The organism is Chthonobacter albigriseus (assembly GCF_013839445.1).
GTDB lineage: Bacteria > Pseudomonadota > Alphaproteobacteria > Rhizobiales > Pleomorphomonadaceae > Chthonobacter > Chthonobacter albigriseus.
On the sequence record NZ_JACDIT010000008.1, the window covers coordinates 1 to 57,471 of the forward strand.

Below are 57,471 nucleotides of genomic sequence, written 5' to 3' on the forward strand. Positions count from 1 at the left end.
CGCCAGGCCGACGCCGCCCACGTTTCTCTTTCTTCCCATTCACTTGTCAAAGAACAGAGGGCAAAACCCTCGAAACTGTCTCTCCGGCGACGCGTCTTGCCTCTGCGCTGTGCAGAGCTCAACCCCGTCGGTCTGGAGATCCGTGCCGTCGTCGGCGTCAGCGCCGCGTCGACGGGGTGGCGTATAGGACGGATTCGGCGGGCCGGCAAGCAGAAAATTATCGGACTGATGACAACGCCGTTTTCCTGTTGTGGATAACCACTCCGCCGACCTGCCATTCGCGCCGGAAAACCGCCACGGATCGCCGTCTTCCACATATGGGGTGACGCCGACGGGGCACAAGAGGACCCAGGGTCTTCTTGTTCGGCTTGCTGCCGACTGATTCGGGACCGGGCCGTTTTCGCCGTGGGGCTCAAACTGGAATCACGGTCGGTCGAATCCACCCGTCGCGGACGGAGGCAATGCCCGACGGGCTGCGACCGGCACCGGTCCTTCTCGGAAGGTCCGGACGCGGTGACCGGAAGTAACCATACGGGATCGCGGTGTCGGCATCCGCGTCCGCCCCGCCCTGTCCGGATAATCGTCAGTAGGCCTCCAGCAGATACGGCCGCACTTTGATTATTCCCTCTGAGGCGCAAAATAACGGCTGACGGCGCGCCGGAACCAACCTTGCCTCATGTGGTTCTTTCCCCGTGACCCACTTGCATAGAAAGGAACCGGTCATGAGGAAGAGCATTCCGATTCTCGCGGCCGTACTGATTTCGGCCAGTGCGATGCATGTCCAGGCCCAGGAAGGCACCGTCAGCGGCGCCGCGGGCGGAGCCGTCACCGGCGCCATCGTCGGCGGCCCGATCGGCGCTGCAGTCGGCGGTGTCGCCGGCGCGGCGCTCGGCACGGTCCTGGCCCCGCCGACGCCGGAAGTGCAGAGCTACGTGGTGCAGCAGCAGGTGCCGTCGATCGCCATCCAGGAGCCGATCGTGGTCGGCCAGCCGCTGCCACCGACCGTGCAGCTCTACGAGATCCCGCAGGCGCAAGGCTACACCTACACTGTGGTCAACAACCAGCGCGTCATCGTCGACCCGCAGACGCGGACGGTGATCCAGGTCGTGCAGTAAGCGACACTGCCGTTGCAGACGGACGAAGGCCGGCGCGGGCGACCGCACCGGCCTTTTTCTTGCGGGTTCGACGGTCAGGCCGACGGCGGCTCGCGGCGCAGCAGGTTCTCCACGCGCAGGATGCGGCGGGTGAGAGCCAGCGAAGCGACCAGGCCGGGAATGCCGATGACGGCCATCAGGATCCAGGTCCCGGTGTCGCCGACGCCAAGCAGCCCGCCCACCGCCCAGGCGAAGGCGAACGCCGCGCCGAGCAGTTCGGTGACGATCAGGAGCGTGGCGCCGACCGCCGCCAGCACGGTGTCGAAGGCGGAGAAACGCTGGTTGTCGACCGGAATACCTTTGGTGGCCATGAGCCGTACACTTTCCAGGGCTGAACGTGGCGGCATCAAGAGGCGCGGCGGGCGCGAAGTCAAGCGCGATGGCGCAACAGGGCGCCAGGATCATCCGGCCGGGCCAAGCCGGTTTCACGCATGGAAAAGGCCGGGACGCCTCACGCACCCCGGCCTTACCAGTCACGATGACCCGCCGAGGATCAGACGTCCGGCTGGCGGTCGTCCTGCTTGATCTCCTGGCCGGTCTTCTGGTCGACGACCTTCATGGACAGGCGGACCTTGCCGCGCTCGTCGAAGCCCATCAGCTTGACCCAGACTTTGTCGCCTTCCTTGACCACGTCCTTGACGTTCTGGACGCGCTGCGGCGCCAGTTGGGAGACGTGGACGAGGCCGTCGCGGGAGCCGAAGAAGTTCACGAAGGCGCCGAAGTCGACGACCTTCACGACCGTGCCTTCGTAGATGGCGCCCATCTCCGGTTCGGCGGCGATGCCCTTCACCCAGTTCATCGCGGCCTGGATGGCCTTGAGGTCGGACGAGGCGAACTTGACGGTGCCGTCGTCCTGGATGTCGATCTTGGCGCCGGTCTTCTCCACGATCTCGCGGATGACCTTGCCGCCCGAGCCGATCACTTCGCGGATCTTGTCGGTCGGGATCTTCATCACCTCGATGCGCGGCGCATGCTCGCCGAGTTCGGCGCGGGCGCCGGTGATGGCCTTAGCCATCTCGCCGAGGATGTGCTGGCGGCCGCCCTTGGCCTGCTCCAGGGCGACCTTCATGATCTCCTCGGTGATGCCGGTGATCTTGATGTCCATCTGCAGCGAGGTGATGCCGTTCTCGGTGCCGGCGACCTTGAAGTCCATGTCGCCGAGGTGGTCCTCGTCGCCCAGGATGTCGGAGAGGACAGCGAAGCGGTCACCCTCCTTGATCAGGCCCATGGCGATGCCGGCGGTGGCGGCCTTGAGCGGCACGCCCGCGTCCATCAGCGCCAGCGAGGAACCGCAGACGGTGGCCATCGAGGAGGAGCCGTTCGATTCGGTGATCTCCGACACCACGCGGATGGTGTAGGGGAACTCGTGCTTCTCCGGAAGCATCGGGTGCACGGCGCGCCAGGCGAGCTTGCCGTGGCCGATCTCGCGGCGGCCTGGCGAGCCCATGCGGCCGGTTTCGCCGACCGAGTAGGGCGGGAAGTTGTAGTGCAGCATGAAGTGCTGCTTGAAGGTGCCCTCCAGGGCGTCGACGAACTGCTCGTCCTCGCCGGTGCCGAGGGTGGCGACCACAAGGGCCTGGGTCTCGCCGCGGGTGAACAGGGCGGAGCCGTGCGCGCGCGGCAGGACGCCGACTTCGGCGACGATCTGGCGGACCGTCTTCAGGTCGCGGCCGTCGATGCGGGAGCCGGTGTCGAGGATGTTCCAGCGGACGATCTTGGCCTGCAGGTCCTTGAAGACCGCGCCGACCTGCTCCTTGGAGAAGGCAGGCTCGCCCCCTTCCGGAAAGAAGGCGGCCATGACCTTGGCCTTGGCAGCGTCGACGGCCTTATAGCGGTCCTGCTTCTGCGTGATCTTGTAGGCGGCGCGCAAGTCGGCCTCGGCGATCTCCAGCATCTTCTGCTCGATGGCGGAGTTGTCGACGGGGGTGAAGTCGCGCGGCTCCTTGGCAGCGCGTTCGGCCAGACGGATGATGCCGTCGATGACAGGCTGGAAGCCGCTGTGGCCGAACATGACGGCCTTCAGCATGGTGTCCTCGTCGAGCTCCTGAGCTTCCGATTCCACCATCAGGACGGCGTCGGCGGTGCCGGCGACGACTAGGTCGAGCTTGCTGTCGACCATCTTGTCGACCGGCGGGTTCAGCACGAAGGCCCCGTCGATCATGCCGACGCGGGCGGCGCCGACCGGGCCCATGAAGGGCACGCCGGAGAGCGTCAGCGCGGCGGAGGCGGCGACCATGGCCACCATGTCCGGCGCGTTCTCCATGTCATGGGCGAGAACCGTGACGATCACCTGGGTGTCGCACTTGTAGCCTTCGGGGAAGAGCGGGCGGATCGGGCGGTCGATCAGGCGCGAGGTCAGCGTCTCGTGCTCGGAGGGACGACCCTCGCGCTTGAAGAAGCCGCCGGGGATCTTGCCGGCCGCGAAGGCCTTCTCCTGGTAGTTGACGGTCAGGGGGAAGAAGTCCTGGCCGGGCTTGGGCTCCTTGGCGGAGACGACGGTGGCGAGCACGACGGTTTCGCCGTAGGTGGCGAGCACGGAGCCGTCCGCCTGGCGGGCGACACGGCCCGTCTCGAGCGTCAGCGGGCGGCCGGCCCAGTCGATCTCGACTTTCTGAATATCGAACATGTTCTCTTTCTATCCTCGAACCTCGTGGTGGGTCCGGTACGGTGGCGACCACGGGCAAGACGGCGAGTCGCTTTCCGGGGAAAGCGACCGGCGATCCTGCCCCATGGCCCTCAGGCACCGGGGAGGCGGCCCGCGTGATCCCGAACGTTCGGGAAACGCCGCGCCGGCCACCTGCGGAAAGGGCCGATCCTCGGCGGCCCCGACGCTGCTTCGCCAGTTCGGCGACGCAACGTGTCGGGCGTGCACATACCACGTTTGCGGCATCGAGTGCACACCCCGATACGGAAAAACGAACAGGGTGCCGGAGCGGATCCGACACCCTGTCCGAAACTCATGATCGAAGCCGGATCAGCGACGCAGGCCGAGACGGCCGATGAGCGTGGTGTAACGCTCCTCGCTGGTGCGCTTCAGGTAGTCCAGGAGCTGGCGGCGCTGGCTGACGAGCTTCAGGAGGCCGCGGCGGGAGTGGTTATCCTTGCCGTGGGTCTTGAAGTGGTCGGTCAGGTTGGAGATGCGCTCGGAGAGGATCGCAACCTGGACCTCGGGCGAACCGGTGTCGCCTTCCTTGGTGCCGTATTCCTTGATGAGCGCAGCCTTGCGCTCGACGGTGATCGACATCGGTCTATCCTTTGCCTCTGCGGGCGCCGTCAGCGGGCACCCAGGTTGAACACGCGCCTGGGGTGAAGCTCGCCGCGTTCGACCTCGCCCAGCGCGATCAACTGCCCCTGGCAGGTCGCGTAGGCCGGTCCTTCGAAGACGGGAGCATCCCTTCCGCGCAGGAGAACCGACTGGCCGGAGCGCAGGCGGTTCGCGTCCGTTCCCGTCACGGCCAGGGCCGGGATGTCGTCCAGCGCGGTCTCGACGGGGCGGAGAGCAGCGGCGAGTTCGCCGATGCGGGCGTCGTCATGACGGATTTCCTGGAGAAAGTCCAGGGGAATCATGTCGGCCTCGCCAAAGGGGCCGACGCCGAGACGGCGCAATTGGGTGACGTGGCCGCGGGTGCCGAGCCGGCGGCCCATGTCGCGGGCGAGCGCGCGCACGTAGGTGCCCTTGCCGCACTCGGTCTCAAAGACGGCGGTATCCGGGTCCGGCGTCTCGACGAGGTCGAGGCGGTGGATCACCACGGGACGGGCTTCCAGGATCACTTCCTCGCCGGCGCGGGCAAGGTCGTAGGCGCGCTCGCCGTCCACCTTGATGGCGGAGAAGGCGGGCGGGGTCTGCAGGATCTCGCCTTCGAAGCCGTCAAGGATCGCCTCGATCTCGGCCGCCGTCGGGCGATGGTCGCTGGCGGCGACGACGGCACCCTCGGTGTCGTCGGTGGTCGTCTCGGCGCCCCAGCGGACGGTGAAGCGGTAGAGCTTTTCGCCGTCCTGGACGAACGGGACGGTTTTGGTCGCCTCGCCGAGCGCGATCGGCAGCATGCCCGAGGCCAGCGGATCGAGCGTGCCGGCGTGTCCGGCCTTCGAGGTGCCGAAGATCCGCTTGATGGCGCCGACCGCCTGGGTCGACGTCATGCCGACCGGCTTGTCGAGCACCACCCAGCCGTGGACGGTGTTGTTCTTCTGTCTGCGGGACATGTGCTTCCTGTCGATTGCGCCGACGCGGGATCGGACCGCGGGCCGGCGTGAACGCCTTTCATCCCCTACCCAAGCGGGATCAACCTTCGTCCTCTTCCGCTTCCAGGTCGCGCTTGACCTCCGGCGAACGGAGGATCTCGTCGATGCGGGCGCTTTCCTCGAAACGGTCGTCGAAGCGGAAGACGAGGTCGGGGGCGTATTTCAGGTTGATGCGGTGGGCGACCTCGCCGCGGATAAAGCGCTTGTGGCGCTCCAAGGCCTTGACGGCGAGCTTGGGATCGCCGCTGGCGAGCGGCGTGACGTAGACGGTCGCGTTCTTCAGGTCGGGGGAGACGCGGACCTCCGGCACGGTGATCATCAGGGCGGCGATGTCGTCGTCCAGGATCTCGCCGCGGGCGAGGAGGTCGGCCATTGCATGGCGGATCAGTTCACCGACGCGGAGCTGGCGCTGGGAAGGTCCGGATGGGGATGCGGGCCGTCGGCCGGCGTTTCTGCTCATGGGTGCCACTTGCGGTCTGAAGGGAGGCCGAAAAGGGCGCTCCCGATGTGAGAAGGCCGGCGCCGGACCCGAAGTCCGCGCCGGCCTGCCTTGTTTCATGCCTGCCCGGTCAGAGCGTGCGGGCGACTTCCTCGACACGGAAGCATTCGATGACGTCCCCGGCGCGCATGTCCTGGTAGTTCTCGAAGTTCATGCCGCATTCCTGGCCGGCGTGAACTTCCTTCACGTCGTCCTTGAAGCGCTTGAGGGTGGCCAGCTTGCCTTCGTGGATCACCACGTTGTCGCGGATGAGGCGCACCGAGGCACCACGCTCGACCGTGCCTTCCGACACGCGGCAGCCGGCGACCTTGCCGACCTTGGTGATGTTGAAGACCTCCAGGATCTCGGCGTTGCCGAGGAAGGTCTCGCGGCGCTCCGGCGAGAGCAGGCCGGACATCGCCGCCTTCACGTCATCCACGAGGTTGTAGATGATGTTGTAGTAGCGGATCTCGATGCCGGCGCGTTCGGCCGCCTGACGGGCCTGGGCGTTGGCACGGACGTTGAAGCCGATGATGGCCGCGTCCGAGGCTTCGGCGAGGGTGACGTCGGATTCGGTGACGCCACCGACACCGCCATGGATGATGCGGGCCGCCACCTCCTCGGTGCCGAGCTTCTCCAGCGCGCCGGAGATCGCTTCCAGCGAGCCCTGCACGTCGGTCTTGATGACGAGCGGGAACTCCTTGCGACCGGCGGTCTGGAGCTTGCTCATCATCTGCTCGAGCGAGCCGCGGGCGCCGGAGGCGCGCTTCTGCATGTTGTCGCGCTTCAGGCGGATGCGGTACTCGGTGATCTCGCGGGCACGGGCCTCGTTCTCGACCACCGCGACGCGATCGCCGGCGTCCGGCGTGCCCTGGAAACCGAGGATCTCGGCGGGCATCGAAGGACCTGCCGACGGAACACCGCGACCATGGTCGTCGAGGAGCGCGCGGACGCGGCCCCACTCGGAACCGGCCACCACGATGTCGCCGACCTTCAGCGTTCCGCGCTCGACGAGAACCGAGGCGACCGGGCCGCGGCCCTTGTCCAGCTTGGCCTCGATGACGATACCCTCGGCCGCCCGGTCCGGGTTGGCCTTGAGCTCGAGCACCTCGGACTGCAGCAGGATGGCTTCCAGCAGCTTGTCCAGGTTGATCCGCTTGGTGGCCGACACCTCGACCTCGAGGATGTCGCCGCCCATCGATTCCACCTGCACTTCGTAGCGCAGCAGCTCCTGGCGGACGCGCTCGGGCTTGGCATCGGGCTTGTCGATCTTGTTGATCGCCACGATCAGCGGCACGCCGGCCGCCTTGGCGTGGGCGATGGCCTCGATCGTCTGCGGCATGACGCCGTCGTCGGCGGCGACCACCAGGATGACGATGTCCGTCACCTTGGCGCCGCGGGCACGCATCGCCGTGAAGGCGGCGTGGCCCGGGGTGTCGATGAACGTGATCTTCTGACCGTTCATCTCCACCTGGTAGGCGCCGATGTGCTGGGTGATGCCACCGGCCTCGCCCGCCGCCACGTTGGCGTGGCGGAGTGCGTCGAGCAGCGACGTCTTGCCGTGGTCGACGTGGCCCATGATGGTAACCACCGGCGGACGCGACACCGTGTCGGCAGCCTCGTCGGGGGCGGCGTAGAGGCCCTCCTCGACGTCGGCTTCGGAGACGCGCTTGACGGTGTGACCCATCTCGGTCGCGATCAGCTCGGCGGTGTCGGCGTCGATGACGTCGTTGATCTTCAGCATCTGGCCCTGCTTCATCAGCAGGCGGATGACGTCGACCGCGCGCTCGGCCATGCGGTTGGCGAGTTCCTGGATGGTGATCGCTTCGGGCAGCACGACCTCGCGCAGCACCTTCTCGCGCGGGCCGGTCTGCTGGGCGCGCTTCTCCTTCTCGCGCCGGCGGCGCAGAGCCGCGAGCGAGCGGGAGCGTTCACCCTCGTCGTCCGACAGGGCGGTGGTGATGGTGAGACGGCCCTTGCGGCGGTCGTCCTCGCGCTTGACGGGGGTCGGAGCCGGAACGCGCGCCTTCTTGACGGCGCCCGGAACGACCTTGCCACGCGGGGCCTCGTCCTCGTCCTCGGCGGTCGCCTTGGCGCGGACGGGCTGCGGGATCTCGATGACGCCCGGGCGCTTGGAATCGGCCGTGCCCTGGCGGAGCGTCGCGGTCATCGCGGGCTCGGTCGGCGCGGCAGCGGCGGCCGCCGGGGCGGTCGCGGTCGGGGCCTCGACTGCCGGAGCCGCGTCGGCCGGGGCGTTCTTGGCCTCCTCGGCGCGGCGGGCCTCCTCCTCGGCGCGGCGGATCGCCTCCTCGGCGTCGCGGCGGGCCTGCTCGGCTTCCTCGACCTTGCGGCGGGCTTCCTCCTCGGCCTGACGGCGCGCCTCGATCTCGGCACGGCGCTTCTCGTCGGCGTCACGGGCAAGTGCCTGGACGAGCGCGGCCTGGCGGGCTTCCAGCTCGTCCTGGCTCAGGGAGCGGAGCACCATGCCGCCCGCATTGGACCGCCGATCGGGCTGCCGGGGCGCCGCGGGCGCCGAACCGGAGGCCGGGGCCGGGGCCGGATCGCGGCGCGGCTGCAGGCCTTCGGCTACCCGCGCGGGCGCGACCGGCGCAGCCGGCTGGGGCGCACCCTCGCCGTGTCCACGGCTCTTCTTCTTTTCCACGACGACAGCCTTGGTCCGTCCGTGGCTGAAGCTCTGCCGGACGGTCCCCTGCTCCACCGTGCGCCGCGAGAGAGTGAGTGTCTTCTTGGCGCCCAGGGTCTTGTCGTCTGTGTTCTTCGTATCGCTCATACCGTGCTCTATCCTCGCCGGTCATGCGGAGCGGCTTCGTCCGACCATCATGACCAATCGTATCGCGGTCCCTTATCAGGAGCCCGCTATCCAGTCCGTATCCGGCGACCCACCCCGATATCGGGCGAGCGCGGCGGCGTGTTGGAGGAAGCTGGTGCTCGCTCCGCCGGCGAGCAGTGCAGCATGTACCACATTTGCGCCGCCCAATGCCAAATCCAAATCCGCTCCGGAGAACAAACCTTCGATCACGCGCGGCATTTTCGCGGGATCCAAAGCCACTTCCGGGGCGGGCGCGGCGGCATCATCGTCGCCGCCGTCCCTGTCATCTTCGTCTTCGTCGTCCTCGTCGAAAGGCTCGTCGCCTTCCGCCATCGCCCGGGCCCTGCGTCGCATCGACTGCGCCACCTTGCGCCGGCCGTCGTCGGCCGCCTCGACCGCATGGATCACGGCGACAGCCTGACCCTTGCCGAGCGCCGTCGTCACCTTGCCGAAGCCGGTGACCACCTTGCCGGCCTTTCGCGCCATCGAAAGGGCCGACAGCGCGGTGTCCTTCAGAAGGCGATCCACCCAGTCGGCGAGGTCCGCATCGACCTGGACCTCGGCCTTGAAGCCGCGGCCGAAGAGCTTGCGCTTCACCGCCTCGGCGACCAGGTCGCGGCTTCCGGTCACCCAGACGCCGCGGCCGGGAAGCTTGCCCCTGACGTCCGGGACCACCCGGCCGGAGGGGTCCTGGACGAAGCGGATCAAGCCCGCCGGGGGCTGCGCTTCGCGCGTCACCAGACAGGTGCGCTCGGCGGTCTCCGTCTTCGGCGCCATCGCGTCACCTCACCCCGAATGCCGGCGGCCGCCGCGGGAGGCTCACGCCTCCTCGGAGGCCTCGGCCCCGGTCTCCTCACCTGCGTCGCCGTCTTCGGCGACCTCGTCCTCGGCGACCACTTCAACAGGCGCCTCGATCCAGCCGGCCGCGACGCGGGCGGCCATGACGATCGCCTCGGCGTCAGTGCGCGAAACGTCGAGATCGGACAACGCACCCTTGTGGCGGGTGGTCTCGCCGGCCTTGCGCTCGGTCCAGCCGACGAGATCGTCGGTGGCGCAGCCGGCGAGGTCCTCGACCGTCTTGACGCCGTCCTTGCCGAGGGCGACCAGCATGGCGGTGGTGACGCCCGGGATCTCCTTCAGCGCGTCCTCGACACCCAGCTTGACGCGCTCCTCGTCGAGTTCGCGGTCCTTGGCGTCGAGGAACTCGATCGCGCGGGCCTGGATCTCCTCGGCGGTCTCGTCGTCGAAGCCCTCGATGGACGCGATCTCGTCGCGGTCGACATAGGCGAGCTCCTCGACCGAGGCGAAGCCCTCGGTGGCGAGCAACTGGCCGACAACCTCGTCCACGTTAAGGGCGTTCATGAAGAGCTCAGTGCGCTCGTTGAACTCCTTCTGGCGGCGCTCGCTCTCGGCGGCTTCCGTCATGATGTCGATCGCCCAGCCGGTGAGCTGGGAGGCGAGGCGGACGTTCTGGCCGCGGCGGCCGATGGCCAGCGAAAGCTGCTCGTCGGGGACCACCACCTCGATGCGCTCTGCGTCCTCGTCGAGCACGACCTTGGACACCTCGGCCGGCTGCAGGGCGTTGACGATGAAGGTCGCAGCGTCGGGATTCCAGGGAATGATGTCGATCTTCTCGCCCTGAAGTTCCTGCACCACCGCCTGGACGCGGCTGCCGCGCATGCCGACGCAGGCGCCGACCGGGTCGATGGAGGAGTCCTTGGAGATGACGGCGATCTTGGCGCGCGAGCCCGGATCGCGGGCGACGGCCTTCACCTCGATGACGCCGTCGTAGATCTCCGGCACTTCCTGGGCGAACAGCTTGGCCATGAAGGTCGGGTGGGTGCGCGACAGGAAGACCTGCGGGCCGCGCTGCTCGCGGCGGACGTCGTAGATCAGCGCGCGGATACGGTCGCCGTAGCGGAAGGTTTCGCGCGGGATCAGCTCGTCGCGGCGGACGATCGCCTCGCCGCGGCCGAGGTCGACGATGACGTTGCCGTATTCGACGCGCTTGACCACGCCGTTGACGACCTCGCCGATGCGGTCCTTGTACTCGTCGAACTGGCGATCGCGCTCGGCCTCGCGGACCTTCTGGACAATGACCTGCTTGGCGGACTGGGCGGCGATGCGGCCGAAGTCGATCGGCGGCAGCGGCTCGGAGATGAAGTCGCCCAGGCGGGCGGCCGGATTGCGGTGGCGCGCCTCGGCAAGGTCCACCTCGGTAGAGGAGTTCTCCACCGCTTCCACCACCTGGAGCAGCCGCTGCAGGCGGATCTCTCCGGTACGCGGATTGATCTCGGCGCGGACATCCGTCTCGGATCCATAGCGCGAGCGGGCCGCCTTCTGAATGGCGTCCTCCATCGCTGCAATCACGATCTGGCGGTCGATCGACTTCTCGCGCGCGACCGCATCGGCGATCTGCAAGAGTTCCAGTCGGTTCGCACTGACGGCCATGTCTTCTTTCTCCTGACCAATCATCACGGGCGGGGCGGCCACGGCCGCCAGACGCGCCGTCCCCCTCAGTTCTTCTCGGCCTTGCCCGCCTTCAGCGCTTCGCGCACCAGGGCGTCGTTCAAGACCAGCTTCGTCTCGGCAACCGCGGTCAGCGGAAACCAGACTTCATCGATGACGCCATCCAGCGACTGGAGCAGGCGGATGCCGCCTTCCTCGCCGCGAACGCCGAGGAGATAACCCCGGAACCGCTTGCGACCTTCCACCGGGACCGCCGTTTCCAGCTTGGCCTCGAAGCCGGCCCAGCGCTCGAAGTCGGAGCGGCGGACGAGCACGCGGTCGATGCCGGGCGAGGAAACCTCCAGGTGATAGGCCTTGTCGATCGGATCCTCCAGATCGAGGACCGGGGAGACGGCCTTGGACACCGCCTCGCAATCCTCGACGGCCATGGTGCCGTCGGCCTTCTCCGCCATGATCTGCAGCGTCAGGCCGTTCAGTCCGGAGAGCTTGACGCGGACCAGACGGTAGCCGAGATCGCGGATGATGGGGTCCACGATCGCCGCCACGCGAGCCTCGGTGCCGGTCTCGGTGACGAGACGCGGTTCGTCGAGGTCACTTTCCACGGCATGGCCGTGCAGGGCGGGGGCGGGGACTTGTTCACCACTCATATGGTCGATACCGGATCACTCTGCAACGGACGCGTCGGGCCAGATATGAAAAAGGAGCGGGTCCGGAGGGACCCACTCCCAATCCGCTTATGGAGCGCATCAGAACTGTTGAGGGCTCAAATACGCGCTTGAGGCGGGGAAATCAAGGGCCGATCGACGGGCGCGCGGCAGGTGGGCGAGGCCGGCGGGCCGGGCGGGCGACCCTTTCAGCGGTCTTGACCTTGCCGGTGACTTGCTATTCTTGTTGCCTTCCGGGGGGATGAGGCTGTCGTGAAGTATCTTGGACCCTTTCTGGTCGGGACAACGGTGACCGTCGCTGCGTTTTTTGTCGCCGCGGTCACGCTCCCGACCCCCAAGCAGGCGAAGACCGCGGCGCAGATCGAGGCCGAGGCCGTCATGCTGACGCCTCAGCCACTGATGCCGACGTCCGCGAAGCCGACACCAGCCACGCTGCCGGCGCCGGCGCGTACGGTAGCCTTCGTTGATCCGGTTGCGACCGTCCCGCAGGTTGCGCAGAGGTCTGCCGTCGAGCCCGCGGCCACGCCCGTCGAGCCCGCGGCCGAGGTTGCCGGGCCACAGACGGCGGACATCGAGCCGATCGCCGCGGTCGCGCCGCCGGCCGAGGTGGCCGCCGTTCCCATTCCCAAACCCGCCGAGCGCACCCAAGCGGAGGAGCCGACCCTGCTGGCCCTGGCGGAAGAGACCCCCGCCCCAGCCGAGGCTGCGCCGGACGCCGAAGGGATCGAAGAGCGTCTGGCGGCCGCGGGTGATCTCTGGGACCAGCAGCCGGCCTCCTCGCTCGCCGAACTCGTCGAGCGGGCCGACGGCGATGCCGTGCCCGCGGCGACGCCGGAAGCAGACCCGCTCACGGTCGCGGCTCTGCCAGAGCCGGTCCCGCCGGCCGCCGAGCCGATCGTCGCCGAACCCGTCCCGACACCCGAGCCATCGACGGCTTTGGCCGTGGATACACCTGCACCAGGGCCCGAGCCGGTGGCCGTCGCGCCCGAGCCGGTGGCCATCGCGCCCGAGCCGGTGGCCATCGCGCCAGAGCCGGTCGTTGCGCCAGCTCCGCCGCCAGTGGAGACCGCAGCGGTGGCGCCGGCCCCGACCATGGCTCCCGCGTCGGCCAGCGAAGGCAGCTTCGCGGCGGGCGCGATGCCGGCCGCTGGCAGCATTTCGGGCGCCAAACAGGTGCCGACCAAGGTTTCCGGCGGGAACTCGATGGTGCTGACGCGGGTCGTCGTGCTCGACGCGGGCGGGTTCCGCGCCGTTCGCGAGAACCAGGGCCTGATCGTGCGCATCTCCGGCGTCGAGCCGCTGCCCTTCGACCGCGTGTGCAAGAACGAGGCGACCGGGGCTTCCTGGCGCTGCGGCGCCAAGGCGCGTGCCGCCTTCGCCCAGTATCTAGCCGGGCGGATGGTGGACTGCGAGGAAGTGTCCGTGGTCAAGCCGAAGCCGGTTCGCGAAATCCAGGCCCGCTGCGCGCTGGACGGAGAAGACGTCGCCACCTGGCTCGTTTCGCAGGGCTGGGCCGACGCGTCCGGAACGGACGACCGCCTCGCGGCGGCGGCCAAGACAGCGCAGCAGAACGGCCGCGGCCAGCACGGCGCCGCGGGCGGCTGACCCGCTTTTCAAGCGATCGCACACCTGCGCACGCCGGATAAAACGGACGACGCGCCGAATTCCGTGTCCCTCTTTTCGGAGACCCCGCCATGTCCGACCTTCCTCTCTCGCTCCATCGCCGCGTCGGCGACCTGGTCTTCCTGTCCGGTGAAGTTCCGGCGGATACGGAAGCGGAGGTTCCGGCCGACGTGGGCGAACAGGTGGAGCGGACGATCGACCGGATCGAGGAGACTCTGGCCGAACTCGGTGGATCGCTCGCCGACGTGGTCGCGGCGACGGTCTATCTCTCCAGCCCAGCGCATTTCGACGCCTACAACGCCGTCTACCGCCGCCGCTTCAAGGCGCCCTATCCGACGCGGACCACGGTCCAGGCGGCGCTGATGATGAAGGCGGACGTGGAGATCACGGTGGTGGCCGCGATCCCGCAGCGCTGAGCCGCGCAGCGGTCCTGCAAGAGATCGTTCATCCTGCGGGATGAAGGACATAAAGAGATGTTTATATCCTGATTGCCTTCCGGCGGGCGCTTGATTATAAGGGCGGCAGAGCGGCGGCGCGCAGGTGCGCCGTCCCATGCCAATCTGATCAGGAGAAGCCGATGACCGGCGCTACGGACTACCTCGTCAAGGACATCGGCCTTTCCGATTGGGGCCGCACCGAGATCGAGATTGCGGAGACCGAGATGCCAGGCCTGATGGCCGTGCGCGAGGAATTTGCCGCAGCACAGCCGCTGAAGGGCGCCCGGATCGCCGGTTCGCTGCATATGACGATCCAGACCGCGGTGCTGATCGAGACGCTGGCCGCACTTGGGGCCGACATCCGCTGGGCCTCCTGCAACATCTTCTCGACCCAGGATCATGCCGCGGCGGCAATCGCGGCCGCCGGGATCCCGGTGTTCGCCTTCAAGGGCGAGACGCTGAAGGAATACTGGACCTTCACCGACCGCATCCTCGACTGGGGCAACGGCGAAACGGCCAACATGATCCTGGACGACGGCGGCGACGCGACGCTGCTCGTGATCCTCGGCTCTAAGGCCGAGAAGGATCCCTCCGTGCTCGCCAACCCGGGCAACGAGGAAGAGGAGTGCCTGTTCGAGACGATCAAGACGCGCCTCGCCAAGGACCCGACCTTCTATTCGCGCTGCAAGGCCAACATCCGCGGCGTCTCGGAAGAGACCACGACGGGCGTGATGCGGCTCTACCAGATGCAGGAGCGCGGCGAACTGCCGTTCCCGGCGATCAACGTCAACGACAGCGTGACCAAGTCGAAGTTCGACAACAAGTACGGCTGCCGTGAATCGCTGGTGGACGCGATCCGCCGCGGCACCGACGTGATGATGGCCGGCAAGGTCGCGGTCGTCTGCGGCTACGGCGACGTCGGCAAGGGCTCGGCCCAGTCGCTCGCCGGCTCCGGCGCGCGCGTGCTGGTCACCGAGATCGACCCGATCTGCGCCCTTCAGGCGGCGATGGACGGCTTCGAGGTGGTGACGCTCGAGGATGCCGCGCCGCGCGCCGACATCGTCGTGACGGCGACCGGCAACAAGGACGTCGTGACGATCGAGCACATGCGCAAGTTCAAGGACATGGCGATCGTCTGCAACATCGGGCACTTCGACAACGAGATCCAGGTCGCGGCGCTCAGGAACTACAAGTGGCGGAACGTGAAGCCGCAGGTGGACCTCGTCGAGTTCCCCGACGGCAAGCGGATGATCCTCCTGTCGGAAGGTCGTCTGGTGAACCTCGGCAACGCCACCGGCCACCCGAGCTTCGTGATGAGCGCCTCGTTCTCCAACCAGACGCTAGCCCAGATCGAGCTCTGGACCCGCAACTCGGCCTACGAGAAAAAGGTCTATGTGCTGCCCAAGCACCTCGACGAGAAGGTCGCTGCGCTGCACCTCTCCAAGCTCGGGGCCAAGCTGACGCAGCTCTCCGACGAGCAGGCCAGCTACATCGGCGTCGGCCAGCAGGGACCCTTCAAGTCGGCGCATTATCGCTACTGACGGTTGATTCCGGTCATTCGACCAAGACGTTATCCACAAGGATGCCCCGGACCCCCGTCCGGGGCATCCGTCGTTTTACGCAGTGTGGAACAAGTCACGAACTCTTTTGAAATCCGGATTGTCGGTCCCGAGGAGACTTCGGCGGGGTTGGCGACTCTTTTTGCACCTCCTCAAACCGGCTATTTTGAAGTGATTCGGAAGGTGGTCCCGGGGCTGAGACCACCTTCGACGGGATTGATCAGCGGCGGAAAAGGACAGGGTTGATGCCGGACTTCGGCCGGAAACGGAGAAGGATTCCCCTGTCCGCTGGTATCGTCGCGACCCTCGCGGCCACAGCCTCGACACTCACCGCAACCGCCTTCCCGGCGGCCGCCCAAGTGGCGGAGAGCTCGGATCCGGCGCGGCTGGACAGCTTCCAGGTTGCATGGCTGGCGGCGCTTGTCGGCGCGATCGGGTTTGCGGTGGCGAGCGCCGGAGCCCTGATCCGTGCGCGGGCGCGGGCGGAGGAGGAGAAGGTCCGTCTCACGCAGGAAGCGGCGGATCTCAAGCTCGCCGCCGACCGCGCAGAGGCGGTGCTGTCGTCCGACGACCAGCGCGTGGTGATCTACGCGGCGCCCGGCGAGACGCCGATCGTGATGGGCACGCTGCCGGAAGGCGCCGGCGCGCCCAAGGGCAAGGCGGCTTTCCTTGGCTTCGGGCAATGGCTGGACGCAGCCTCAACCCAGCAGCTCACCGCCCGGATCGACGGGCTGCGGACCCGCGGCGAGCCGTTCAGCGAAATCGTGAAGACGGGTTCGGGGACCCATCTGGAGGCGAGCGGGCGCGTCGCCGGGTCCTATGCCTTCGTGAGGTTCCGCAACCTGACCCGCGAACGGCTGCAATACGTCGACCTCCTGGAGCGCTACGAGGACCAGAAGCGCGACGTCGACACGGTGCACGGCCTCCTGGAAGCGCTGCCGATGCCGGTCTGGACGCGCTATGCGGACGGCCGCCTGGCCTGGACGAACCGGGCCTATGCCCGCGCCGTCGATGCTGCCGACCAGACGGCGGTGATGGCGAACGGGACGGAACTCCTGGACACCGCCGGCCGCGAGGCGGTGGCGGCAAGCCGTGCCGGCGGCCCCGTCTTCGCCCGCCGCCTGTCGGCGGTGGTAGCCGGGTCGCGCCGGGTGTTCGACGTGGTGGACGTGGCCGGCCAGCACGGCAGCGCCGGCATCGCCACCGACGTCAGCGAGTTGGAGAACGTCCAGGTCGAACTGAAGCGGACGACGGAGAGCCACGCCCGCACGCTGGACCAGCTGGCGAGCGGCGTCGCCATCTTCGGGCCGGACCGCCGTCTGAAGTTCTACAATGCGGCCTATCGCTCGCTGTTCGGGCTGGACAGCAAGTTCCTGGCGACGGATCCGGAAGACGGGGCGGTGCTCGACCAGCTCCGCGCCCTGCGGAAATTGCCGGAACAGGCGGACTTCCGCTCCTGGAAGCGGGACATGCTGGCGCACTACCAGGCCATGGAGGCCACGGAGACCTGGTGGCATCTGCCGGGCGGGCAGACGCTGCGGGTGATCGCCAACCCGCATCCGCAGGGCGGGGTCACCTACGTCTACGAGAACGTGACGGAGCGGCTGGACCTGGAAAGCCGCTACAACGCCCTGATCCGCGTTCAGGGCGAGACGCTGGACCATCTCTCCGAGGGCGTTGCCGTGTTCGGCTCGGACGGGCGGCTGCGGCTCTGGAATCCCTCCTTCGCCGGTCTCTGGCGGCTCGGCGACGACCTGCTCGCCCAGCGCCCGCATGTGGGCGACGTGGTGGGACGTTGCCAGCAACTGCACGACGACGTGGAGATCTGGGATCGGATCCGCATGGCGATCGCCGGGCTCGCGGAGACGCGCACGCGCATCTCCGGCCGGATGGAGCGGCGGGACGGGGCGGTCGTGGACTTCACCACCGTGCCGCTGCCGGACGGGGCGACGCTGGTGACCTTCGTGAACGTGACCGACACGGTGAACGTGGAGCGGGCGCTGCTTGAAAAGAACGAAGCGCTGGAGGCGGCCGACCGGCTGAAGAACGCCTTCATCCAGCACGTGTCGTACGAACTGCGCTCGCCGCTGACCAACATCATCGGTTTCGCCGAGCTCCTGGCCGACGACAACGCCGGGCCGCTCAATCCGAAGCAGCGCGAGTACACCGGCTACATCATCAACTCGTCGGCCGCGCTGCTGGCGATCATCAACGACATTCTCGACCTGGCCACGGTCGACGCCGGCGTGATGGAGCTCGACCTCTCCGACGTCGACATCGCGGCCACCGTCGAGGCGGCGGCGTCCGGCATCCAGGACCGCATCGCCGATGCGCGCATCAACCTCGTCGTGGACGTTCCCGAGACGATCGGCACCTTCACGGCGGACGAGAAGCGGGTGCGGCAGGTGCTGTTCAACCTGCTCTCCAACGCGATCGCCTTCTCCGAGGACGGCGGGCGCGTGGACGTGGTCTGCCGGCGCGAGGGTGAGGACATCCTGTTCACCGTGCGCGACCAGGGCCGGGGCATTCCGGAGGACTACATCGAGGCGGTGTTCGACCGCTTCGTCAGCCGCGCCACCGGCAGCCGCCGCCGTGGAGCCGGCCTGGGGCTCTCGATCGTGAAGAGCTTCGTGGAACTGCACGGCGGCACGGTGGAGATCCGGTCGCGGGAGGGTGAGGGCACGACCGTCACCTGCCGATTTCCCGCCCGTCAGGAGATAGCCGACGCGGCCGAGTGACCTGGACAGTCGCGCCGGTTCGACAAGTCGGCTAGTTCTCGAGGGACGGACCCCGAGCGCCCCAGAATGACCGAGCCCATCCTCACGATCGATGTCGCAGACGAAGCCGGCACCCGGCAACTGGCCGAGGATGTGGCGGCGATCCTCCGACCCGGCGACGTGGTCGCCCTCTCCGGCGATCTTGGAATGGGCAAGAGCGCCTTCGCCCGGGCCGCGCTTCGGGCGCTGGCCGGCGACGCGGCGCTGGAGGTGCCGAGCCCGACCTTCACGCTGGTGCAGACCTACGATCTGCCGGCGCTTTCGGCGGCCCATTTCGACCTCTACCGCCTGGGTGATGCCTCCGAACTCGACGAGATCGGCTTCGACGCGGCGATGCGCGAGGGTGTCTGCCTGGTGGAGTGGCCGGAGCGCGCGGCCGGCCAGTTGCCCGCCGATACGCTCGTCGTGGCGATCTCGGACGGTGCCGGACCGGAGGGACGGCGGTTCGCATTCCATGGCCGGGGCGCGTGGGGGGAGCGGCTCACCCGCACGTTGGCGGTCCGGCGGCTGCTGGATGGACACGGTTTCGCCGGGGCGCGGCGCCACCCGATGCCGGGGGATGCCTCGTCCCGCCGCTACGAGCGCGTCCGGACGGGAGAGCGCAGCGCCGTGCTGATGGACTGGCCGCGCCTGCCGCGCGGGCCGGAGCTCCTCCCGGGCCGGACCTACGGCGACTTGGTGCATGTGCAGAGCGATCCGCTGGCCTTCGTGGCGGTGGCGGACCTGCTGCAGGCGGTCGGGTTCAGGGCGCCGACGATCCACGGGGTGGATCGTGAGGCGGGGCTGATCGTGATGGAGGATCTCGGCACGGGATCGCTCGTCGACGACGCCGGCAGGCCGATCGAAGGCCGCTTCGTTGCGGCCGCGGCGGTGCTGGCAGACAAGGACGGACGTCCGCTGCCGCGGTCGGTGGAGACGGCCATCGGCACCTGGACGGTGCCGGATTTCGACTCCGATGCGATCCGGACGGAGCTGTCGCTGTTTCCCACGTGGTACCACCGGCTCGTGACCGGACGGGAGGCGGACGCGGGCGTTCTGGAGGATTTCCGGCAGGCGACGGCGCCGCTGGTTGAACATATCCTCGCCCTGCCCCGCGGTCTCCTGCTGCGTGACGTGATCGCCCCCAACCTGGTCTGGATGGAGGGGAGCAGCCCGCGCGAACAGGTGGGGTTCCTCGATTTCCAGGACGCGATGATCGGCCCGACGGTCTACGATATCGTCTCGCTGGTGACGGACGTGCGCCGGGATTTCCAGCCGACGCTGGTCGAGGCGATGCTGGACGCCTATGCAGCGCGGCGGCGGCAGGACGATCCCCGGTTCGACCGGGCGGCCTTCGACGAAGGGTTTGCCGTCGTCTCGGCGCAACGCAACCTGAAGATCCTCGGCGGCTTCGCGCGGCTGGCGCTCCGCGACGGGCGAACGGGCTATCTGGCGCATCTGCCGCGGGCGCGCGCCCGCGTCGAGTCGGCGCTCGCACACCCGGTTCTCGCGCCGGTCCGGCTCTGGTATGAACGCTGGAAACGAACCACCGCCAGCGGCCCGGAGTGACGGCGTCGCCCGCAGCAAACAGAGCCCGAAAAACCCGTGTCCCTGTCGAAGACAAAGCCTTCGTTCGCCCCGCGCACCGCCATGGTCCTTGCCGCTGGACGCGGCAAGCGGATGCGGCCGATCACCGCCACGACCCCGAAGCCGCTGGTGGAGATCAACGGCCGGTCGCTGATCGACCACTGCCTGGACCGGCTGTCGGAGGTCGGCGTGGAAACCGCCGTCGTCAACGTCCACTACCTCGCCGACCTGGTGGAGGTGCACGTCTCGAAGCGCAAGTCGCCGCGGATCGTGATCTCCGACGAGCGCGCCAAGCTGCTGGACACCGGCGGTGCGGTCGTCAAGGCGCTGCCGCATCTCGGTACCGAGCCGTTCCTCCACATGAACGCCGACTCGATCTGGATCGAGGGCGCGCGGCCGAACCTTTCCACGCTCTGCGACCGGTGGGACGGCGACACGATGGACGGGCTGCTGATGCTGGCGTCCACGGTTCGCAGCGTCGGCTACGATGGGATCGGCGACTTCGAGATGGACAAGACCGGCCAGCTCACCCGGCGGCTGGAACGGACGGTGGCACCCTTCGTCTACGCGGGAGTGGCCATCCTGCACCCCCGGCTCTTCGAAGGCCGGACCGTGGAGCCGTTCTCGCTCAACGTGCTGTTCGACCGGGCGATCGCCTCCGGCCGGCTCTACGGGTTGCGGATGGACGGGATCTGGCTGCACGTGGGGACGCCCGAAGCGATCGCCGAGGCGGAGACCTCGATCGCTCTCTCGGCGGCCTGAGCCAGCCATGACGGGCGAGCCGGGACCACGCGTCTTCACGATCGCCCCCGCGGCACCCTTCCTGCCGACACTGGTCGACGCCCTGCTCGACGGCGTGCTGGTGCCCGGCCGGGTCTATCGGGACGATCCGCTCAGGCTTGCCGACGTCACGCTCTACCTGCCGACCCGGCGCGCGGCGCGGGCGCTTTCGGAGACCTTTCTGGCCGCGCTCGGCGGCCGGGCTGCCGTGCTGCCTCGGATCCGCCCGCTCGGCGACGTCGACGAAGACGTGGTGGAACGGCTCGCCGATCCGACCGACCTCGATCTGCCCCCGGCCATCTCCGAGCCGGAGCGGGTCCTGGGGCTGGCTCAACTGATCGCCGACTGGCGCCGCCACGTCTCGCCTGACCGCACCGTGAGCCCGTCGGGGGAGCGGATCCGCGTACCCTCCTCGACCTCCGAGGCGGTGCACCTCGCGCGCGACCTGCTGGCGCTGATGGACCAGGCGGCGGCGGAGAGCGTGGACTGGTCAAAGCTCGTCACGCTGGTGCCGGACGACTACGCGGCCTGGTGGCAGCTGACGCTGACCTTCCTCACCATCGCGACGGAGGCGTGGCCGGCTTTTCTGGCCGAACGCGGGCAGATGGACCCGGTGGCGCGGCGAACGCGGGTCATCACCGCGATCGCGGAGCGGTTGGAGCGGGAGGGTGCGCGCGGTCCGGTGATCGCCGCCGGCTCGACCGGCTCTCTGCCGACGACGGCGCGGCTGCTTGCGGCGATCGCGCGCCAGCCGAACGGCGCGGTGGTGCTGCCCGGCCTCGACCTCGGGCTGGACGACGAGACCTGGAGCGACATTGCACCTGACGGGGCCGGCGCCGGTGGCATCGCCAGCCATCCACAGGCCGCAATGGCACGGCTTCTCCACGTGATCGGGGTCGGACGCAACGGAGTCGCCGAGCTCGGGTCGGTGAGCGAACCGATGGAGCGGCGGCTGACGATCCTTTCCGAGGCCATGCGGCCGGCGGAGTCGACCGACAGATGGAAAGATTTCGCCGGATCGCTCGATCCCGACGGTTGCGAGCGGGCGCTCGACGGGATGACGCTGGTGGTTGGCGCCACAGAGGCCGAGGAGGCGCTCGCCGCCGCTCTGGCGCTCCGGGAAGCGATCGAGGCGCCCGGCCGGACCGCCGCCCTCGTGACGCCCGACCGCGGGCTTGCCCGGCGGGTCTGTACCGAGCTCGCGCGCTTCGGCGTCGACACGGAGGACAGCGCCGGCACGCCGCTGGAGCGAACGCCCACCGGGATCCTGGTCGCCCTGTCGGCGGAATGCGCGGTGGAGGGCCTGCCGCCGGAAAAGCTGGTTGCGCTCCTGAAGCACCCGCTTGCCTGCTTCGGCTTCAGCCGCCCGCGGTGCCGGGCCGCGGCGCGCGCCCTGGAGATTGCCGTGCTGCGCGGTCCACGGCTGGCGACCGGCTCGAAGGCGCTGATGGCGGCGGCGGAAACGCTGGCGCGGGCCGGCCGGAAGGGCCAGGGCGTGCCAAAGGCGCTCGCCGCTCTCGGCGAGGAGCGCCTCGCAGACGCCAGGATGCTGGCGCGGCGGATCGGGGCGGCGGTCATGCCGATCGAGGCGTTGAAGGCCGACGGTCGACGCGTCGACCTGAAGACGCTGCTGCAGGCGCATCTGGAGCTCCTGCAGGCGATCGCCGCGGACGAGACGGGCGACGACAGCCTGCTGTTCGATGGTCCGGCGGGAACGGCCGCCGCGGAGGTGTTCGCGGGCTATCTCGACAGTGCCGGCGTGTCGCTCGACGTCACGCCGGGGGAGTATCCGGCGACCCTCGCCGCCTTGATGGCGGGGCGCATGGTGCGGCGGACGTCGGCGCGCCCGGCGCGCGTGTTCATCTGGGGGCCGCTTGAGGCGCGCCTTCTCGGCGTGGACCGGCTGGTGGTCGGCGGTCTCAACGAGGGAACCTGGCCGCTCGCCACGGACACCGGGCCTTGGCTGTCCCGACCGATGCGGGCCGACCTCGCCTTCGGCCCGCCGGAACAGCGGATCGGCCTTTCCGCACACGACTTCGTCCAGTCGCTCGGCACCCGCGACGTGGTGCTCACCCGGTCGGAGAAGCGGGACGGCGCGCCAACCGTGCCGACGCGGTTCCTGCAGCGCTTCACCAGCGTGATCGGCGAGGCGCGCAGCAAGACCCTGCGCGCCCGCGGGGACGTCATCGTGGACTGGGCGCGGCGGCTGGATGATATCCCACCGGTGCCGCGGCCGCCCCGGCCAGAACCCAGGCCACCGCTCGCGGCGCGGCCCAAGCAGCTCTCGGTCACCGAGATCGAGACATGGATCCGCGATCCCTATGCGGTCTATGCGCGGCGGGTGCTGGACCTCCAGGCGCTGGAGGGTCTCGGCGAGCAGCCGGACTTCGGGGCGCGCGGGTCGGCGGTGCACCAGGCGCTCGCCGATTTCGCCAAGGATTGGACAGGTCCGTTCGACCAAACCGCCGTCGCCGCACTGATCGAAGCCGGGCGCCTGGCCTTCAAGGAACTGGAGGCCTATCCGGAGGTGCATGCCCTGTGGTGGCCGCGGTTCGTCGCCGCGGCCGGTTATGTGGTCGAGTCGTTCGAGGCCGGGCGCGCGGATATGGAGCGCAACGCGGAGATCCGCGGGCGGTGGGTGGTGGTTCCCGGCGAGGACGGCTTCGCGCTGACCGGACGGGCCGACCGGATCGACATCACCGCGGATGGACTGCTCTCGCTCGTCGACTTCAAGACGGGTTCGGCACCCTCTGAGCGCCAGATCGCGGCGCTGAAAAGCCCGCAGATGCCTCTGGAAGCGGTGATCGCGCAGAAGGGCGGCTTCGAGGGCATTCCGCCGCGGCCGCTGCAGGACCTCGTCCACGTGGTGCTGCGCGGCATCAAGGGCCGGGACGAGACGAAGACCTACACAGGTTATGACGGCAAGGACTTCGTGCGGTCGCTCGAGGAGACCGTCGCGGCTGCCGAGGAGGCGCTGATCCGGCTGGTGGAGGCCTACCGGGATCCGGAGCGGGGTTACCGGTCGAAGGCCCACCCGTTCAAGAGCGGCGACCGCAGCGACTACGACCACCTGGCGCGCGTCAGGGAATGGATGATCGCCGACGAGGCCGGCGAGGGCGGGGACGACTGATGGCGATCGAGATCCCGGCCGAGACGCGCGAACGGCAGCGCATGGCGACGGACCCGAAGGCCTCCGTGTTCGTGTCGGCCAATGCCGGTTCGGGCAAGACGTGGGTGCTGTCGCGCCGGGTGATCCGCCTGCTGCTCACTGACACGGACCCTGGCCGCATCCTTTGCCTGACCTTCACCAAGGCCGCGGCGGCGGAGATGGCCAACCGGGTGTTCGAAGTGCTGGGCGGCTGGACGACGCTCGGCGATGCCGCGCTTGCCAAGGAGATCGAGGCGGTGGAGGGCGTGCCACCGCCGCCGGCCCGCCTGAAGGTCGCAAGGCGCCTGTTCGCGCGGGCGCTGGAAACCCCGGGCGGGCTCAAGGTGCAGACAATCCATGCGTTCTGCGAGGCGCTTTTGCAGCGGTTTCCCGTGGAGGCCAACCTCGCCGGGCGCTTCGAGGTGCTCGACGATCGCGGCGCGGCCTTCCTGATCGCGGAGGCCAAGGCGGAGGCGGTGCGGGCCGCAGCGCTCGACGGCGACGGGCCGCTCGGCCGGGCCTTCGCGCTGCTTCTGTCGGAGTGTCCGGACCAGGCGATCGACACGGCGCTCCGGGCGCTGGTCCGGGACCGCGAGGCGCTGGCCGCCTGGTTCGACCGGGTGGGCGGTCTGGACGCTGCTGTCGCCGGCCTGCCCGCGGCGCTCGACGTGCCTGAAGGAGCCACGGCGGAAAGCCTGATCGCGGAAACGGTGCAGTCCCCGCATTTCGATGGAGCAACCCTATCGGCCTTGATCCCGGTCTTGGACAGCGCTTCGGTCCGGATGCAGGAGTTCGCCGGCGGCCTCCGGGCGGCGATCGGCCTCGACCTGCCCGCCGGTGCAAAAGCCTGGCGCGAGCTGTTCCTGACCCAGAAGAACGAGCCGAAGAAGGAAAGCTTCATCACGCAGGCGGTGGAGGCCGCGCTGCCGGGAACGCGGGCGCGGTTCGCCGCCGAGGCGGCGCGGGTGCGCGACCTTCTCGCCGCCTCCGCCGGCCTGGAGACGGCGGCGCGGACGGGCGCGCTGGTGCGGCTGGCCGACCGGATGATCGGGACCTATCAGGCGCTCAAGGCGCGGGACGGGGCACTCGACTACGACGACCTGATCCAGCGGACTGCGAACCTGCTCGCCCGGTCGGACGCGGCGGCGTGGGTCCAGTACAAGCTGGACCAGGGCATCGACCACGTGCTGGTCGACGAGGCGCAGGATACGAGCCCGCGGCAGTGGGACATTGTGCGTGCCCTCAGCGAGGAGTTCTTCGCCGGCGCCGGGGCTCGCTCGCGGGTAAACCGGACGCTGTTCGCCGTGGGTGACGAGAAGCAGTCGATCTATTCGTTCCAGGGTGCCGCGCCGAAGCTGTTCGGGGAGAACCGGGACCAGTTCGGCCGGCGCATCGCGGCCGCCGACCTGCTCTTCCACAACCTGAAGCTGGTGCTGTCGTTCCGCTCCACGCCCGACGTGATCAAAGCCGTGGACCGCGTGTTCGCCGACCCCGCCGCACACCGCGGGCTATCGACCGACGACGAGCCCACCGTCCACGAGACGGTGCGGAGCGCCGACGCGGGACTCGTTGAGATCTGGCCGGAGACCGAAGCGGAGAAGGCGCGGGAGCCGGAACACTGGGAGGATCCGGTGGACCGGGTCGGGCGCGGCAGCGCCGACCTTCTGCTCGCTGCAAGGATCGCGGAGGAGGTCGCGGGGTGGCTGGATCGCGGCGAGCGGCTGCCGTCCACCGGCAAGCGCATCCGGCCCAAGGATGTGCTGATCCTGGTGCGCAAGCGCGGCGCTTTCGTGGAAGCCGTGAATCGCGCGCTGAAGGCACGCATCGTGCCGGTGGCCGGGGCGGACCGGCTCGACGTGATCGGCCATATCGTGACGCAGGACCTGACGGCCGCCGCCCGCGTGGCGCTGTTGCCGGAGGACGACCTCACGCTGGCGGCGGTGGCGAAGTCGCCGCTGGTTGGCTTGAGCGAGGAGGACCTGTTCGGGCTCGCACATGGGCGCGAGGGGCGGAGCCTCTGGTCGGTGGCAGAGGAGCGGGCGGCCGCCGGCGACGCGGCCGCGATGCGTCTTGCCGAGGCGGTGAACCGCTGGCGCGGGCGCGCCGACACGGTCGATCCGTTCGCCTTCTTCGCCGCCATCGTGGGCGCGGACGGCGGTCGGGCCGCGTTCCGGGCGCGGATCGGCCATGAGGCCGACGAGGTGATCGACGAGTTCCTGAAGCTCGCGCTGGCTTTCGAGATGCGCGAAACGCCGACGCTGGAAACCTTCCTCGCTCGCCTCAAGGACACCGACGAGGAGGTCAAGCGCGAGGTGGTGGAGGGTCGCGACGAGCTTCGCGTGATGACCGTGCATGGCGCCAAGGGGCTGGAGGCACCGGTGGTGTTCCTGGTCGATCCGGGATCGCCGCCGGTGTCGAAGGCGCACGACCCGAGGATCGTGGCGCTGGCGAGCGCGCCCGGCGCTCCGCTCGCCTGGGTGCAGAGCGGGGTACGACCGTCGTCGGTGGAAGCGGCGCTGGAGGAGAGCCGGCGCGGCCAGGAGGAGGAGTATCGCCGGCTGCTCTACGTCGGCCTCACACGCGCCCGCGACCGGCTGATCGTGACGGGCGTCCGCCGTGACAAGGGTAGCCCGGACGGGCGCTGGCACACCCTGGTGAGCACCGCGCTGCTGTCCGAGGCGGAGGCGGTCAAGGACGCGGACGGGGCGATCCGCGGCTGGCAGTGGCGGGCGGACCGGAACCGCGCCGCCAAGGCCGACGAGCCCGACGTGGCGCCCTTTCCGCCGCCGCCCCCGCTGCCGGACTTCCTGGCGCGGGCGGCGCCGCGGGAGGATGTCGCGGTGCCGGTCACGCCGTCGTCGGCGCTGTCGCTGATCGAGACCGAGCCGCGCCGGCCGCGGCAGAATGCGCTCGACCGGGTACGCACGCCGGACACGGAGGCGACGCTGAGGGGGCGGGTGGTCCATCGCCTGTTCGAGGTTCTGCCCGAGCTCGACCGGGCGCAGCGGCGCGAGAAGGCGCTGCGGTATCTGGCGCAGGAGGCGGCCGGTCTCGATTCGCTTGAACGCGAACGGCTCTACGCGCAGGTGGAAGGCGTGCTGCTCGACCCCCGGTTCGAGGGGCTGTTCGGTACGGAGAGCCGGGCGGAAGTCGGGCTGGTGGGCGAGATCGAGACGCCGGGCGGACGGACACTTCAGGTGTCGGGCCAGGTCGACCGGCTGGTGGTGCGCGACGGCGAGGTGATGATCCTCGACTACAAGACCAACCGGGCGGTGCCGTCCGAGATACCCGACGACTACGCCCTCCAGCTGGCGCTCTACCGGCGCCTGCTGCAGGACCTTTATCCCAGCCGGACGATCCGTGCGGCAATCCTGTGGACCGAGGCCGTGCGGCTGGACGAAGCCCCCGCCGAGCGGCTCGACGGCATGCTCGCGCGGCTTGTCACGGGAATGGGAACGGGACGGGGCAGCGGGCGTTCTTGACGGGCCTTTGCCGCGCTCCTACGTTCGGCCCGACCGGGTCAGGCGCAGACGGATTCCCGTTTGGAAGACGGCGCTTGTCCACGAACCGAGGTGTCATGATGACGACCAAGAAAGTGACGGACCAGACCTTCGACAGCGACGTGCTCGGCGCCGATGCGCCGGTCGTCGTGGATTTCTGGGCGGAGTGGTGCGGTCCGTGCCGCATGATCGCCCCGGCTCTCGACGAGATCGCCTCGGAGATGGACGGCAAGGTGACGATCGCCAAGCTGAACATCGACGAGAACGCCAACACCGCCATCAAGTACGGCGTGCGGTCGATCCCCACGCTGATCCTGTTCAAGAACGGCCAGCCGGCCGCGATGAAGGTGGGTGCGGCGCCGAAGGGTGATCTCGCCAACTGGATCAAGTCGGCGATCTGATCGCGGCGTCTTTCGAGCCGACGAAAAGCCCCGGCCGGGATCACCCGCCGGGGCTTTTTCGTGCCCGCCGACTGAACCGGAGTCAGCTTTGGGGAGGCGTGCCGTTCTCGGCGAGGGTGTCGCCGGCGAGATAAAGCGAGCCGCAGATCAGGATGCGGGGGGCCCGCTCCAGCGTCCAGTTGGCGGCAAGCAGGCGGATGGCCTCGGCAGTGCCCGGCGCTGCTTCTGCCGACAGGCCGGCCGCGTTGGCGGCTTCGGCGAGCGCATCCGGATCCCAGGCGGCTTCGGAGCCGGGGATCGGCACGGTGAAAACGTGGCGGACCAGGCCTTCGAAGGGCGTGAAGAAGCCGGCGGGATCCTTGGTGGTGAGCATGCCGGCGATCAGGAAGAGCGGGCGCTCGACCCGGTCCTCCAGGTCGGCCATGGCGCTCGCCACCACCTCGCCGGCGCCCGGGTTGTGGCCGCCGTCGAGCCAGACCTCTGCGCCCGGCGGGGCGAGGTCCACGAGCCGGCCGTGCGTCAGGCGCTGCAGGCGGGCGGGCCACTCCACGGTTTCCAGGCCACGCTCGATCGCCGAGAGCGGGATGTCGAGCTTGCTGGCGCGGATCGCGGCGACGGCCGTGCCGGCGTTCTGGATCTGGTGGCGGCCGGACAGGCGCGGCAGCGGCAGGTCGAGCAGGCCGCCGTCGTCCTGGAACACCAGGCGGCCGTGCTCCTCGTGGACCATCCAGTCCTGCGCGCCGATCAGCAGCGGCTTTGCCCCAGCCCGGGACGCGACCGTCTCGAACACCTCAGTGACCTCGGCCGGATTAGGGCTGACCACCACGGGCCGGCCCTTCTTGATGATGCCGGCCTTCTCGAAGGCGATCTTGTCGATGGTGTTGCCGAGATAGGACTGGTGGTCGAGCGAGATCGACGTGATCACCGAGACGAGCGGTGCGGCGACGACGTTGGTGGCATCGAAGCGTCCGCCGAGGCCGACCTCCAGGAGCACGACGTCAGCCGGTTCTTCGGCGAACAGCAGGAAGCCCGCGGCGGTCAGGAGCTCGAAAAGGGTGATCGGCTCGTTGCCGTTGGCCACCTCGGCCCGTTCCAGCGCGTCGGTGAAGCGGGCGTCATCGACGAATGCGCTGCGGCCTGGGCCTGTCGCAAGCCGGTAGCGCTCGTTGTAGGCGACGAGGTGCGGCGAGGTGTGGGTGTGAACCCTAAGGCCGGCGGCCTCCAGGATGGCCCGCAGGAAGGCAATGGTGGAGCCCTTGCCGTTGGTGCCGGCCACGTGGAAGACGGGCGGCAACCTCTGCTCGGGGTGGCCAAGCGCGGCAAGCAGGCGCTCGATCCGGCCGAGCGTCAGGTCGTAGCCCTTGGGGTGAAGGGCCGAAAGCCTGTCGATGATGGCAAGGGTTTCGGGCATGGCGGCGCTGGGCGGCTCCTCAAGCCGTCGGTGAAACGTCAAGGCTCCGGGCCATAAACGATCGGGGCGCCCGGCGCTATCTGCGAAAACGCCGCCCCCACGGGATGAGGGCGGCATTGGGACGGTGGTGACGGCTGGCTGTGCGGCTCCGACCGCCGCGGGCCTATTCAGCCGCGAGCGGAGCGGCCTCGTCGGCCGCCACGACGGCGCCTTCGTGGCCGAGCAGGCGCACCAGCCGGGCGAGCGTCGCGCGCAGTTCGTGGCGGTGGACGACCATGTCGACCATGCCATGCTCCAGCAGGTACTCGGCGCGCTGGAAGCCCTCGGGGAGCTTTTCACGGATGGTCTGCTCGATGACACGCGGGCCCGCGAAGCCGATCAGGGCGCCCGGCTCGGCGATCTGGATATCGCCCAGCATGGCGTAGGAGGCCGTGACGCCGCCCATGGTCGGGTTGGTGAGCACGACGATGTAAGGGAGCCCGGCCTCCTTCAGCATCTCTACGGCGACGGTGGTGCGCGGCATCTGCATCAGGGACAGGATGCCCTCCTGCATGCGCGCGCCGCCGGAGGCGGTGAAGAGGATGAAAGGCGCGTTGCGCACCAGCGCCGTCTCGGCGCCGGTGATAATCGCCTCGCCGGCGGCCATGCCGAGCGAGCCGCCCATGAAGTCGAAGTCCTGCACGGCCGCGACCACGGGCACCGTTTCAAGCCGGCCGGCACCGACCAGCACGGCATCCTCACGGCCAGTCTTGGCCTTGGCGTCCTTAAGGCGGTCGGAATAGCGCTTCTCGTCGCGGAACTTCAGCGGATCCTGCACCACGTGCGGCAGCGCGATTGTCTCATAGACGCCGTCGTCGAACAGAAGCTCCAGGCGACGATTGGGCGCCATGCGCATGTGGTAGCCGGAGTTCGGCACCACCCACTGGTTCGCCTCCAGATCGCGATGGAAGACCATCTCGCCGGTCTCGGGGCACTTGACCCAGAGATTCTCCGGCACCGCTGGCTTGGGATAGATCAGCGAGCGGATCTTGGGGCGAACGACGTTGTTGATCCAGTTCACGGGATGACCCTGTTCCGGTTTCGTCACCGGGAAGATGAGACCGCGGCGTTGATTTCACAAGGGCGCGGCCGAAATAGGGCAGCCATCGCCCGGGTTTTGCGCCGTTTTCAGGTGCAGGACGTTCAAGCCGGCGCGGGCGAACGGGCGCGGCGGACGCCGGCGGCGAGTTCCTCGACCAGCCTGGTCACCGCGCCGACGGTGCCATCCGTCGGCCGGCCGTCGGCGCCGAGACTGTCGCGGATGGCGTTGACGAGCGCCGAGCCGACCACCACGCCGTCGGCGTTGGCGCCGATGGCCGCTGCCTGCTCGCCCGTCTTCACGCCGAAGCCGACCATCACCGGCAGGTCGGTGTGGCCCTTGATGCGCTTCACCGCTGTCGCGACCCGCGTGGGATCGGCGGAGGCGGTGCCGGTGATGCCGGTGATCGAGACGTAGTAGACGAAGCCGGAGGTGTTGGCGAGGACGGCCGGCAGGCGCTTGTCGTCGGTGGTCGGCGTCGCGAGGCGGATGAAGGAGACGCCGGCCTTCAGCGCGGGCAGGCAGAGCTCCTCGTCCTCCTCGGGCGGCAGGTCGACGACGATCAGCCCGTCGACGCCGGCGGCCTTGGCGTCGGCGAGGAAACGCTCAACGCCGTAGATGTAGATGGGGTTGTAGTAGCCCATCAGCACCAGCGGCGTCGTTTCGTCCTCCTTGCGGAAGGCGCGGACCATCTCCAGCGTTCGGACCATCGTCTGGCCGCCGTTGAGGGCGCGCAGCGTGGCGGCCTGGATCGGCGGGCCCTCGGCCATCGGATCGGAGAAGGGCATGCCGAACTCGACGATGTCGGCGCCGGCCTTGGGCAGCGCCTTCAGCACCTTCAGCGAGGTGTCGTAGTCCGGATCGCCGGCGGTGACGAAGGTGACGAGCGCGGGGCGGCCCTCCGCCTTGAGGGCAGCCACCCGGGCGTCGATGCGGGTCTGGGGGAGCATGGACACACTCACAGGTCGAAACCGAGGATCTTGCCGACGGTGAACACGTCCTTGTCGCCGCGGCCGCAGAGGTTCATGACGATGATCTGATCCTTCTGCATGGTCGGGGCGATCTTGATGACGTGGGCGAGCGCGTGGGCGGGCTCCAGGGCCGGGATGATGCCCTCGGTGCGCGTCAGGAGCTGGAAGGCCTCCAGGGTCTCGTCGTCGGTGATCGGGACGTATTCGACGCGGCCGGAGTCCTTCAGCCAGGAGTGCTCCGGGCCGATGCCGGGATAGTCGAGGCCAGCGGAGATGGAGTGGCCCTCGAAGATCTGGCCGTCGTCGTCCTGCAGCAGGTAGGTGCGGTTGCCGTGGAGGACGCCGGGGCGGCCGGCCGTCAGCGAGGCGCAGTGCTCCTTGCCCTGAAGGCCGCGCCCGCCGGCCTCGACGCCGATGATCGAGATCCCCTCGTCGTCGAGGAAGGGGTGGAACAGGCCAATGGCGTTGGAGCCGCCACCGACGGCCGCGACCAGGACGTCCGGCAGGCGGCCCTCGGCGGCAACGATCTGCTCGCGGACCTCCTTGCCGATGATCGACTGGAAGTCGCGCACCATGGCCGGATAGGGATGCGGGCCGGCAGCGGTGCCGATGAGGTAGTAGGTGTTCTCCACGTTGGTCACCCAGTCGCGGAGCGCCTCGTTCATGGCATCCTTGAGGGTACCGTGGCCGGCCGTCACCGGGTGCACCTTGGCGCCCAGCAGCTTCATGCGGAAGACGTTGGGGGCCTGACGCTGGACGTCGGTGGCGCCCATGTAGACCTCGCAGGGGAAGCCGAAGCGGGCGCAGACGGTGGCAGAGGCGACGCCATGCTGGCCGGCGCCGGTCTCGGCGATGATGCGCGTCTTGCCCATGCGCTTGGCGAGCAGGATCTGACCGAGGCAGTTGTTGATCTTGTGGCTGCCGGTGTGGTTGAGCTCGTCGCGCTTGAAGTAGATCTTCGCGCCGCCGAGGTGGGCGGTCAGCCGCTCGGCGAAATAGAGCGGGCTCGGCCGGCCGACGTAGTGGGTGTGGAGGTGGGCGATCTCAGCGTGGAACGCCGGATCCTTCTTGGCGGCCTCGTAGGCCTCGTCCAGTTCCAGGATCAGCGGCATCAGCGTCTCGGCCACGTAGCGGCCGCCGAACATGCCGAAGTGACCGCGCTCGTCGGGTCCGGTCCTGTAGGAATTAGGCTTCATGACACTCCGGCCGCCTGAACGGCGCCTCCCTGCCTCAAACATCACACAGCGGGCGTTTCACCCGCGCTCTTCACGGCCGACGCGAAGGCTCGGATCAGGGCCTCGTCCTTGATGCCCGGCGCCGTCTCCACCCCCGACGAGACGTCGACGCCGGCAGGACGGACCCGGGCGATCGCTTCGCCGACGTTCGTAGGCGTCAGGCCGCCCGAAAGCAAGAAGGGCGTCGCAAAGCCGGGTTCGCGGAGGAGGTTCCAGTCGAAGGTCGCGCCGAGGCCGCCGGGCCGCGTGGCGTCCTTCGGCGGCTTGGCGTCGAAGAGGAGGAGGTCGGCGATGCGGTCGTAGGCGCGGGCTTTCTCCACGTCAGCGGCAGTAGCGATGCCGAGCGCCTTCATCACCGGCAGGCCGAAGCGCGAGCGGACGGCCGCGACGCGGTCGGTCGTCTCGCGGCCGTGCAGTTGCAGCAGGTCCGGGTGGCCCGCGGCGACAAGGGTTTCGAGGAGTGCGTCGTCGGCGTCCACGGTGAGGAGAACGATGCGGGCCCTGCCCCTGGCGAGGTCCGCCAGACCGGCCAGCCGGTCCGGCTCCACGTGGCGCGGGCTCGGCGGGAACGACACGAGCCCGATGGCGTCGGCGCCGGCATCGATCGCCCAGCCAACGCTGTCCGGCGTGGAGAGGCCGCAGATCTTCAGCCGCGGCGGCGAGATGGGCAAAATCCCTTCGGTCATGGCGACAGGGATTGCCACGAGAACGGGCGCGATGTCGAGGCGTGCCCGTTCATTTGAACTTGAAACGGCCGCAGTGAACGGCGAAGAGAGGCAGAGTTCGAGTTCCAGGATACGGCAGCTGTCGATGCACTTTTCCCGTCTGGCCCCCTTCGCCGCCCTTCTCTCGGCGCTGCTCGTCGCCGGCTGCAGCGGGGGACGTCCCGACGGGGGATCGCTGATCCCGATCGTCGAGGAAGCGCCTGGCACCGCCGAGCACGAGATCCTTGTCGCGACGACCCGGGAGCGCACGCCGGAGTCGCCAGAGATGTTCACCGGCGAGCGGGTCACCGGCATCGATTTCGCCCGGGTGAAAGTGTCCATACCGCCGATCCACAAGGCCGGCGACGTGGAGTGGCCGCGGGCCGCGCCCGGCGACCCGACGCGCGATTTCGTGACACGGGAACGCGACTACATCGACGGCGAAGCGAAGTTCCGGCAGAGGCTGAAAGCGGCCGTGGCGACCAAGGCGCCGGCCGACCGGACGGTCCTCGTCTTCGTGCACGGCTACAACACGGCCTTCGACGAGGGCGTCTACCGGGTGGCGCAGATCGCCCACGATACCGGCTTCACCGGCGTGCCCGTGCTGTTCACCTGGGCTTCGCGCGGTTCGCTGTTCGACTACGTCTACGACCGCGACAGCGCCACCGTGGCCCGCGACGCGCTGGAGATGACGCTGCGGATCGCCTCGGAGAGCGGGGCGAACAAGATCGTGCTGTTCGCCCATTCGATGGGAAACTGGGTGGCGGTGGAGGCGCTGCGGCAGGCCAAGCTCACCGGCAACCCGGACTTCAAGGGCAAGCTCACCGAGGTGGTGCTCGCCTCGCCGGACATCGACGTGGACGTCTTCAAGGCGCAGATGGAGCGCTACGGCAAGCCCAAGGAGCCGTTCTTCATGCTGATCTCGGCGGACGATCGGGCGCTGCAGCTGTCGCAGTTCCTGGCCGGCGACAAGCCGCGACTCGGCGGCTACACCGAGGACGCCGGGGAGATCGCCAGCCTCGGCGTGGTGGTGGTCGACCTGTCCAACGTCACGGCCAACGACGGGCTGAACCACGCCAAGTTCAACGCGGTCGCGCCGGACTTCCTGCAGCGCCTTCGCGATCGGCTGGCCGCCGGCGACGAACTGGACTTCGACCAGACGACCGTGTCGGAGAAGATCGGCACGCTCGGCCGGTCCCTGGGGTCCGCCGTCGGGACCACAGCGGGCGTGATCATCACCACGCCGGCGCTGGTAATCACCACGCCGGTCGAGGCGATCATCCGGCGGTAAGCGTCAGGCTCAGTAGCCGTCCTTGAGCGCGCGGTGCTTGGCGATCGCGTCGAGCGCCTTGAGGTCGGCCAGGAAGCCCGGGATCCAGGTCAGCGGCAGCATGTTCGGGCCGTCGGACGGCGCGTTGTCCGGGTCGTCGTGGGCCTCGGCGAACACCGCCGCGCAGCCGACGGCGATCGCCGCGCGGGCGAGCGTCGGGGCGAAGACGCGCTTGCCGCCGGACGACGTGCCGCGGCCGCCGGGCTCCTGGACGGAGTGGGTGGCGTCGAAAACCACTGGGTAGCCCGTCTCCTCCATGATCGGCAGACCGCGGAAGTCGGTGACGAGCATGCCGTAGCCGAAGGAGGTGCCGCGGTCGCAGAGCAGAATTCGCCGGTTTCCGGTGGAAGCGATCTTGTCGGCCACGTTGGCCATGTCCCACGGCGCCAGGAACTGACCCTTCTTGACATTGACGCAGGCCCCCGTCTCGCCGGCTGCGATCAGAAGGTCGGTCTGGCGGCTGAGGAAGGCGGGAATCTGGATGATGTCGACCACGGCGCCAGCCCGGCGCGCCTGCTCGGCGTCATGGATGTCGGTGAGCACCGGGCAGCCGAAGGCTTCGCGGACGGCGGCGAGGATCTCCAGGCCGCGGTCGATGCCGATGCCGCGCTCGCCCTTCAACGAGGTGCGGTTGGCCTTGTCGTAGCTGGACTTGTAGACGAAGGGGACGCCGGCCCGGGCCGTCTCCTCGGCCAGAAACTCCGCGATGCGGAAGGCGTGGTCGCGACTTTCGATCTGGCAGGGGCCGGAGATCAGCACGAAGGGCAGGTCGTTTCCGAAGGTGACCGAACCGACGGTGACGGTGTTCTGAGCAGCCTCGACGGCCATGGTGTGCGGTCCTCTCCAGCCGGTAGGTGCTCAGGCGACGCCGGCGCGCAGGAAATCGAGCACGTGGACGATACCGAGGGGGCGGCCGTCCTCAACGACGAAGAGCACGCCGATCTTGCGGGTCTGCATGAAGTCGAGCGCTTCGCTTGCCATCACCGTAGGCGCGACGGTCTTCGGGGCGCGGGTCATGACGGCATCGACGGTCTTGGCGGTAAGGTCGGGCGACATGTGGCGACGCAGGTCGCCGTCGGAGATGACGCCGACGAGGCGGCCGTCCGGCGCGGTGATGCCGACCACGCCGAAGCCGCGCGCGGTCATCACCATCAGCGCCTCGGACATCGGCCGGCCCTCAGGCAGCAGCGGCAGGTGTTCGGCGCCGTGCATCAGGTCGCGAACCAGCGTGAGCTGCGCGCCAAGCTTGCCGCCGGGGTGGAAGACCCGGAAATCGGTGGGCGAAAAGCCTTTTTCCTCCAGGAGCGCGACGGCGAGCGCATCGCCGACCATCAGCTGGAGCAGGGTCGAGGTGGTCGGCGCGAGCCCGTTCGGACAGGCTTCCTGGACTTTCGGAAGCAGCAGCGTGACGCTGGCGGCCTTGTCCAGGGTCGATCCGGCGCCCGAGGTGAGCGCGACGAGCGGTACGTCGAAACGCTTGGAGTAGGTGACGATGTCGGCGAGCTCGGCGGTCTCGCCCGACCAGGAGAGGGCGAGGATGACGTCGTCCTCGCCGATCATGCCGAGGTCGCCGTGGCTGGCTTCGGCGCCGTGCACGAAGTAGGCGGGCGTGCCGGTGGAGGCAAAGGTGGCGGCGAGCTTTCGGCCGATGTGGCCGCTCTTGCCGACGCCGACCACGATCAGCCGCCCCTTGGCGCCGAGGATCAGCTGGGCCGCTTCGGCCAGCGCCGCGCCGAGCGGACCCGCGCCGATCGCCGTGCGGACCGCATCGATGGCGGTGCCGGTGATGTCGAGGGTGCGCAGGGCGGAGGCGATGATCTTGTCGGGCATCGGGGCCTGGACTTGCGGTTGACGTTGGATCGCCTGGGGCATGACGGACTCCGGACCGGGCGCTCCAGTCAGTATCAGGGACGGGTGTTGCGCTTGCGCAAGGCGTCTTCCCAGGCGAAGGCGTGGGCGACGATGGTGTCGAGATCGTCGTAGCGCGGCTTCCAGCCGAGCGTTTCGCGGATCCTGGTGGAATCGGCGATCAGCGCCGAGGGATCGCCCGCCCGACGGGGCGCCATCCGCACCTCGAAGTCGACGCCGGACGCCCGCTTCACCGCCTCCGCGACCTCCAGAACGGAGAAGCCGTCGCCGTAGCCGCAGTTGCAGGTGAGGTTCTCGCCACCGTCCATCAGGTGCTTGAGGGCGAGGACGTGGGCCTCGATGAGATCGCTGACGTGGATGTAGTCGCGCAGGCAGGTTCCGTCGCGGGTCGGGTAGTCGGTGCCGAAGACGCTGAGATAGGGCCGGTCGCCGAGGGCGGCCTGGCTCGCCACCTTGATGAGGTGGGTGGCGTTGGGCGTCGATTGGCCGGTGCGGCCCTTCGGATCGGCGCCGGCGACATTGAAGTAGCGCAGCACCGCGTAGCGCAGGCCGTGGGCGGCCGCCGTGTCGCGCAGCATGATCTCCGTCATCAGCTTCGACCAGCCGTAGGGCGACACCGGCGAGGGCGGCACCGTCTCGTCGATCAGCGGGCGGATCGGCTCGCCGTAGACGGCGGCGGTGGAGGAGAACAGGAAGGACCCTACCCCGCCGGCGACCGCGGCGGCGATCAGCGCGCGCGATTTCACGGTGTTGTTGAGGTAGTACTTGAGCGGGTTTTCCACCGATTCCGGCACCACGATCGAGCCGGCGAAGTGGGCGATGGCGGTGACGGCATGCTCACCGATCAGCCGGCCGACCAGCGCCTCGTCACCGATGTCGCCGAGCACCAGCGTGGCCTGGTGCGGCAGCACCGCCTCGAACCCCGTGGAGAGATCGTCCAGGACGACGACCGTTTCGCCGCGGTCCACCAGCGCGTGAACCATGTGGCTGCCGATGTAGCCGGCGCCGCCGGTGACCAGAATCGCCATCTGTGGAACCGTCTCCGCTGGTGATGTCCGGACAGGCTCATAAACCCTGCACCGAAGCGAGGCAACGGCCGTTTCGGCGGACGAGGCGGACTGCCGACCGCCAGCGGACGGGCGGCACCGGCCCGGCCCGTCGCGCCGGCGCGGCGCAGCCGTCCGAATCCGATTCCCCGGACCCTTCGGCAGCTCCAGGTTGAAACGGTTAACCGGCTGTTAATCGTAATCTTTATAGTCTTGTTAACCAGGAATCGATCGAAGACCTTTGAAGGCGATTCGACGCCGACGCACGCAAGAGGCGTGGAAGTGCAGGAGTTGGTATGAGTGGGCCGTCCGAACATCGCACGCCTGAAGGTCCGGGCCGGGTCCACCTGGTGGACCGTCACGGGCCGCAGAAGCGCCGGCCGATCGCGGTGCTCTGCGTGGAGGATGACGCCGACGACGCCCACCTGATGGGCCGCCACCTCGCCGCGCTCGGCGGTTTCGCTGCGGAGGTCGCCTACGCGCCGTCGCTTTCCGTCGCCCGGGCCATGCTGGACCGGCACCGCTTCGACGTGGTGATCTGCGATTTCTGGCTCGGCGATTCCACCTCGATCCCGCTGATCGACCAGATCCGGCTGGAGGCGCGGGCCTGCCCGGTCGTCCTGGTGTCGTCGCTGGAGAACGACGACATCGAGCTGATCGGCCGCCGCGCCGGGGCCGCCGGGTTCGTCGCCAAGGCCGACCTGTCCGCCCATGCGCTGGAACGCGTGTTCGTCACGCTGCTGGCGGGAGACGACGCCCGTCCGGCCGCCGTTCCCGGCGCCGGTGTCGGCCCGTGGCTGAGGGCGCTGCTACGCAGCCTGGACCGGGTGCATGCCGCCTCGACCCTGGCGCTCGCCAGCGGCACCGACGATGCTGCCGCCGCGGCGCGCGGCTTTCTTTCCGACATCGTCGCGAATTCGTCGGAGATCCGCAGCGACGTGATCGACAAGCTCGCCGGCCTGGAACGCGCCACCCGGCGGACCGGACAGCCCGTCCGTTTCGACGTAGTGCCCTTTCTGGCCGACGCGGAGCGGCTCCTTAGGGACCGGGCGGCCGACGAGAGCGCGGTGTCCTTCCTGGTGCCGGCGATGCCGCTGCTGGTGGAGAGCAGCCCGAGCCTGTTCGGCGACCTGATGCAGGGCTTCTTCGCCCAGGCGCTGGACGCTGTCGCCCGCGGCGACGCGGTGACGGTTGCCCCTTCGATCGAGGACGGCTGCTTCCGCCTCGACCTTTCGGTTCGCGACGGCGGCCGGACCGGCCAGGCCGCCGACGAGCGCGTGGCCGCCGCCGCCGACACCCGGCGCTTCCTTGTCGAAACGCTCGCCAAGGCCACCGGCGGCAGCTTCACCGACGGCGTGGTCGACGGCGGGCGGGTGGCGCACCTCAGCGTGCCGCTCCGCGCCGCCCTGCTCTGACCGGCCTACTTGAGGCCGATCAGCGACAAACTGGACTTCAGGATCCGCGGGTCGGTCTCGCCGATCGTCTCGGCGGACTTGCCGGCGTAGTCCACCTGCGCCAGCAAATGGCGGATGGCGTTCAGCCGGGCGCGCTTCTTGTCGTTGGCCAGGATGATCGTCCAGGGCGCATGCTTGGTGTGGCTGGCCTTCAGCATGCGATCACGGGCGACCGTGTACTCGTCCCACATGCCGAGCGCCTTGATGTCGATCGGCGACAGCTTCCAGATCTTGAGCGGATCGTGCCGACGGTCGTGGAAGCGCTTCAGCTGCATCTCACGGCCGATGTCGAGCCAGAATTTCACCAGGACGATGCCGTCGTTGACGAGCATCTTCTCGAAGCGAGGCACCTCCTCCAGGAAGGCGTCGCTCTCGGCCTCGGTGCAGAAGCCCATCACCCGCTCGACGACGCCGCGGTTGTACCAGGAGCGGTCGAACAGGACGATCTCGCCCTTGGTCGGCAGCTGCTCTGAGTAACGCTGGAAGTACCACTGGCCGCGTTCCACTTCGTTGGGCTTGGGCAGCGCGACCGCGCGGGCGGAGCGGGGGTTCATGTAGGCGCGGAAGGTGGCGACGGTACCGCCCTTGCCCGCCGCGTCGCGGCCTTCGAACAAAGCGACGATGCGCGCGCCGGTGTCTCCCACCCACTTCTGCAGCTTGACCAGTTCGATCTGGAGCAGGCGCAACTGCTCGTCGTAGACCTTCGACTTGGTGCTTTCGGCGTAGGGGTAGCCGCCGGAGGAAAGCGCCCGCGCCTCGACGAGGGGCGGCAGCTCCGGTTCATCGAGATCGAAGTCGATCGTGCCGACGCGGATGGCAGGCGCCTGTGGCGCTTGGGCGTCGAGCACGACCTTGCCTTCCCGTTCGGCGAGCAGGTCCGCAGCGGACGGGGCCGTCCCCTTGTCGGCGCCCTTGGCTTCGGTCGATGCGCCGCCTTCCGCATCCGTGTCCCTGCCCTTCTTGGATTTCTTGGCCATCGGCTATCCTTCTTGGCGTAACGATAACGTCGCTGCGCGATGCTACAGATCGCACTATCGTCTGGCGAGACGGGGCGTGGGGTTTCGAGCCCGCCTTTTGAACTGGAACGGGGCGGAATGGCGGACGAAACGGACAGGTCGGATCGCGAGCAGGCCGGTCGCCCCGCCGCCGGCGGAATGACGCCGGCCCGGGTGCTGCTCGTGCTGGCGGGCCTGATGCTCGCCGCCGGCCATCTGGTCTATCAGGTGCCGCTTGCCGCCGTCATCGGGGGCTTCGGTGTGCTGGTGCTGGCCGTGTTCCTGTCAGGCCGCCCGGATACGGTGGAACGCGTCACCTCGCAGCCGGCGCCCGCCGGCCGCGCGATCTGGCCCGACACCTCCATGAAGGTGCTGCTCGACGCGGTGGACGAGCCCTGCTTCCTGGCGGACGGCGCGGGCGTCCTGCGCTATCAGAACGCTGCCGCCATCGCGCGGTTCGGGACGGCGCGGCCCGGCGATCCGCTGTCCCTGAAGCTGCGCATCCCGGAACTCCTGTCGGCGGTCGACAGCGTTGGGCGAGGCGGCGAGGCGCAGCATGTGCCGATCGGCGAGCGCCTCCCGACCGAGCGGACCTACCGGGCGAGCGTGACCGGGCTGCGCCTGCCGCGGCGGGACGGCTCGCTGCGCGGCAAGCCGGACTTCGTGCTGGTCCGGCTGCACGACGAGACGGAACTCCTGCGGATGGACCGCATGCGCGGCGACTTCATCGCAAACGCGAGCCACGAGCTGCGCACGCCGCTCGCCTCGCTCACCGGCTTCATCGAGACGCTGCTGGGCCCGGCGAAGGACGACGCGGTCAACCGCGAACGCTTCCTGTCCATCATGCTGGAGCAGGCCGGCCGGATGGCGCGGCTGATCGACGACCTGCTGTCGCTGAGCCGGATCGAACTCAAGGCGCACGTGCGGCCGGAAACGCGGGTCGACCTCGGCGCGATCGCCGCGCAAGCCATGGAACTGCTGGCGCCCCAGGCCCGGGCGGCAGGTGCGACGCTAGGGCTCGAGGTGGCGGAGGGTCCGACCACGATCCGCGGCGACCGGGACGAACTGATCCAGGTGGCGGTGAACCTGATCGAGAACGCCATCAAGTACGGCCGGGAGAACGGACGGGTGGATATCACGGTCCGGCCGGAGACGTCGGCGGATGGAACGGTGGGGGTGGGCCTCTCGGTCAGGGACGACGGGCCGGGCATACCACCGGAGCACCTGCCGCGACTCACCGAGCGGTTCTACCGGGTCGATGCCGCGCGAAGCCGGCAGCAGAAGGGCACCGGCCTGGGGCTGGCGATCGTCAAGCATATCGTCGCCCGTCATCGCGGCCGGCTCGCGATCCGCTCGAACCCTTCGGAGGGGAGCGTCTTCAGCGTCTGGTTCGAGGCCGCGCTGCCCGGCTGAGCGTGCCGACCAGCAAAAAGCTAATATCATCAATAGCTTGCCCTGTCATAAAAGCTTCGCTGCGATGTCATAGAAGCTACGTGACCGGCCGCTAGGGTCGCGACGGCGTCGAGGGGCGGGTCCGACATCGGGCTCCGAACCGGCGTAAACAAAGACATCTGGGAGTCGTCCCCGTGAAACTTATTCATTCCGTCAGTGCCATCGCGCTCGCCGCGGTCACCGTTTCGATCGCCACCGGCGCCGAGGCCCGCGACCAGATCCGCATCGTCGGGTCGTCCACCGTCTTCCCGTACACGCAGGCCGTCGCCGAGCAGTTTGCCGCGGCGACCGGATCGGCGGCCCCGGTGGTCGAGTCCACCGGCACGGGCGGCGGCTTCAAGGCCTTCTGCGGTGGCGTTGGCGTCGATCACGCCGACATCACCGGCGCTTCCCGCGCCATCAAGGACAGCGAAGTGAAGTCCTGCGCCGAAGCCGGCGTGACGTCGATCACCGAAGTGCTGCTCGGCTACGACGGCCTTTCGGTCGCCCATGCCCGCTCCGGCAAGGAACTGTCGCTGACCAAGGCGCAGCTCTTCCAGGCGCTTGCCGCCAAGGTGGAAGTTGACGGCCAGGTCGTCGACAACCCGTACAAGAAGTGGTCTGAGATCGACGCGTCGCTGCCCGACTCCGCGATTACCGTGTTCGGCCCGCCCCCGACCTCCGGCACCCGCGACGCCTTCGTCGAGCTCGTCATGCACCCGGGCTGCGACGCCTTCCCGGCGATCAAGGCGCTGGAAGGCGACGCCAAGAAGGAAGTCTGCGAGCGCATGCGGCAGGACGGTCCCTTCGTCGAAGCCGGCGAGAACGACAACCTGATCGTGCAGCGCTTGGAAGCCGATCCGACCTCGCTCGGCATCTTCGGCTACTCGTTCCTCTACGAAAACCAGGACAAGCTGATCGGCACCCCGGTCGACGGCGTCGCGCCGTCCACCGAGACCATCGCCGACGGCTCCTACGCCGTTTCGCGTCCGCTCTACATCTACGTGAAGAACGCTCATCGCGGCGTCATCCCGGGGATGGACGACTTCCTCAAGGAGTACACCTCCGAGGCGGCCTTCGGCGAAGGCGGGTACCTGGCCGAGCGCGGCCTGATCCCGCTGTCTCCGGAGAAGCGCGAAGAAGTCCGCAAGGCGACCCTCGAGGGTACGCCGATGGCAGCGTCCCAGTAATCTGAACCGCATTCCTCCCGGGCCGAGTGGCAAACCGCCTCTCGGCCCGGATACCGGACCGGCGGCCGCTCCATCCTGCGGGTGCCGGTCCGATTCACGATACTGCCGAAAATGGGGGCGATCTTGGTCGGTTATGCGCTTCTGCTCGTGGCGGCTCTCTCGGCTATCGCCTACGTTCTCGGTCGAACCACCGGTGCACGGCTGAAGCCGGCGGCCGGTGAGAAGATCCATTCGCTGCCGGGCTACCATGGCGCCTTCGTCGCCGTCTGGGTCGGCATACCCGCGCTGATCCTGGTGATCCTCTGGGCCGGCCTCCAAGGGCCTGTGATCGACCGGATGATCACCGCCAGCCTGCCCGCCGAGCTCTCTTCCGGCAAGTCCGGCGCGGAAGTCGCGCTGCTGGTCTCGGAAGTGAAGAACGTCGCGGCCGGCCGCATGTTCTCGGAGCCGAACCCGGCCATCGTTGCCGCGGCCGAGCGTCTCAATGCCTGGGAGAGCATCGCCGGCTGGGCGCTTCTGGTCATCGTCGTGGCGATCGCGCTCGGTTCGATCTCGATCACGCGCTCCAAGCTGTCACCCAGGTTCCGCGCCCGCAACGACGTGGAGAAGACCATCTCCGGGCTGATGATCGCCTGCTCGGTGGTGGCGATCCTGACCACGCTCGGAATCGTGGTTTCGCTGGTCTATGAGGCGTCGGCCTTCTTCGCGATGGTGCCGTTCCACGAGTTCCTGTTCGGGCTCAAGTGGGAGCCGCAGATCGCTCTGCGCGCCGACCAGGTGGCCGGCCAAGGTGCGTTCGGCGCCGTGCCGGTGTTCGTCGGCACCCTGCTGATCTCCGCCATCGCCCTTGTCGTGTCGGTTCCGGTCGGCGTGTTCACCGCCATGTACCTCGTCGAATACGCCGACGAGCGCGTGCGTGCGGTGGTCAAACCGATCCTGGAGATCCTGGCCGGCATCCCGACGGTGGTTTTCGGCTTCTTCGCGATCCTGGTGGTCGCCCCGGCGGTGCGAGAGTTCTCCATGACGCTGGGCCTCGCGGCCTCTCCGAACAGCGCCCTCGCGGCGGGTCTCGTGATGGGCATCATGATCATCCCGTTCGTTTCTTCGCTGTCCGACGACGCACTCAAGGCGGTGCCGCGCTCGATGCGGGACGGCTCGCTGGCGCTCGGCGCTACGCCGGCCGAAACGGTCGTCAAGGTTCTCTTGCCGGCGGCCCTTCCCGGCATCATGGGCGGCATCCTGCTCGCCGCCAGCCGCGCCATCGGCGAGACGATGATCGTGGCGATGGCCGCCGGCCTGATCGCGACCATGACCATCAATCCGCTGGACAGCGTCACCACGGTGACCGTCCAGATCGTCACGCTGCTCACCGGCGACAGCGAGTTCGACAGCCCGAAGACGCTCGCCGCCTTCGCGCTCGGGCTCGTGCTCTTCGTGGTCACGCTCACGCTCAACATCATCGCGCTGCGCATCGTTCGCCACTTCCGCGAACAATACGAGTGACGGATCGGCACCCGGGGTCTTCCATGACGGACATCCAGATCACAAGCCCGGTCGACTGGGCGTCGGAAAGCGCCAACGCACGGCGGAAGAAGCGGCACGCCGCCGACAGGCGGCTGCAGTTCTACGGCATCGCGGCGATCTCGCTGGCGATCGGCCTGCTTCTCCTGCTGTTCGCGTCGCTGATCGTCAGCGGCTACACCGCCTTCGTCCAGACGCATGTGCGGATGGAGTTTCCGATCAGCGAAAAATACGTCAAGGCGGATGCGCCGGCGGATGGAAACTACCGCGCCGTCGTCAAGGACGCGCTCGCCGCGCTCTACCCGGACGTCACAAGTCCGGCCGACCAGCGGCTGCTCGGGCAGATCCTGACCAACAACACGCAGTTCTTTGTCCGCGATGCCGTCGTTGCCGATCCCACGCTGATCGGACGTACGCTGACCCTCGACATCCCGGCCTCCGATCCCTTCGACCAGCTCGCCAAGGGCGTCATCGATCGTACGCTGCCGGAAGACCAGCGGCGCGTGACCGACAAGCAGATCGCCTGGTTCGACGTGCTGGAGGAGCAGGGCCGGATCTCCACGCCGTTCAACACCGGGCTGCTCACCAACTCCAACAGCCGCTTCCCCGAGCTCGCGGGCCTCTCCGGCGCGATCGTCGGGTCGGCGCTGACGCTGCTGGTCACCTTCGTGCTCAGCTTCCCGATCGGGATCGCGGCGGCGATCTATCTGGAAGAATTCGCGCCGAAGAACCGCTGGACCGACCTGATCGAGGTCAACATCAACAACCTCGCGGCGGTGCCCTCCATCGTGTTCGGCCTGCTCGGCCTTGCGGTGTTCCTCAACGTGATGGGCCTGCCGCGATCGGCGCCGCTGGTCGGCGGCATGGTGCTCGCCCTGATGACGCTGCCGACGATGATCATCGTGACGCGCGCAGCGTTGCGGGCGGTGCCGCCGTCGATCCGCGAGGCGGGGCTCGGCATGGGTGCCTCCAAGCACCAGGTGATCATGCACCATGTGTTGCCGCTGGCGATGCCCGGCATCCTGACGGGAACGATCATCGGCATGGCCCACGCTCTCGGCGAGACAGCGCCGCTGCTCCTGATCGGCATGAACGCCTTCATCACCAGCGATCCAGGCGGCATCACCGACGCGGCCACCGCACTGCCGACGCAGATCTTCATCTGGGCCGACAGCCCCGAGCGCGGCTTCGTCGCCCGTACGGCCGCCGGCATCCTCGTCCTCCTCGGCTTCCTGGTGATCATGAACGGCATCGCCGTCTATCTGCGCCAGCGCCTGGAACGGACCTGGTGATCCGCCCCCTCGCCACCTTCATCCGTACGAGGTCAGCATGACCGTTGCAGCCGACATCAAGACCGACACGTCCGCCTTCGCCACCATCCGGACACCCGATCTCCAGCCGCGGCCGGTCAAGGTCAAGGCGACTGGCGTCAAGGTCTTCTACGGCGCCAAGCAGGCGCTGCACGGCGTGACCATCGACATCCCCGACCGCACGGTGACGGCGTTCATCGGGCCGTCCGGCTGCGGCAAGTCGACGTTCCTGCGCTGCTTCAACCGGATGAACGACACCATCGTCGGTGCCCGGGTGGAAGGCGAGATCCTGCTCGACAACCGCAACATCTATGCGCCCGACCTTGACGTGGTCGAGCTCCGCGCCCGGGTGGGCATGGTGTTCCAGAAGCCCAATCCGTTTCCGAAGTCGATCTTCGAGAACGTCGCCTACGGCCCGCGCATCCACGGCCTCGCCCGCACCAAGGCCGAGCTGGAGGAGGTGGTGGTGACCTCGCTGCAGAAGGCGTCGCTGTTCAACGAGGTGAAGGACCGGCTGCAGGAACCCGGCACCGGGCTTTCCGGCGGCCAGCAGCAGCGCCTCTGCATCGCCCGCGCCATCGCCGTCTCGCCGGATGTGATCCTGATGGACGAGCCGTGCTCGGCCCTCGATCCGATCGCCACGGCCAAGGTCGAGGAGCTGATCGACGAGCTCCGGGCCAACTATACGATCGTGATCGTCACCCATTCCATGCAGCAGGCCGCCCGCGTGTCGCAGCGGACGGCCTTCTTCCACCTCGGCCATCTGGTCGAAGAGGGCCCGACGAACATGATCTTCACCAAGCCGATCGAGCAACGGACGCAGGACTACATCACCGGCCGCTTCGGCTGACGTGAGGACGGCAGACCCGGAGAGACCCATGGAACATACCGTCACCGCCTACGAGCAGGAACTGCGCGGCCTCGCCGGCCGGATCGCCGAGATGGGCGGGCTCGCCGAGCATCTGGTGGCCGACGCCATAGTGGCGCTGACGCGGCTCGACGCCTCGCTCGCCCAGCGGATCATCGCCGACGACCTCCGACTCGACGCCCTGCAGCGCGAGACGGAGGAGCGGGCCATCCTGATCATCGCCCGCCGCCAGCCGATGGCGTCGGACCTGCGCGAGATCGTCGCCGCGCTGCGCATCTCCAACGACCTGGAGCGGGTGGGCGACCTTGCCAAGAACATCGCCAAGCGGGTGACCGCGATCAACAATGCCGTCATCCAGAAGCGGCTCCTCGTTGGAGTCGAGCATCTGGCGGAGATCGCGCTGCAGCAGCTGAAGGACGTGCTGGACGCCTACACGAACCGGGACGACAACGCGGCCCGGGTGGTGCGGACCAGGGACGAGGAGATCGACGCGCTCTACACGTCGCTGTTCCGCGAACTCCTCACCTACATGATGGAGGATCCGCGGACGATCTCGCAGTGCGCCCACCTGCTGTTCTGCGCCAAGAACATCGAGCGCATCGGCGACCACGCCACCAACATCGCCGAGACGGTCCACTACTCGGTCACGGGCACAGCCTTCGAGGACGAGCGCCCCAAGTCCGACAACAGCAGCCTGGAAAGCGTCGAAAGCGAGACCTGACCGGTCGCGAGGTGGTCATCAAGCCGCACCCGCGCCGTACTTCCCTGGAGATGGTCGGCAAATGCCCAAGGTGATGATCGTGGAGGACGAGGAGCCGGTCAGCCTGCTCCTTCGCTACAACCTGGAAGCGGAAGGTTTCGAGGTGGAGCAGGTGTTTCGCGGAGACGACGCGGAACTCCGGCTGCGTGAGATCACGCCGGACCTTCTGCTGCTGGACTGGATGCTGCCGGGCCTGTCAGGGATCGAGCTTTGCCGGCGCCTGCGCAGCCGGGCGGAGACCGAGCGGATGCCGATCATCATGCTCACGGCGCGTGGCGAGGAATCGGAGCGCGTGCGCGGGCTGGCGACGGGCGCCGACGACTACGTGGTGAAGCCGTTCTCGGTTCCCGAGCTGATCGCCCGGATCAAGGCGATCCTGCGCCGGGCCAAGCCGGAGGCGGTGTCGACGCTGCTGACCGCCGGGGACATCGAACTGGACCGCGAAACGCACCGGGTTCGCCGGACGGGACGCGAGGTGCATCTCGGACCGACGGAATTCCGTCTGCTGGAATACCTCATGCAGTCGCCCGGACGGGTGTTTTCGCGCGAGCAGCTGCTCGACGGCGTCTGGGGCCGGGACGTCTACGTGGACGAGCGCACGGTCGACGTCCATGTCGGACGGCTTCGCAAGTCGATCAACCGCGGCAACTCGAAGGACCCGATCCGCACCGTCCGCGGCGCCGGCTATTCCTTCGACGACCAGTTCGCTCGCAGCTGAGGCGTGCAAAGCGGCAGTCCTTTCCCGCCTCATTGATTCCGCTCAAGGACGACGGCGGCGGCCCGGTGCAGTGTTCCCGCGCACTGCAATTCAACGGGAGACCGCATCATGTCCGGAACCATGAAAGCCGCCGTCGTCCGCGCCTTCGGGCAGCCTCTCACGATCGAGGAGGTGGCGATCCCCGAGCCGGGCTATGGCGAAGTGCTGGTCAAAGTGGTGGCGAGCGGGGTCTGCCACACCGACCTGCATGCCGCCGACGGCGACTGGCCGGTCAAGCCGAAGCTGCCCTTCATCCCTGGCCACGAGGGCGTCGGCTATGTCGCGGCGGTTGGTCCGGGCGTCAAGCACCTGAAGGAAGGCGATCCGGTGGGCGTGCCCTGGCTGCACGACGCCTGCGGATGCTGCGAGCACTGCACCACCGGCTGGGAGACGCTCTGCGAGGGCCAGCACAACACGGGCTACGGCGTCGATGGCGGCTATGCCGAGTACGTGCTCGCCGCGGCGGACTATGTGGGCCGGCTGCCGGACAATCCGGACTTCGTCGCCATGGCGCCGATCCTCTGCGCGGGGGTGACCACCTACAAGGGCCTGAAGGAGACCGAGGCGAGGCCGGGCGAATGGGTCGTCATCTCCGGGATCGGCGGTCTGGGGCACGTGGCCGTGCAGTATGCGAAGGCCATGGGCCTACACGTCGCGGCCGTCGACGTCGCCGACGACAAGCTGGACCTCGCCCGGCGGCTCGGCGCGGACGTCACCATCAACGCCAAGACAGAAGATGTCGGCAAGGCGATCGACAAGGCCACCCACGGCGGCGCGCATGGCGTGCTGGTGACGGCAGTGTCGCGGGCGGCCTTCGCCGACGCGCTGAAGATGGTGCGGCGGCGCGGAACGATCAGTCTGGTCGGCCTGCCGCCCGGGGATTTCCCGACGCCGATCTTCGACGTGGTGCTGAAGCGCGTCACCATCCGCGGCTCGATCGTCGGTACCCGGCGCGACCTGGCGGAAGCGATCGAGTTCGCGGCCGAAGGCAAGGTGAAGGCGACGACCCATACCGAGCCGCTGGAGGCGATCAACGGCATCTTCGAGCGCCTGAAGAAGGGCGAGGTGGAAGGCCGGACGGTGCTGACGCTCTGATCGACGCACGCCCGGGCCGCCAGTGCGAAGCAGGGGCGCTTCCTCGCCGGGAGCGCCCCTGCTTCGTTCGGCCCGCGGGTCCGCTCAGAACTGGACGCCGCGGGTGAGCGCGCCGTCGACCACAAGGTTGGTGCCGGTGATGAAGCTTGCGGCCGGGCTCGCCAGGAACGCCACCGCGTTGGCCATCTCCTGCGGCGTGCCCATCCTCCCGGTCGGGTTGAGGTCGAGCGCCGTCTTGTAGAGCTCCGGATTGCCGGTCTGGATCGCCTGCCAGACGCCGCCTTCGAAATAGGTGTTGCCCGGGGAGACCACGTTGGCGCGGATGCCCTTGCCCGCGAGCTGGTAGGAGAGGCCCTTGGTGTAGTGGATGATCGCGGCCTTGAAGGTGCCGTAGGGGCCGGCGGCGAAATCCACCTCGCGGCCGGATACGCTGGAGATGGTGACGATCGCCGGAGCCTTGCTCTTTTCCAGGAAGGGCATCGCCGCATCGACGAGGCGGACCGTGCCCATCATGTCGGTCTCGAACTCCTTCTGCCAGCTGGCCTCGTCCTGGCCGATGGCGAGCGCGCTGACGTTCGCAACGGCGATGTCGAGACCGCCGAACCCCGCCGCGGCGGCGGCGACCCAGGCCTTCAGCGCCGGACCGTCGGACACGTCGACGGCGGCGCCGGTGGCCTTGACGCCATAGCCGGCGAGCACCGCCACCGTGGCTTCGACCTCGGCGGCGTTGCGGGCGCAGATGGCGACGTTGGTGCCCTCCTTGGCCAGCGTCTCGGCGATGGCGCGGCCGATCCCCTTGGTGCCGCCGGTGACCACGGCCGACAAACCCTTCAAGCCCAGATCCATACTCGCCCTCCTGTGCGCATATCCGCCGCGGCACGCCGCATGCGGCGCCGCGAAGCGCGATCGCGCTTCGATCGATTGGAATTGCCAGGGATTTCGCCGGCACGACGGTGGGCCGGCAGGTCAGGAGTTTACCGGACAGGTTGGTTTTCGCAAGCGTCCGGCAAAACGCGCAAAGGATTTGCGGGAGTGCTTGACAAGCGGCTGGTTTCGCGAGAGCCTATTCCTTGAGCGCGGGGCAATGCTGCCTAGATTTGCGCCAAATACCAACACATTCGATCGATTCAGGCACCGTCGCCTACGGCCCGTCACCGGGCCGGAGGGCCTTTGCGCGTGGACGTTCCGATGACCCCTGCCACCTTCCGAATCGGACTGCTGTTCTCCTCCACCGGCCCCTATGCCGTGGTGGCGCGGTCGATGCTGAACGGTGCGCTGCTGGCGGTGGACGAGTTCAACGCCGCATCGGGCGGTCCGCGGCTTGAAGCTGTGGTGGTCAATCCCGGCGGCGAGTTGTCGCGCTATTCCGAGCTTTCGGCGGATCTCCTGCAGAGCGGCATCCGACATGTGGTGGGTTGCTACACCTCGTCGAGCCGCAAGGAGGTGATCCCGGTTTTCGAGAAGCACGACGCGTTGCTCTGGTATCCCTCGCACTACGAGGGGTTCGAGACCTCGGGCAACGTGGTCTACACGGGCGCCGCGCCCAACCAGCACATCCTGCCGCTGATCGAGCACATGACCACGCTCGCGGGCAACCGCGTCTACTGCGTCGGCTCGAACTACATCTGGGCGTGGGAGAACAACCGGATCATGCGTGAGGCGATCACCGCGCGCGGCGGCCAGGTGGTGGCGGAACGATACCTGCCGGTGGGCGAGACCGATGTGACCAAGAGCGTCGAGGAGATCCTGGCGCTGCGACCCGATTTCATCTTCAACACGCTGATCGGCAACAGCGCCTACCAGTTCCTGCGGGCGCTGCGGCTGGCCTGCGCGGCGCGCGGCCTGGACCAGCCGGCCGTCCTGCCGGTCGCCAGCTGCAGCCTGTCGGAGCCGGAGCTGGAGGAGATCGGCCCGGAGGCGGTCGACGGCCACTTCTCCTCGAGCGTCTACTTCGCCACGGTGGAGAGCAGCGCCAACCGCCGGTTCCTCGACGCCTACGCCGCCGCCTACCCGAACGGCCCGACCCTGTCGGCGGACGCGGAGGCCTCCTATGTGGCGGTCGCGATCCTCGGCCGGGCGCTGGAAGCCGCGGGCACCGATGCGATCGAGCCGGTGCGGGCCGTGGTGCCGCAGATCGCGCTCGAAGCGCCGCAGGGGCCGGTGCGGATCGATCCGGCCACCATGCATGCCTACCTGACGCCGCGGATCGGCCGATCGACCAGGGACGGGCGGTTCGACGTGGTGATGGCGGCGTCCGCCCCGATCGCCCCGGATCCCTACCTGGTGCAGTCGACGCCGCGTTTCGCGGTCGCCCCGAAACCCAGCCACCTGAGGCTCGTGCAATGACCGGACCACGGATCCTGCAGAACTTCAGCGGCGGAACGGTCCACCTGGTGGCCGCCGACCCGCGAGCCGCCGACGCGCTCGCCTCCACGCTCGTCAAGTTCGGCGTCGACCTCCGCGTCGTGCCGCTCGTGGACGGCAAGGCCGCCCTGGATCTTGCGGCGCTGCGGGAGGACCGCGACGTCCTCGTCGTGGACGGCGATCTCGACCTGCCGCTCGATCTCGCCGGCGGCGCCGGCGAAACGTTTCCCGTCGTGCCGGTGATCGGCCTGATCGGCGTAGAGGCGCCGAGCCGGCTCAAGGCGCTGATGCAGATCGGCGCAACCGCCTTCCTGCGCAAGCCGATCCACGGCGCGGCGGTCTATTCGGCCCTGTTCATGGGCATCAACGGATTTCTTCGCAGGCGATACCTGGAGACGCGCCTGGAAGATCACGAGCGGCGGCGACGCGGCCGTCGGTTTGTCATCAAGGCCATCGTAAACCTCATGCACCGAGCGGGGATCGACGACGATCAGGCTTACGCAATCCTGCGACGGGAGAGCATGAGGCGCCGCGTGAGCATCGAAGACTACTGCACGACGCTCCTGCGGGCGGGAACCGGCGACGACGCCGGTCCGGAACAGGTTCCGGCCGCCCGACGAAGCGCCCAACACGAATAATCCAGAGGAGTTGTTCCATGAAGATCCGGACCATGGCCGGGCTGCCGCTGGCAGCCCTGACGGGCAGCCTATTGCTCGGCGTCACCGCCGCCACAGCCGCCGACCCGATCAAGATCGGCGTGCTGGAAGACCAGTCGGGCGACTTCGCCGCCGCGACGCTCGTCAAGGTGCACGCCATCGAACTGGCCACCGAGGAGATCAACAAGGCAGGCGGCATCGCCGGGCGGCCGATCGAGCTGGTGGTCTACGACACCCAGTCCGACAACACCCGCTACCAGGAGTTCATGCGCCGCGTGCTCCAGCGCGACAAGGTGGACGTGGTGTTCGCCGGCTTCTCGTCGGCCTCCCGCGAGGCCTACCGGCCGATCGTCAACCAGTTCGACGGCTTCGCCTTCTACAACAACCAGTATGAAGGCGGCGTCTGCGACGCCAACATGGTGGTCACCGGCGCTGTGCCCGAGCAGCAGTTCTCCACGCTCATCCCATGGATGATGGAGACCTACGGCAAGAAGGTCTACACGATCGCGGCCGACTACAACTTCGGCCAGATCTCGGCGGAATGGGTGCGCAACATCGTCAAGGAGAACGGCGGCGAGATGGTCGGCGAGGAGTTCATCCCGCTCGGCGTGTCGCAGTTCTCGCAGACGATCCAGAACATCCAGAGCGCCAAGCCCGACTTTGTGGTGACCCTCCTGGTCGGCACGGCCCAGGCCTCCTACTACGAGCAGGCGGCGGCCGCGAGCGTCGGCCTGCCGATGGCCTCGTCGGTCAACGTCGGCCAGGGCTACGAGCACAAGCGCTTCACGCCGCCGTCGCTGAAGGACATGTACGTCACCACCAACTACATCGAAGAGGTGGACAGCCCCGCCTCCAAGGCCTTCCTGGATAAGTTCCGCGCGAAGTTCCCGGACGAGCCCTACGTCAACCAGGAAGCGGCGAACTCCTACATCGCCATCAACCTCTACAAGCAGATGGTGGAGCGGGCCGGCGGCTCGACCGCCCGGGAAGACCTGCGCAAGGTGATCGCCGCCGGCGACGTCTGCTTCGACGGGCCGTCGGGCAAGGTCTGCCTGGATCCGAAGAGCCAGCACATGTCGCACACCATCTTCCTGGCGAAGGTGAACGACACCCACGGCATCGAATTCCCGAAGGTGTGGGAAGACATCAAGCCGTACTGGCTGGGCGATGCCGGCTGCGACCTCACCAAGAACGATCCGAGCGAGCAGTACACCCCCTCGAACCCGCCGCCGAAGCCCTGATCGGCTGAAGGCCTCGACACCGGCCGCCGGGCGATCCGTCCGGCGGCCGACGCCGAACCCGTTCCCACCGTCGACCGCCGCTCCTCCGTAAAAGGACGATCCCCACCATGGATGCGCTGGGCGCGATCTTCGCGTCGCTCTACCAGTTCGGCGACGCGTTCGCCTTCCTCGTGCTGTCGGCCTGCGGCCTTGCGATCATCTTCGGGATGATGGGGGTCATCAACCTGGCGCATGGCGAGTTCATCATGTGCGGCGCCTACGTGACGGTGATGGCGAACCGGGCGGGATTGCCGCTGCCGGTCGCCGTGCTGGCCGGTGCCGTCGTGGCAGGCGCCATCGGAGTGCTGGTGGAGAGGCTGGTGATCCGCCATCTCTACGCCCGGCCGCTCGACACGATCGTGGCGACCTGGGGCATCAGCCTGATCGCCACGCAGGGAACGCTGATCGTGCTCGGCTCCACGATGACCGGCGTCGGCACGCCGCTCGGCAGCTTCGAACTCGCCGGCAACTCCTACTCGACCTATCGGCTGGTGCTGATGGGTTCGGCGGTGGCGGTGCTCGTGCTGCTCTACCTGTTCTTCAACAAGACCCGGTTCGGCGTGCTCGCCCGAGCGACCATCCAGGTGCCGCACATGGCCGAGGCGCTCGGCGTCGACACGCGGCTGATCTACGCGATGACCTTCGGCATCGGCGCAGGGCTTGCCGGTCTCACCGGCGGGCTCTATGCGCCGACCATGACGATGGTGCCGACGATGGGCACGACGTTCATCATGGAGGCCTTCGTGACGGTGGTGGTCGGCGGGGCGGACGTGTTCCTCGGCACCGCGCCGGCGGCGGCGGCGCTCGCCATCGTCAAGGCGTCGCTGACCTCCTGGTACGGCCAGCTGTTCGGCCAGATCGGGCTGCTGATCGCCGTGATCCTGGTGATCCGCCTGCTGCCGCGCGGCGTTTCCGGCTTCCTCCTGAGGGAGCGCGCATGACGACCCCGCGCCGCACTTCGACCGGGTCGTTCCGCCGGCTCCTCGGCCGTCTGGAGGGCCCGCAGACCATGGGACGCGGCAAGGGCTTCTGGGCCGGCTTCGTCGTCGTTCTCATCGCCGCCTGCGGCTATCCGCTGACCACCGACGGCTACACGGTCGGCAACACGGTCTACTTCTTCAACTGGGTGTTCATGGCGCTCGGGCTCAGCCTGATCTGGGGCTACGGCGGCGCGCTCAGCTTCGGCCAGACCGCCTTCTTCGGGCTCGCCGGCTATGCCTACGGCATCCTCACCATCAACTTCGGCGACGCCTACGGCTTCACGATCCTGGCCACCCTGATCGCCGTTGCGGTCGCCGCCGCCTTCTCGGCCATGCTGGGCTACTTCCTGTTCTTCGGCCGGATCAGCGGGGTGTTCCTCGGCATCGTCACGCTCTCCGTGACGCTGGTGTTCGAGCGGTTCATGGCGCAGACCGCCGGTCCGGAATGGAAGGTCGGGGCCGCGCGGCTCAACGGCTTCAACGGGATGAGCGGCATGCCGCCGCTGACCATCCCGTGGCCGGGAGGCGACCTCGTGCTCTATCCGGACATCCAGCTCTACTACATCACGCTCGCGCTGCTGGTGATCGTCTACCTCGGCCTCCGGATCCTGGTGAACTCGCGGTTCGGCAACGTCCTCGTGGCGATCCGGGAGAACCCGGAGCGGGCCGAGATGCTTGGCTACGACGTGCGCAAGTACCAGCTCGGCGCCTTCGTCATCGGAGCGGCCCTCGCCGGGCTGTCCGGGGTGCTCTACACCACCTGGGGCCAGTACATCACGCCGTCCAGCATGGGCATTACGGCCGCCGCCCTGCCGATCATCTGGGTGGCGGTGGGTGGCCGATCCGATCTCACAGCCACGGTGATCGGCACGCTGGTGGTGCTGGCGGTGTTCCAGGCGCTCACCATCTACGGCAGCCAGTATGCCCTCGTGGTGATGGGCGCCTTCCTGGTCGTCACGGTCCTCATTGCCCCGGAAGGCGTGATCATGCTGATCGCCCGCCGCATCGGCCGCCTGCTCGGCCGGGGAGGAAAGGCATGAGCCTGCTCCAGACGGAAAACCTCAACAAGCACTTCGGCGGCCTCCATGTGACCGCCGACGTGAACTTCACTCTGACCCCCGGCGAGGTGCACTGCCTGATCGGCCCGAACGGGGCCGGGAAGAGCACCTTCTTCCGGCTGCTCCTTGGCGAGCACAAGCCGTCGAGCGGCCGCATCCTGTTCGACGGGGAGGACATCACCCACCTCAAGCCCTTCCAGCGGATCCGCAAGGGCATGAGCGTCAAATTCCAGGTGCCCGGCATCTTCAAGGCACTCACCGCGGCGCACAACCTGGAGATCGCGCTGCAGGACCACACCGCACCCGGTGCCCTGCAGGAGGAGATCGACCGGCTGCTCGCCTTCCTGCGGCTGGAGGATTCGCGCGGGATGGAAGCCGGCAACCTCAGCCACGGCCAGAAGCAGTGGCTGGAGATCGGCATGGCGATCGCCCTGAAGCCGCGCCTCCTTCTGCTCGACGAGCCGACAGCCGGCATGTCGCCCGACGAGACCTTTGCCACCGGCGAGATCGTCCGGGCCCTGCAGGCGGACGGTGTGACGGTGCTTGCCGTGGAGCACGACATGGCCTTCGTGCGGCAGGTCGCCGACCAGGTCACCGTGCTCCACTTCGGCCGGATCTTCGCGCAGGGCTCGATCGACGCGATCGTCGCCGACGAGCGGGTGGCTGCCATCTACCTCGGAGAGGTCCATGCGTAGGGAAGTGATCCTGACGACGAGGGACCTGAAGGCCGGCTACGGCGGCAAGCCCGTCCTGCAGGGCGTCGACTTCACGGTGCGACACGGCGAGATCGTTGCGGTGATCGGGCGCAACGGCGTCGGCAAGTCGACGCTGATGAAGGCGCTGATCGGCCTTTTGCCAACCAACAGCGGTTCGATCCTGTTCAACGACGCGCCGATCGAGGCGCTGCCGGCCAGCAAGCGCGCCCGGCTCGGAATCGGCTACGTGCCGCAAGGGCGCGACGTGTTTCCGCGGATGACCGTAGAGGAGAACCTCAAGGTCGGGGTGCAGATCCGCGGCACGGCGGGACCGGAGGATTTCGAGCGGATCTACACGGCCTTTCCGATCCTGAAGGAACGCCGGACCCAGCGCGCGGGCACCCTGTCCGGCGGCCAGCAGCAGCAGCTGGCGATCGGACGGGTGATGATCAGCTCGCCGGCGCTGGTGCTGCTCGACGAGCCCTCCGAAGGCATCCAGCCGTCGATCGTGCAGGACATCAGCCGCACGATCCGGGCGATGAACGAGGCCACGGGCGTGACCATCGTTTTCGTGGAACAGAACCTCGACATGATCCGGGCCACCGCGCAACGCTGCTATGTGATGGACAAGGGCCGGATCGTCGCTGAAATCGCGGCGCACGACCTGGACGACCGGGATGCCGTGCGCCGCTACCTCGCGGTCTAGTGCGTCCAAGAACTTGCAAACCCCAAGGGAAACGACAGGAGAAGCTCCCATGTCATGGCTTGAAGGCTCGATCATGGCCCGCCGCGGCGTCGCAAAGGGGGAGGAACGATCGGTCCACTCCATCACCGAAGCGACCCAGGGGAAGTACCACTACGTCTACGGTCCCTATGTGAGCCCGGTCCTGACCGTGAAACCGGGCGCGGTGATCTCGGTGGAGACGCACGACGCCTTCGAGGGGAAGATCACCTCGGAAAGCGACAAGCCGTCGGAGATCCTGAACTTCCCCTACCTCAACCCGCAGAACGGGCCGATCTTCGTGGAAGGGGCGGAGAAGGGCGACGTGATCGCCATCCGCATCAAGGAGATCCGTCCGCGAGGGCCGCAGCCGGCCGGCACCACCTGCCTGATCCCCGAGTTCGGCGGGCTGGTGGGGACCGGCGACACAGCCATGCTCAACCCGCCGCTGCCGGAGCGGGTGAAGAAGGTGGAGGTCGACCCGGTCAAGGGCGTCAAGTGGAGCGACAAGATCACGATCCCCTACGAGCCGTTCATCGGCACGCTCGGGGTGTCGCCGGAGATCGAGGCGATCACCTCGCTGCAGCCGGACTACTACGGCGGCAACATGGACCTGCCTGACGTGGCGCCGGACTCGGTGGTCTACTTCCCCGTGAACACCAAGGGCGGCTACGTCTATCTCGGCGATTGCCATGCGGCGCAGGGCGACGGAGAACTCTGCGGCGTGGCGATCGAGCACCCGACGGTGACGACCGTCCACCTCGACCTGATCAAGGGCTGGTCGTTCAAGTGGCCGCGGCTGGAGAATGAGCGGTTCATCATGACCATCGGCTCCGGACGGCCGCTGGAGGACGCGGCCCGCATCGCCTATCGCGAGCTGACGCGCTGGATGGCGGCCGACTACGGCTTCGACGAACTCGACGCCTACATGCTGCTGACGCAGGCCGGCCGCGCCCGGCTCGGCAACATGGTGGACCCGAAGTACACGATCGGCGCTTCGATCCTGAAGACCTACCTGACCGCCTGACGGACGGGACCTTCAACAAAGACAAACGACCGCGAT

47 protein-coding genes and 1 pseudogene are annotated in these 57,471 nt (G+C 68.4%); 29 read left to right on the forward strand and 19 right to left on the reverse strand.

All coding sequences use genetic code 11. The annotated features are described in order from the left end of the window. Together HZ321_RS21545 and HZ321_RS17680 are read left to right on the forward strand one after the other, a co-directional pair. The coding region (locus tag HZ321_RS21545; protein ID WP_206682800.1) for a hypothetical protein at window positions 1–258 on the forward strand (258 nt) is incomplete at its 5' end. Window positions 259–722: 464 nt separating this feature from the next. After that, window positions 723–1,115: a DUF1236 domain-containing protein gene (locus tag HZ321_RS17680; protein WP_181703728.1), complete on the forward strand. Its 393-nt coding sequence runs from the start codon at window positions 723–725 to the stop codon at window positions 1,113–1,115. A gap of 74 nt (window positions 1,116–1,189) precedes the next feature. Here the strand turns inward: HZ321_RS17680 and HZ321_RS17685 are convergent, their stop codons facing one another. The 9 genes from HZ321_RS17685 to rimP form a co-directional block, all read right to left on the reverse strand. Then, window positions 1,190–1,465, reverse strand: a complete 276-nt coding sequence (locus HZ321_RS17685) for a hypothetical protein (protein ID WP_181703729.1) — start codon at window positions 1,463–1,465, stop codon at window positions 1,190–1,192. A 182-nt stretch (window positions 1,466–1,647) separates the two neighbouring features. Then, window positions 1,648–3,780 (reverse strand): polyribonucleotide nucleotidyltransferase, encoded by a 2,133-nt coding sequence (gene pnp / locus HZ321_RS17690; RefSeq protein ID WP_181703730.1) that lies wholly within the window; start codon window positions 3,778–3,780, stop codon window positions 1,648–1,650. A 348-nt stretch (window positions 3,781–4,128) separates the two neighbouring features. Next, complete coding sequence (gene rpsO, locus HZ321_RS17695) at window positions 4,129–4,398, reverse strand: 30S ribosomal protein S15 (RefSeq protein WP_181703731.1); 270 nt, start codon at window positions 4,396–4,398, stop codon at window positions 4,129–4,131. 29 nt (window positions 4,399–4,427) lie between these two features. Then, entirely contained in the window at window positions 4,428–5,357 is a 930-nt protein-coding gene (truB, locus tag HZ321_RS17700) for a tRNA pseudouridine(55) synthase TruB (protein WP_181703732.1), read from the reverse strand. Between the two features lie 79 nt (window positions 5,358–5,436). Then, window positions 5,437–5,856: a 30S ribosome-binding factor RbfA gene (rbfA, locus tag HZ321_RS17705; RefSeq protein ID WP_181703733.1), complete on the reverse strand. Its 420-nt coding sequence runs from the start codon at window positions 5,854–5,856 to the stop codon at window positions 5,437–5,439. 109 nt (window positions 5,857–5,965) lie between these two features. Further along, window positions 5,966–8,665, reverse strand: coding sequence for a translation initiation factor IF-2 (gene infB, locus HZ321_RS17710; protein ID WP_181703734.1), 2,700 nt, complete (start codon window positions 8,663–8,665; stop codon window positions 5,966–5,968). 75 nt (window positions 8,666–8,740) lie between these two features. Continuing rightward, the gene (locus tag HZ321_RS17715) at window positions 8,741–9,481 is read right to left on the reverse strand and encodes an RNA-binding protein (protein WP_181703735.1); all 741 of its coding nucleotides are present in this window, start codon (window positions 9,479–9,481) and stop codon (window positions 8,741–8,743) included. A gap of 42 nt (window positions 9,482–9,523) precedes the next feature. Then, complete coding sequence (gene nusA, locus HZ321_RS17720) at window positions 9,524–11,155, reverse strand: transcription termination factor NusA (protein ID WP_181703736.1); 1,632 nt, start codon at window positions 11,153–11,155, stop codon at window positions 9,524–9,526. Window positions 11,156–11,220: 65 nt separating this feature from the next. Continuing rightward, window positions 11,221–11,820 carry a ribosome maturation factor RimP gene (rimP, locus tag HZ321_RS17725; RefSeq protein ID WP_181703737.1) on the reverse strand — a complete coding sequence of 200 codons (600 nt, stop codon included), beginning with the start codon at window positions 11,818–11,820 and terminating at the stop codon, window positions 11,221–11,223. Between the two features lie 270 nt (window positions 11,821–12,090). Here rimP and HZ321_RS17730 point away from each other — a divergent pair, with 270 nt between their 5' ends. From HZ321_RS17730 to trxA, 9 genes are all read left to right on the forward strand, one after another. Continuing rightward, window positions 12,091–13,443 carry a thermonuclease family protein gene (locus tag HZ321_RS17730; protein ID WP_181703738.1) on the forward strand — a complete coding sequence of 451 codons (1,353 nt, stop codon included), beginning with the start codon at window positions 12,091–12,093 and terminating at the stop codon, window positions 13,441–13,443. Between the two features lie 89 nt (window positions 13,444–13,532). Further along, window positions 13,533–13,877 (forward strand): RidA family protein, encoded by a 345-nt coding sequence (locus tag HZ321_RS17735; RefSeq protein ID WP_181703739.1) that lies wholly within the window; start codon window positions 13,533–13,535, stop codon window positions 13,875–13,877. A gap of 161 nt (window positions 13,878–14,038) precedes the next feature. Further along, window positions 14,039–15,439: an adenosylhomocysteinase gene (gene ahcY, locus HZ321_RS17740; protein ID WP_181703740.1), complete on the forward strand. Its 1,401-nt coding sequence runs from the start codon at window positions 14,039–14,041 to the stop codon at window positions 15,437–15,439. Between the two features lie 263 nt (window positions 15,440–15,702). After that, window positions 15,703–18,195 (forward strand): sensor histidine kinase, encoded by a 2,493-nt coding sequence (locus tag HZ321_RS17745; RefSeq protein WP_181703741.1) that lies wholly within the window; start codon window positions 15,703–15,705, stop codon window positions 18,193–18,195. 66 nt (window positions 18,196–18,261) lie between these two features. After that, on the forward strand, window positions 18,262–19,782 hold the full coding sequence (gene tsaE, locus HZ321_RS17750) for a tRNA (adenosine(37)-N6)-threonylcarbamoyltransferase complex ATPase subunit type 1 TsaE (protein WP_181703742.1): 1,521 nt from the start codon (window positions 18,262–18,264) through the stop codon (window positions 19,780–19,782). Between the two features lie 81 nt (window positions 19,783–19,863). Continuing rightward, a complete protein-coding gene (locus HZ321_RS17755) occupies window positions 19,864–20,562 on the forward strand; it encodes a nucleotidyltransferase family protein (RefSeq protein WP_181703869.1) in 699 nt (232 codons plus the stop codon). A 7-nt stretch (window positions 20,563–20,569) separates the two neighbouring features. Further along, window positions 20,570–23,710 carry a double-strand break repair protein AddB gene (addB, locus tag HZ321_RS17760; RefSeq protein WP_181703743.1) on the forward strand — a complete coding sequence of 1,047 codons (3,141 nt, stop codon included), beginning with the start codon at window positions 20,570–20,572 and terminating at the stop codon, window positions 23,708–23,710. Next, a complete protein-coding gene (gene addA / locus HZ321_RS17765) occupies window positions 23,710–27,210 on the forward strand; it encodes a double-strand break repair helicase AddA (RefSeq protein WP_181703744.1) in 3,501 nt (1,166 codons plus the stop codon). Before addB ends, addA begins: the two co-directional genes overlap by 1 nt. Before the next feature lie 98 nt (window positions 27,211–27,308). After that, window positions 27,309–27,629: a thioredoxin TrxA gene (gene trxA / locus HZ321_RS17770; protein WP_181703745.1), complete on the forward strand. Its 321-nt coding sequence runs from the start codon at window positions 27,309–27,311 to the stop codon at window positions 27,627–27,629. Between the two features lie 82 nt (window positions 27,630–27,711). Here the strand turns inward: trxA and HZ321_RS17775 are convergent, their stop codons facing one another. The 5 genes and pseudogenes from HZ321_RS17775 to HZ321_RS17795 form a co-directional block, all read right to left on the reverse strand. Next, a complete protein-coding gene (locus HZ321_RS17775; protein WP_181703746.1) occupies window positions 27,712–29,040 on the reverse strand; it encodes a bifunctional folylpolyglutamate synthase/dihydrofolate synthase in 1,329 nt (442 codons plus the stop codon). A 105-nt stretch (window positions 29,041–29,145) separates the two neighbouring features. Continuing rightward, window positions 29,146–30,100, reverse strand: a pseudogene (gene accD, locus HZ321_RS17780) (acetyl-CoA carboxylase, carboxyltransferase subunit beta); the annotation flags it as partial. A gap of 122 nt (window positions 30,101–30,222) precedes the next feature. Next, a complete protein-coding gene (gene trpA / locus HZ321_RS17785) occupies window positions 30,223–31,068 on the reverse strand; it encodes a tryptophan synthase subunit alpha (protein ID WP_181703748.1) in 846 nt (281 codons plus the stop codon). A gap of 8 nt (window positions 31,069–31,076) precedes the next feature. Beyond that, window positions 31,077–32,285, reverse strand: coding sequence for a tryptophan synthase subunit beta (trpB, locus tag HZ321_RS17790; RefSeq protein ID WP_181703749.1), 1,209 nt, complete (start codon window positions 32,283–32,285; stop codon window positions 31,077–31,079). A gap of 41 nt (window positions 32,286–32,326) precedes the next feature. Next, on the reverse strand, window positions 32,327–33,010 hold the full coding sequence (locus HZ321_RS17795; RefSeq protein ID WP_181703750.1) for a phosphoribosylanthranilate isomerase: 684 nt from the start codon (window positions 33,008–33,010) through the stop codon (window positions 32,327–32,329). A 124-nt stretch (window positions 33,011–33,134) separates the two neighbouring features. On the opposite strand from HZ321_RS17795, the gene HZ321_RS17800 reads away from it, so the two are divergent. Beyond that, on the forward strand, window positions 33,135–34,319 hold the full coding sequence (locus tag HZ321_RS17800) for an alpha/beta hydrolase (protein ID WP_181703751.1): 1,185 nt from the start codon (window positions 33,135–33,137) through the stop codon (window positions 34,317–34,319). A 9-nt stretch (window positions 34,320–34,328) separates the two neighbouring features. Here HZ321_RS17800 and kdsA read toward each other — a convergent pair whose 3' ends face one another. The 3 genes from kdsA to galE all read right to left on the reverse strand — a co-directional run bounded on the left by kdsA (window position 34,329) and on the right by galE (window position 37,255). Further along, window positions 34,329–35,186, reverse strand: a complete 858-nt coding sequence (gene kdsA, locus HZ321_RS17805) for a 3-deoxy-8-phosphooctulonate synthase (RefSeq protein ID WP_181703752.1) — start codon at window positions 35,184–35,186, stop codon at window positions 34,329–34,331. A 30-nt stretch (window positions 35,187–35,216) separates the two neighbouring features. Further along, complete coding sequence (locus HZ321_RS17810) at window positions 35,217–36,188, reverse strand: KpsF/GutQ family sugar-phosphate isomerase (protein ID WP_244635975.1); 972 nt, start codon at window positions 36,186–36,188, stop codon at window positions 35,217–35,219. 74 nt (window positions 36,189–36,262) lie between these two features. Then, entirely contained in the window at window positions 36,263–37,255 is a 993-nt protein-coding gene (gene galE, locus HZ321_RS17815; protein WP_181703754.1) for a UDP-glucose 4-epimerase GalE, read from the reverse strand. 314 nt (window positions 37,256–37,569) lie between these two features. Here galE and HZ321_RS17820 point away from each other — a divergent pair, with 314 nt between their 5' ends. Continuing rightward, on the forward strand, window positions 37,570–38,688 hold the full coding sequence (locus HZ321_RS17820) for a response regulator (RefSeq protein WP_181703755.1): 1,119 nt from the start codon (window positions 37,570–37,572) through the stop codon (window positions 38,686–38,688). A 5-nt stretch (window positions 38,689–38,693) separates the two neighbouring features. Here the strand turns inward: HZ321_RS17820 and ppk2 are convergent, their stop codons facing one another. Beyond that, entirely contained in the window at window positions 38,694–39,704 is a 1,011-nt protein-coding gene (gene ppk2 / locus HZ321_RS17825; RefSeq protein WP_181703756.1) for a polyphosphate kinase 2, read from the reverse strand. 117 nt (window positions 39,705–39,821) lie between these two features. Between ppk2 and HZ321_RS17830 the strand changes: the two genes are divergently transcribed. From HZ321_RS17830 to adhP, 8 genes are all read left to right on the forward strand, one after another. Further along, on the forward strand, window positions 39,822–41,135 hold the full coding sequence (locus HZ321_RS17830; RefSeq protein ID WP_181703757.1) for a sensor histidine kinase: 1,314 nt from the start codon (window positions 39,822–39,824) through the stop codon (window positions 41,133–41,135). A 173-nt stretch (window positions 41,136–41,308) separates the two neighbouring features. Continuing rightward, entirely contained in the window at window positions 41,309–42,343 is a 1,035-nt protein-coding gene (locus tag HZ321_RS17835; RefSeq protein WP_342343873.1) for a substrate-binding domain-containing protein, read from the forward strand. Window positions 42,344–42,454: 111 nt separating this feature from the next. Further along, complete coding sequence (gene pstC / locus HZ321_RS17840; protein WP_181703758.1) at window positions 42,455–43,846, forward strand: phosphate ABC transporter permease subunit PstC; 1,392 nt, start codon at window positions 42,455–42,457, stop codon at window positions 43,844–43,846. Between the two features lie 23 nt (window positions 43,847–43,869). Continuing rightward, window positions 43,870–45,156, forward strand: a complete 1,287-nt coding sequence (pstA, locus tag HZ321_RS17845) for a phosphate ABC transporter permease PstA (protein ID WP_181703759.1) — start codon at window positions 43,870–43,872, stop codon at window positions 45,154–45,156. Between the two features lie 37 nt (window positions 45,157–45,193). Further along, window positions 45,194–46,024, forward strand: coding sequence for a phosphate ABC transporter ATP-binding protein PstB (gene pstB, locus HZ321_RS17850; protein WP_181703760.1), 831 nt, complete (start codon window positions 45,194–45,196; stop codon window positions 46,022–46,024). Between the two features lie 28 nt (window positions 46,025–46,052). Next, window positions 46,053–46,763 carry a phosphate signaling complex protein PhoU gene (phoU, locus tag HZ321_RS17855; protein WP_181703761.1) on the forward strand — a complete coding sequence of 237 codons (711 nt, stop codon included), beginning with the start codon at window positions 46,053–46,055 and terminating at the stop codon, window positions 46,761–46,763. Window positions 46,764–46,824: 61 nt separating this feature from the next. Then, window positions 46,825–47,520 carry a phosphate regulon transcriptional regulator PhoB gene (gene phoB, locus HZ321_RS17860; RefSeq protein ID WP_181703762.1) on the forward strand — a complete coding sequence of 232 codons (696 nt, stop codon included), beginning with the start codon at window positions 46,825–46,827 and terminating at the stop codon, window positions 47,518–47,520. 108 nt (window positions 47,521–47,628) lie between these two features. Next, window positions 47,629–48,654 (forward strand): alcohol dehydrogenase AdhP, encoded by a 1,026-nt coding sequence (adhP, locus tag HZ321_RS17865; RefSeq protein WP_181703763.1) that lies wholly within the window; start codon window positions 47,629–47,631, stop codon window positions 48,652–48,654. A gap of 84 nt (window positions 48,655–48,738) precedes the next feature. On the opposite strand, the gene HZ321_RS17870 is transcribed toward adhP, so the two are convergent. Next, window positions 48,739–49,500, reverse strand: coding sequence for an SDR family NAD(P)-dependent oxidoreductase (locus HZ321_RS17870; RefSeq protein ID WP_181703764.1), 762 nt, complete (start codon window positions 49,498–49,500; stop codon window positions 48,739–48,741). Between the two features lie 342 nt (window positions 49,501–49,842). Here HZ321_RS17870 and HZ321_RS17875 point away from each other — a divergent pair, with 342 nt between their 5' ends. From HZ321_RS17875 to HZ321_RS17910, 8 genes are all read left to right on the forward strand, one after another. Beyond that, a complete protein-coding gene (locus tag HZ321_RS17875) occupies window positions 49,843–51,000 on the forward strand; it encodes a transporter substrate-binding domain-containing protein (protein WP_181703765.1) in 1,158 nt (385 codons plus the stop codon). After that, the gene (locus tag HZ321_RS17880; RefSeq protein ID WP_181703766.1) at window positions 50,997–51,656 is read left to right on the forward strand and encodes an ANTAR domain-containing response regulator; all 660 of its coding nucleotides are present in this window, start codon (window positions 50,997–50,999) and stop codon (window positions 51,654–51,656) included. The genes HZ321_RS17875 and HZ321_RS17880 overlap by 4 nt, the downstream gene beginning before the upstream one ends. 17 nt (window positions 51,657–51,673) lie before the next feature. Then, window positions 51,674–52,915 carry an urea ABC transporter substrate-binding protein gene (locus HZ321_RS17885; protein WP_181703767.1) on the forward strand — a complete coding sequence of 414 codons (1,242 nt, stop codon included), beginning with the start codon at window positions 51,674–51,676 and terminating at the stop codon, window positions 52,913–52,915. Between the two features lie 107 nt (window positions 52,916–53,022). After that, entirely contained in the window at window positions 53,023–53,895 is an 873-nt protein-coding gene (locus tag HZ321_RS17890) for an ABC transporter permease subunit (RefSeq protein WP_181703768.1), read from the forward strand. Next, window positions 53,892–54,974: a branched-chain amino acid ABC transporter permease gene (locus HZ321_RS17895; RefSeq protein ID WP_181703769.1), complete on the forward strand. Its 1,083-nt coding sequence runs from the start codon at window positions 53,892–53,894 to the stop codon at window positions 54,972–54,974. The genes HZ321_RS17890 and HZ321_RS17895 overlap by 4 nt, the downstream gene beginning before the upstream one ends. Continuing rightward, entirely contained in the window at window positions 54,971–55,687 is a 717-nt protein-coding gene (locus HZ321_RS17900) for an ABC transporter ATP-binding protein (RefSeq protein ID WP_181703770.1), read from the forward strand. Before HZ321_RS17895 ends, HZ321_RS17900 begins: the two co-directional genes overlap by 4 nt. Beyond that, on the forward strand, window positions 55,680–56,393 hold the full coding sequence (gene urtE, locus HZ321_RS17905) for an urea ABC transporter ATP-binding subunit UrtE (RefSeq protein WP_181703771.1): 714 nt from the start codon (window positions 55,680–55,682) through the stop codon (window positions 56,391–56,393). The genes HZ321_RS17900 and urtE overlap by 8 nt, the downstream gene beginning before the upstream one ends. 49 nt (window positions 56,394–56,442) lie before the next feature. Further along, window positions 56,443–57,435, forward strand: coding sequence for an acetamidase/formamidase family protein (locus tag HZ321_RS17910; RefSeq protein ID WP_181703772.1), 993 nt, complete (start codon window positions 56,443–56,445; stop codon window positions 57,433–57,435). Window positions 57,436–57,471: the final 36 nt, after the last annotated feature.

What these genes read in the sequence shown, in the direction of transcription:
- HZ321_RS17680 (WP_181703728.1), top strand. Translation starts at nt 723, where the DNA reads ATGAGGAAGAGCATTCCGATTCTCGCGGCCGTACTGATTTCGGCCAGT.
- HZ321_RS17685 (WP_181703729.1), bottom strand. Translation starts at nt 1,465, where the DNA reads ATGGCCACCAAAGGTATTCCGGTCGACAACCAGCGTTTCTCCGCCTTC.
- pnp (WP_181703730.1), bottom strand. Translation starts at nt 3,780, where the DNA reads ATGTTCGATATTCAGAAAGTCGAGATCGACTGGGCCGGCCGCCCGCTG.
- rpsO (WP_181703731.1), bottom strand. Translation starts at nt 4,398, where the DNA reads ATGTCGATCACCGTCGAGCGCAAGGCTGCGCTCATCAAGGAATACGGC.
- truB (WP_181703732.1), bottom strand. Translation starts at nt 5,357, where the DNA reads ATGTCCCGCAGACAGAAGAACAACACCGTCCACGGCTGGGTGGTGCTC.
- rbfA (WP_181703733.1), bottom strand. Translation starts at nt 5,856, where the DNA reads ATGAGCAGAAACGCCGGCCGACGGCCCGCATCCCCATCCGGACCTTCC.
- infB (WP_181703734.1), bottom strand. Translation starts at nt 8,665, where the DNA reads ATGAGCGATACGAAGAACACAGACGACAAGACCCTGGGCGCCAAGAAG.
- HZ321_RS17715 (WP_181703735.1), bottom strand. Translation starts at nt 9,481, where the DNA reads ATGGCGCCGAAGACGGAGACCGCCGAGCGCACCTGTCTGGTGACGCGC.
- nusA (WP_181703736.1), bottom strand. Translation starts at nt 11,155, where the DNA reads ATGGCCGTCAGTGCGAACCGACTGGAACTCTTGCAGATCGCCGATGCG.
- rimP (WP_181703737.1), bottom strand. Translation starts at nt 11,820, where the DNA reads ATGAGTGGTGAACAAGTCCCCGCCCCCGCCCTGCACGGCCATGCCGTG.
- HZ321_RS17735 (WP_181703739.1), top strand. Translation starts at nt 13,533, where the DNA reads ATGTCCGACCTTCCTCTCTCGCTCCATCGCCGCGTCGGCGACCTGGTC.
- ahcY (WP_181703740.1), top strand. Translation starts at nt 14,039, where the DNA reads ATGACCGGCGCTACGGACTACCTCGTCAAGGACATCGGCCTTTCCGAT.
- HZ321_RS17745 (WP_181703741.1), top strand. Translation starts at nt 15,703, where the DNA reads ATGCCGGACTTCGGCCGGAAACGGAGAAGGATTCCCCTGTCCGCTGGT.
- tsaE (WP_181703742.1), top strand. Translation starts at nt 18,262, where the DNA reads ATGACCGAGCCCATCCTCACGATCGATGTCGCAGACGAAGCCGGCACC.
- HZ321_RS17755 (WP_181703869.1), top strand. Translation starts at nt 19,864, where the DNA reads ATGGTCCTTGCCGCTGGACGCGGCAAGCGGATGCGGCCGATCACCGCC.
- addB (WP_181703743.1), top strand. Translation starts at nt 20,570, where the DNA reads ATGACGGGCGAGCCGGGACCACGCGTCTTCACGATCGCCCCCGCGGCA.
- addA (WP_181703744.1), top strand. Translation starts at nt 23,710, where the DNA reads ATGGCGATCGAGATCCCGGCCGAGACGCGCGAACGGCAGCGCATGGCG.
- trxA (WP_181703745.1), top strand. Translation starts at nt 27,309, where the DNA reads ATGACGACCAAGAAAGTGACGGACCAGACCTTCGACAGCGACGTGCTC.
- HZ321_RS17775 (WP_181703746.1), bottom strand. Translation starts at nt 29,040, where the DNA reads ATGCCCGAAACCCTTGCCATCATCGACAGGCTTTCGGCCCTTCACCCC.
- trpA (WP_181703748.1), bottom strand. Translation starts at nt 31,068, where the DNA reads ATGCTCCCCCAGACCCGCATCGACGCCCGGGTGGCTGCCCTCAAGGCG.
- trpB (WP_181703749.1), bottom strand. Translation starts at nt 32,285, where the DNA reads ATGAAGCCTAATTCCTACAGGACCGGACCCGACGAGCGCGGTCACTTC.
- HZ321_RS17795 (WP_181703750.1), bottom strand. Translation starts at nt 33,010, where the DNA reads ATGACCGAAGGGATTTTGCCCATCTCGCCGCCGCGGCTGAAGATCTGC.
- HZ321_RS17800 (WP_181703751.1), top strand. Translation starts at nt 33,135, where the DNA reads ATGCACTTTTCCCGTCTGGCCCCCTTCGCCGCCCTTCTCTCGGCGCTG.
- kdsA (WP_181703752.1), bottom strand. Translation starts at nt 35,186, where the DNA reads ATGGCCGTCGAGGCTGCTCAGAACACCGTCACCGTCGGTTCGGTCACC.
- HZ321_RS17810 (WP_244635975.1), bottom strand. Translation starts at nt 36,188, where the DNA reads ATGCCCGACAAGATCATCGCCTCCGCCCTGCGCACCCTCGACATCACC.
- galE (WP_181703754.1), bottom strand. Translation starts at nt 37,255, where the DNA reads ATGGCGATTCTGGTCACCGGCGGCGCCGGCTACATCGGCAGCCACATG.
- HZ321_RS17820 (WP_181703755.1), top strand. Translation starts at nt 37,570, where the DNA reads ATGAGTGGGCCGTCCGAACATCGCACGCCTGAAGGTCCGGGCCGGGTC.
- ppk2 (WP_181703756.1), bottom strand. Translation starts at nt 39,704, where the DNA reads ATGGCCAAGAAATCCAAGAAGGGCAGGGACACGGATGCGGAAGGCGGC.
- HZ321_RS17830 (WP_181703757.1), top strand. Translation starts at nt 39,822, where the DNA reads ATGGCGGACGAAACGGACAGGTCGGATCGCGAGCAGGCCGGTCGCCCC.
- pstC (WP_181703758.1), top strand. Translation starts at nt 42,455, where the DNA reads ATGGGGGCGATCTTGGTCGGTTATGCGCTTCTGCTCGTGGCGGCTCTC.
- pstA (WP_181703759.1), top strand. Translation starts at nt 43,870, where the DNA reads ATGACGGACATCCAGATCACAAGCCCGGTCGACTGGGCGTCGGAAAGC.
- pstB (WP_181703760.1), top strand. Translation starts at nt 45,194, where the DNA reads ATGACCGTTGCAGCCGACATCAAGACCGACACGTCCGCCTTCGCCACC.
- phoU (WP_181703761.1), top strand. Translation starts at nt 46,053, where the DNA reads ATGGAACATACCGTCACCGCCTACGAGCAGGAACTGCGCGGCCTCGCC.
- phoB (WP_181703762.1), top strand. Translation starts at nt 46,825, where the DNA reads ATGCCCAAGGTGATGATCGTGGAGGACGAGGAGCCGGTCAGCCTGCTC.
- adhP (WP_181703763.1), top strand. Translation starts at nt 47,629, where the DNA reads ATGTCCGGAACCATGAAAGCCGCCGTCGTCCGCGCCTTCGGGCAGCCT.
- HZ321_RS17870 (WP_181703764.1), bottom strand. Translation starts at nt 49,500, where the DNA reads ATGGATCTGGGCTTGAAGGGTTTGTCGGCCGTGGTCACCGGCGGCACC.
- HZ321_RS17875 (WP_181703765.1), top strand. Translation starts at nt 49,843, where the DNA reads ATGACCCCTGCCACCTTCCGAATCGGACTGCTGTTCTCCTCCACCGGC.
- HZ321_RS17880 (WP_181703766.1), top strand. Translation starts at nt 50,997, where the DNA reads ATGACCGGACCACGGATCCTGCAGAACTTCAGCGGCGGAACGGTCCAC.
- HZ321_RS17885 (WP_181703767.1), top strand. Translation starts at nt 51,674, where the DNA reads ATGAAGATCCGGACCATGGCCGGGCTGCCGCTGGCAGCCCTGACGGGC.
- HZ321_RS17890 (WP_181703768.1), top strand. Translation starts at nt 53,023, where the DNA reads ATGGATGCGCTGGGCGCGATCTTCGCGTCGCTCTACCAGTTCGGCGAC.
- HZ321_RS17895 (WP_181703769.1), top strand. Translation starts at nt 53,892, where the DNA reads ATGACGACCCCGCGCCGCACTTCGACCGGGTCGTTCCGCCGGCTCCTC.
- HZ321_RS17900 (WP_181703770.1), top strand. Translation starts at nt 54,971, where the DNA reads ATGAGCCTGCTCCAGACGGAAAACCTCAACAAGCACTTCGGCGGCCTC.
- urtE (WP_181703771.1), top strand. Translation starts at nt 55,680, where the DNA reads ATGCGTAGGGAAGTGATCCTGACGACGAGGGACCTGAAGGCCGGCTAC.
- HZ321_RS17910 (WP_181703772.1), top strand. Translation starts at nt 56,443, where the DNA reads ATGTCATGGCTTGAAGGCTCGATCATGGCCCGCCGCGGCGTCGCAAAG.